The sequence below is a fragment of the Pseudomonas sp. 86_A genome (assembly GCF_017491705.1).
In the GTDB taxonomy this organism is placed as follows: domain Bacteria; phylum Pseudomonadota; class Gammaproteobacteria; order Pseudomonadales; family Pseudomonadaceae; genus Aquipseudomonas; species Aquipseudomonas koreensis.
The window spans coordinates 168,694-223,848 of sequence record NZ_JAFGYS010000011.1 but is presented as its reverse complement, the minus strand read 5'-3'; the positions used below and the strand labels follow the sequence as shown (position 1 = coordinate 223,848).

Annotated in this window: 59 protein-coding genes (2 of these 59 cut by a window edge); 30 read left to right on the top strand and 29 right to left on the bottom strand. The window is 62.2% G+C overall.

Annotated features, from left to right (window positions below; translation table 11 throughout):
• The 14 genes from mdcH to pilG form a co-directional block, all read right to left on the bottom strand.
• A protein-coding gene (gene mdcH / locus J5M57_RS18560) for a malonate decarboxylase subunit epsilon (RefSeq protein ID WP_207848394.1) crosses the window boundary here: on the bottom strand, positions 1–127 show its beginning. Its footprint begins 794 nt before the window's first position; 127 of the gene's 921 nt are visible here — the first part of the coding sequence; it begins with the start codon at positions 125–127; its stop codon lies off the left edge, out of view.
• A complete protein-coding gene (locus tag J5M57_RS18555) occupies positions 124–744 on the bottom strand; it encodes a malonate decarboxylase holo-ACP synthase (protein ID WP_207848393.1) in 621 nt (206 codons plus the stop codon). The genes mdcH and J5M57_RS18555 overlap by 4 nt, the downstream gene beginning before the upstream one ends.
• A complete protein-coding gene (gene mdcE, locus J5M57_RS18550) occupies positions 738–1,523 on the bottom strand; it encodes a biotin-independent malonate decarboxylase subunit gamma (RefSeq protein WP_207848392.1) in 786 nt (261 codons plus the stop codon). Before mdcE ends, J5M57_RS18555 begins: the two co-directional genes overlap by 7 nt.
• A complete protein-coding gene (locus J5M57_RS18545) occupies positions 1,520–2,371 on the bottom strand; it encodes a biotin-independent malonate decarboxylase subunit beta (RefSeq protein ID WP_169843417.1) in 852 nt (283 codons plus the stop codon). Before J5M57_RS18545 ends, mdcE begins: the two co-directional genes overlap by 4 nt.
• On the bottom strand, positions 2,364–2,663 hold the full coding sequence (locus J5M57_RS18540) for a malonate decarboxylase subunit delta (RefSeq protein WP_007913697.1): 300 nt from the start codon (positions 2,661–2,663) through the stop codon (positions 2,364–2,366). The genes J5M57_RS18545 and J5M57_RS18540 overlap by 8 nt, the downstream gene beginning before the upstream one ends.
• Positions 2,663–3,535 carry a triphosphoribosyl-dephospho-CoA synthase gene (locus J5M57_RS18535; protein WP_169843416.1) on the bottom strand — a complete coding sequence of 291 codons (873 nt, stop codon included), beginning with the start codon at positions 3,533–3,535 and terminating at the stop codon, positions 2,663–2,665. The genes J5M57_RS18540 and J5M57_RS18535 overlap by 1 nt, the downstream gene beginning before the upstream one ends.
• Positions 3,535–5,205, bottom strand: coding sequence for a malonate decarboxylase subunit alpha (mdcA, locus tag J5M57_RS18530; RefSeq protein WP_169843415.1), 1,671 nt, complete (start codon positions 5,203–5,205; stop codon positions 3,535–3,537). The genes J5M57_RS18535 and mdcA overlap by 1 nt, the downstream gene beginning before the upstream one ends.
• A 297-nt stretch (positions 5,206–5,502) precedes the next feature.
• Positions 5,503–5,868 carry a hypothetical protein gene (locus J5M57_RS18525; RefSeq protein ID WP_207848391.1) on the bottom strand — a complete coding sequence of 122 codons (366 nt, stop codon included), beginning with the start codon at positions 5,866–5,868 and terminating at the stop codon, positions 5,503–5,505.
• A 505-nt stretch (positions 5,869–6,373) separates the two neighbouring features.
• Positions 6,374–6,844, bottom strand: coding sequence for a chemotaxis protein CheW (locus tag J5M57_RS18520; RefSeq protein WP_207848390.1), 471 nt, complete (start codon positions 6,842–6,844; stop codon positions 6,374–6,376).
• Positions 6,837–12,749, bottom strand: coding sequence for an Hpt domain-containing protein (locus J5M57_RS18515; RefSeq protein WP_207848389.1), 5,913 nt, complete (start codon positions 12,747–12,749; stop codon positions 6,837–6,839). The genes J5M57_RS18520 and J5M57_RS18515 overlap by 8 nt, the downstream gene beginning before the upstream one ends.
• An 11-nt stretch (positions 12,750–12,760) precedes the next feature.
• The gene (locus J5M57_RS18510) at positions 12,761–14,815 is read right to left on the bottom strand and encodes a methyl-accepting chemotaxis protein (RefSeq protein WP_064589629.1); all 2,055 of its coding nucleotides are present in this window, start codon (positions 14,813–14,815) and stop codon (positions 12,761–12,763) included.
• A gap of 144 nt (positions 14,816–14,959) precedes the next feature.
• On the bottom strand, positions 14,960–15,499 hold the full coding sequence (locus J5M57_RS18505) for a chemotaxis protein CheW (RefSeq protein ID WP_064589630.1): 540 nt from the start codon (positions 15,497–15,499) through the stop codon (positions 14,960–14,962).
• Between the two features lie 10 nt (positions 15,500–15,509).
• Complete coding sequence (pilH, locus tag J5M57_RS18500; RefSeq protein WP_064590123.1) at positions 15,510–15,875, bottom strand: twitching motility response regulator PilH; 366 nt, start codon at positions 15,873–15,875, stop codon at positions 15,510–15,512.
• Between the two features lie 60 nt (positions 15,876–15,935).
• Positions 15,936–16,340 carry a twitching motility response regulator PilG gene (pilG, locus tag J5M57_RS18495; RefSeq protein WP_007913673.1) on the bottom strand — a complete coding sequence of 135 codons (405 nt, stop codon included), beginning with the start codon at positions 16,338–16,340 and terminating at the stop codon, positions 15,936–15,938.
• Between the two features lie 225 nt (positions 16,341–16,565).
• Between pilG and gshB the strand changes: the two genes are divergently transcribed.
• From gshB to J5M57_RS18460, 7 genes are all read left to right on the top strand, one after another.
• Positions 16,566–17,537: a glutathione synthase gene (gene gshB, locus J5M57_RS18490; protein WP_064589631.1), complete on the top strand. Its 972-nt coding sequence runs from the start codon at positions 16,566–16,568 to the stop codon at positions 17,535–17,537.
• Between the two features lie 107 nt (positions 17,538–17,644).
• On the top strand, positions 17,645–18,544 hold the full coding sequence (locus J5M57_RS18485) for an energy transducer TonB (RefSeq protein ID WP_064589632.1): 900 nt from the start codon (positions 17,645–17,647) through the stop codon (positions 18,542–18,544).
• A 212-nt stretch (positions 18,545–18,756) separates the two neighbouring features.
• Positions 18,757–19,329 carry a YqgE/AlgH family protein gene (locus tag J5M57_RS18480; RefSeq protein WP_064589633.1) on the top strand — a complete coding sequence of 191 codons (573 nt, stop codon included), beginning with the start codon at positions 18,757–18,759 and terminating at the stop codon, positions 19,327–19,329.
• Positions 19,329–19,766, top strand: coding sequence for a Holliday junction resolvase RuvX (gene ruvX / locus J5M57_RS18475; RefSeq protein ID WP_064589634.1), 438 nt, complete (start codon positions 19,329–19,331; stop codon positions 19,764–19,766). The genes J5M57_RS18480 and ruvX overlap by 1 nt, the downstream gene beginning before the upstream one ends.
• A gap of 80 nt (positions 19,767–19,846) precedes the next feature.
• The gene (gene pyrR, locus J5M57_RS18470) at positions 19,847–20,353 is read left to right on the top strand and encodes a bifunctional pyr operon transcriptional regulator/uracil phosphoribosyltransferase PyrR (RefSeq protein ID WP_064589635.1); all 507 of its coding nucleotides are present in this window, start codon (positions 19,847–19,849) and stop codon (positions 20,351–20,353) included.
• A 27-nt stretch (positions 20,354–20,380) separates the two neighbouring features.
• Positions 20,381–21,385 (top strand): aspartate carbamoyltransferase catalytic subunit, encoded by a 1,005-nt coding sequence (locus J5M57_RS18465; protein ID WP_207848388.1) that lies wholly within the window; start codon positions 20,381–20,383, stop codon positions 21,383–21,385.
• The gene (locus tag J5M57_RS18460; RefSeq protein ID WP_207848387.1) at positions 21,382–22,653 is read left to right on the top strand and encodes a dihydroorotase; all 1,272 of its coding nucleotides are present in this window, start codon (positions 21,382–21,384) and stop codon (positions 22,651–22,653) included. The genes J5M57_RS18465 and J5M57_RS18460 overlap by 4 nt, the downstream gene beginning before the upstream one ends.
• A 50-nt stretch (positions 22,654–22,703) precedes the next feature.
• On the opposite strand, the gene J5M57_RS18455 is transcribed toward J5M57_RS18460, so the two are convergent.
• A complete protein-coding gene (locus J5M57_RS18455) occupies positions 22,704–23,138 on the bottom strand; it encodes a TM2 domain-containing protein (RefSeq protein ID WP_064589640.1) in 435 nt (144 codons plus the stop codon).
• A gap of 248 nt (positions 23,139–23,386) precedes the next feature.
• Between J5M57_RS18455 and J5M57_RS18450 the strand changes: the two genes are divergently transcribed.
• Complete coding sequence (locus tag J5M57_RS18450) at positions 23,387–24,013, top strand: C40 family peptidase (protein WP_064589641.1); 627 nt, start codon at positions 23,387–23,389, stop codon at positions 24,011–24,013.
• 123 nt (positions 24,014–24,136) lie between these two features.
• On the opposite strand, the gene J5M57_RS18445 is transcribed toward J5M57_RS18450, so the two are convergent.
• Positions 24,137–25,171 carry a PilT/PilU family type 4a pilus ATPase gene (locus J5M57_RS18445; RefSeq protein ID WP_003229114.1) on the bottom strand — a complete coding sequence of 345 codons (1,035 nt, stop codon included), beginning with the start codon at positions 25,169–25,171 and terminating at the stop codon, positions 24,137–24,139.
• 56 nt (positions 25,172–25,227) lie between these two features.
• Between J5M57_RS18445 and J5M57_RS18440 the strand changes: the two genes are divergently transcribed.
• From J5M57_RS18440 to J5M57_RS18395, 10 genes are all read left to right on the top strand, one after another.
• Positions 25,228–25,914, top strand: coding sequence for a YggS family pyridoxal phosphate-dependent enzyme (locus J5M57_RS18440; RefSeq protein ID WP_207848386.1), 687 nt, complete (start codon positions 25,228–25,230; stop codon positions 25,912–25,914).
• A gap of 33 nt (positions 25,915–25,947) precedes the next feature.
• Positions 25,948–26,766, top strand: a complete 819-nt coding sequence (gene proC, locus J5M57_RS18435; protein ID WP_207848385.1) for a pyrroline-5-carboxylate reductase — start codon at positions 25,948–25,950, stop codon at positions 26,764–26,766.
• 10 nt (positions 26,767–26,776) lie between these two features.
• The gene (locus tag J5M57_RS18430) at positions 26,777–27,367 is read left to right on the top strand and encodes a YggT family protein (protein ID WP_064589644.1); all 591 of its coding nucleotides are present in this window, start codon (positions 26,777–26,779) and stop codon (positions 27,365–27,367) included.
• Positions 27,364–27,660, top strand: coding sequence for a DUF167 domain-containing protein (locus J5M57_RS18425; protein WP_007913642.1), 297 nt, complete (start codon positions 27,364–27,366; stop codon positions 27,658–27,660). Before J5M57_RS18430 ends, J5M57_RS18425 begins: the two co-directional genes overlap by 4 nt.
• A gap of 331 nt (positions 27,661–27,991) precedes the next feature.
• A complete protein-coding gene (locus J5M57_RS18420) occupies positions 27,992–29,131 on the top strand; it encodes a homoserine O-acetyltransferase (protein ID WP_169843408.1) in 1,140 nt (379 codons plus the stop codon).
• A gap of 7 nt (positions 29,132–29,138) precedes the next feature.
• Entirely contained in the window at positions 29,139–29,759 is a 621-nt protein-coding gene (metW, locus tag J5M57_RS18415) for a methionine biosynthesis protein MetW (protein WP_064589647.1), read from the top strand.
• Between the two features lie 26 nt (positions 29,760–29,785).
• Positions 29,786–30,220 (top strand): DUF4426 domain-containing protein, encoded by a 435-nt coding sequence (locus tag J5M57_RS18410; protein ID WP_169843407.1) that lies wholly within the window; start codon positions 29,786–29,788, stop codon positions 30,218–30,220.
• On the top strand, positions 30,217–30,813 hold the full coding sequence (gene rdgB / locus J5M57_RS18405) for an RdgB/HAM1 family non-canonical purine NTP pyrophosphatase (protein WP_169843406.1): 597 nt from the start codon (positions 30,217–30,219) through the stop codon (positions 30,811–30,813). The genes J5M57_RS18410 and rdgB overlap by 4 nt, the downstream gene beginning before the upstream one ends.
• Entirely contained in the window at positions 30,810–32,015 is a 1,206-nt protein-coding gene (hemW, locus tag J5M57_RS18400; RefSeq protein ID WP_243435143.1) for a radical SAM family heme chaperone HemW, read from the top strand. Before rdgB ends, hemW begins: the two co-directional genes overlap by 4 nt.
• Positions 32,016–32,049: 34 nt before the next feature.
• On the top strand, positions 32,050–32,373 hold the full coding sequence (locus J5M57_RS18395) for a DUF3392 domain-containing protein (protein WP_003229134.1): 324 nt from the start codon (positions 32,050–32,052) through the stop codon (positions 32,371–32,373).
• Between the two features lie 120 nt (positions 32,374–32,493).
• Here J5M57_RS18395 and trmB read toward each other — a convergent pair whose 3' ends face one another.
• The 4 genes from trmB to J5M57_RS18375 all read right to left on the bottom strand — a co-directional run bounded on the left by trmB (position 32,494) and on the right by J5M57_RS18375 (position 34,835).
• Complete coding sequence (trmB, locus tag J5M57_RS18390) at positions 32,494–33,219, bottom strand: tRNA (guanosine(46)-N7)-methyltransferase TrmB (protein WP_016983240.1); 726 nt, start codon at positions 33,217–33,219, stop codon at positions 32,494–32,496.
• 9 nt (positions 33,220–33,228) lie between these two features.
• Entirely contained in the window at positions 33,229–34,023 is a 795-nt protein-coding gene (locus J5M57_RS18385) for a thiazole synthase (protein ID WP_207848384.1), read from the bottom strand.
• A 60-nt stretch (positions 34,024–34,083) separates the two neighbouring features.
• Complete coding sequence (gene thiS, locus J5M57_RS18380; RefSeq protein WP_169843405.1) at positions 34,084–34,284, bottom strand: sulfur carrier protein ThiS; 201 nt, start codon at positions 34,282–34,284, stop codon at positions 34,084–34,086.
• A gap of 179 nt (positions 34,285–34,463) precedes the next feature.
• Positions 34,464–34,835: a DUF423 domain-containing protein gene (locus J5M57_RS18375; RefSeq protein WP_169843404.1), complete on the bottom strand. Its 372-nt coding sequence runs from the start codon at positions 34,833–34,835 to the stop codon at positions 34,464–34,466.
• A 74-nt stretch (positions 34,836–34,909) separates the two neighbouring features.
• Here J5M57_RS18375 and mtgA point away from each other — a divergent pair, with 74 nt between their 5' ends.
• The gene (mtgA, locus tag J5M57_RS18370) at positions 34,910–35,632 is read left to right on the top strand and encodes a monofunctional biosynthetic peptidoglycan transglycosylase (protein WP_064589659.1); all 723 of its coding nucleotides are present in this window, start codon (positions 34,910–34,912) and stop codon (positions 35,630–35,632) included.
• Positions 35,633–35,785: 153 nt separating this feature from the next.
• On the opposite strand, the gene rpoH is transcribed toward mtgA, so the two are convergent.
• The 4 genes from rpoH to ftsY all read right to left on the bottom strand — a co-directional run bounded on the left by rpoH (position 35,786) and on the right by ftsY (position 40,001).
• Positions 35,786–36,640 carry an RNA polymerase sigma factor RpoH gene (rpoH, locus tag J5M57_RS18365; protein ID WP_003229146.1) on the bottom strand — a complete coding sequence of 285 codons (855 nt, stop codon included), beginning with the start codon at positions 36,638–36,640 and terminating at the stop codon, positions 35,786–35,788.
• A 114-nt stretch (positions 36,641–36,754) separates the two neighbouring features.
• Complete coding sequence (ftsX, locus tag J5M57_RS18360; protein ID WP_207848383.1) at positions 36,755–37,780, bottom strand: permease-like cell division protein FtsX; 1,026 nt, start codon at positions 37,778–37,780, stop codon at positions 36,755–36,757.
• Complete coding sequence (ftsE, locus tag J5M57_RS18355; RefSeq protein WP_003229148.1) at positions 37,777–38,448, bottom strand: cell division ATP-binding protein FtsE; 672 nt, start codon at positions 38,446–38,448, stop codon at positions 37,777–37,779. The genes ftsX and ftsE overlap by 4 nt, the downstream gene beginning before the upstream one ends.
• Positions 38,445–40,001: a signal recognition particle-docking protein FtsY gene (gene ftsY / locus J5M57_RS18350; protein WP_207848382.1), complete on the bottom strand. Its 1,557-nt coding sequence runs from the start codon at positions 39,999–40,001 to the stop codon at positions 38,445–38,447. Before ftsY ends, ftsE begins: the two co-directional genes overlap by 4 nt.
• Positions 40,002–40,345: 344 nt before the next feature.
• On the opposite strand from ftsY, the gene J5M57_RS18345 reads away from it, so the two are divergent.
• The 4 genes from J5M57_RS18345 to J5M57_RS18330 all read left to right on the top strand — a co-directional run bounded on the left by J5M57_RS18345 (position 40,346) and on the right by J5M57_RS18330 (position 44,898).
• The gene (locus J5M57_RS18345) at positions 40,346–41,701 is read left to right on the top strand and encodes a pitrilysin family protein (RefSeq protein ID WP_207848381.1); all 1,356 of its coding nucleotides are present in this window, start codon (positions 40,346–40,348) and stop codon (positions 41,699–41,701) included.
• Entirely contained in the window at positions 41,694–43,181 is a 1,488-nt protein-coding gene (locus J5M57_RS18340; RefSeq protein ID WP_207848380.1) for a pitrilysin family protein, read from the top strand. Before J5M57_RS18345 ends, J5M57_RS18340 begins: the two co-directional genes overlap by 8 nt.
• Entirely contained in the window at positions 43,181–43,786 is a 606-nt protein-coding gene (gene rsmD / locus J5M57_RS18335; protein WP_083367657.1) for a 16S rRNA (guanine(966)-N(2))-methyltransferase RsmD, read from the top strand. The genes J5M57_RS18340 and rsmD overlap by 1 nt, the downstream gene beginning before the upstream one ends.
• A 113-nt stretch (positions 43,787–43,899) precedes the next feature.
• Complete coding sequence (locus tag J5M57_RS18330; RefSeq protein ID WP_207848379.1) at positions 43,900–44,898, top strand: hydrolase; 999 nt, start codon at positions 43,900–43,902, stop codon at positions 44,896–44,898.
• A 46-nt stretch (positions 44,899–44,944) separates the two neighbouring features.
• On the opposite strand, the gene J5M57_RS18325 is transcribed toward J5M57_RS18330, so the two are convergent.
• Complete coding sequence (locus tag J5M57_RS18325; RefSeq protein ID WP_169843400.1) at positions 44,945–45,799, bottom strand: sulfurtransferase; 855 nt, start codon at positions 45,797–45,799, stop codon at positions 44,945–44,947.
• A 31-nt stretch (positions 45,800–45,830) separates the two neighbouring features.
• A complete protein-coding gene (locus tag J5M57_RS18320; RefSeq protein WP_007964152.1) occupies positions 45,831–46,502 on the bottom strand; it encodes a TetR/AcrR family transcriptional regulator in 672 nt (223 codons plus the stop codon).
• Positions 46,503–46,647: 145 nt separating this feature from the next.
• On the opposite strand from J5M57_RS18320, the gene J5M57_RS18315 reads away from it, so the two are divergent.
• The 5 genes from J5M57_RS18315 (at position 46,648) to J5M57_RS18295 (ending at position 51,321) form a co-directional block, all read left to right on the top strand.
• On the top strand, positions 46,648–48,078 hold the full coding sequence (locus J5M57_RS18315) for a coniferyl aldehyde dehydrogenase (RefSeq protein ID WP_207848378.1): 1,431 nt from the start codon (positions 46,648–46,650) through the stop codon (positions 48,076–48,078).
• A 28-nt stretch (positions 48,079–48,106) separates the two neighbouring features.
• The gene (locus J5M57_RS18310) at positions 48,107–48,652 is read left to right on the top strand and encodes a twin-arginine translocation pathway signal protein (RefSeq protein WP_207848377.1); all 546 of its coding nucleotides are present in this window, start codon (positions 48,107–48,109) and stop codon (positions 48,650–48,652) included.
• Positions 48,653–48,743: 91 nt separating this feature from the next.
• Entirely contained in the window at positions 48,744–50,339 is a 1,596-nt protein-coding gene (locus J5M57_RS18305) for a GMC family oxidoreductase (RefSeq protein WP_207848376.1), read from the top strand.
• Positions 50,340–50,454: 115 nt separating this feature from the next.
• Positions 50,455–50,934 (top strand): pantetheine-phosphate adenylyltransferase, encoded by a 480-nt coding sequence (gene coaD / locus J5M57_RS18300; RefSeq protein ID WP_003229157.1) that lies wholly within the window; start codon positions 50,455–50,457, stop codon positions 50,932–50,934.
• A gap of 135 nt (positions 50,935–51,069) precedes the next feature.
• Positions 51,070–51,321: a YfhL family 4Fe-4S dicluster ferredoxin gene (locus J5M57_RS18295; protein ID WP_003195146.1), complete on the top strand. Its 252-nt coding sequence runs from the start codon at positions 51,070–51,072 to the stop codon at positions 51,319–51,321.
• 121 nt (positions 51,322–51,442) lie between these two features.
• On the opposite strand, the gene J5M57_RS18290 is transcribed toward J5M57_RS18295, so the two are convergent.
• The 3 genes from J5M57_RS18290 to J5M57_RS18280 form a co-directional block, all read right to left on the bottom strand.
• Positions 51,443–51,766, bottom strand: a complete 324-nt coding sequence (locus tag J5M57_RS18290) for a hypothetical protein (RefSeq protein ID WP_025112081.1) — start codon at positions 51,764–51,766, stop codon at positions 51,443–51,445.
• 69 nt (positions 51,767–51,835) lie between these two features.
• A complete protein-coding gene (gene mutM, locus J5M57_RS18285) occupies positions 51,836–52,648 on the bottom strand; it encodes a bifunctional DNA-formamidopyrimidine glycosylase/DNA-(apurinic or apyrimidinic site) lyase (RefSeq protein ID WP_207848375.1) in 813 nt (270 codons plus the stop codon).
• Positions 52,649–52,660: 12 nt separating this feature from the next.
• The gene (locus tag J5M57_RS18280) at positions 52,661–53,473 is read right to left on the bottom strand and encodes an HDOD domain-containing protein (protein ID WP_162276306.1); all 813 of its coding nucleotides are present in this window, start codon (positions 53,471–53,473) and stop codon (positions 52,661–52,663) included.
• Between the two features lie 228 nt (positions 53,474–53,701).
• On the opposite strand from J5M57_RS18280, the gene J5M57_RS18275 reads away from it, so the two are divergent.
• Complete coding sequence (locus tag J5M57_RS18275; RefSeq protein WP_169843396.1) at positions 53,702–54,241, top strand: type 1 glutamine amidotransferase domain-containing protein; 540 nt, start codon at positions 53,702–53,704, stop codon at positions 54,239–54,241.
• A gap of 250 nt (positions 54,242–54,491) precedes the next feature.
• Positions 54,492–55,155, top strand: partial view of a class I SAM-dependent rRNA methyltransferase gene (locus J5M57_RS18270; RefSeq protein ID WP_064589673.1) — the 5' portion only. 533 nt of this gene lie beyond the right edge of the window; only the first 664 of its 1,197 coding nucleotides appear in the window; its start codon is at positions 54,492–54,494; its stop codon lies off the right edge, out of view.

The following is a 55,155-nucleotide window of genomic DNA, read 5'->3' as shown; positions in this document are numbered from 1 at the left end:
GCGAATCGAGCAGCGAGACATCTTCACCGAGTACGTCGCTGGCCTCGACCACGGTTTCCCGAGGCAAACGCTGGAGCATGCCAGGCTGCTGCGCACCCTGGCCGGGAAACACCAACAGGCTGCTCACGCTGCCTGCTCCTGCGGGTTCCACGGATCAGCCACCAGACACGCCTGATGCTGGTTTTTCAGCAGCACGCGTGCAGACCCGCTGGCCCATTCGCGCAACGCGACCGCACCGAACGGCGTCTGTAATTGCATGTCGACCCGGCACACGGCTTGATCAAAAACCGCGACCAGTTTGCGTGCCTGATTACGCGTGATCAGTTGCGGTGTACGCAGAATCAGATCGAGGTCACTGGCCGCGTGCATCGCGGTAAAACCACTGGCCAACTCAAACCCGACACTGCCGCTGACACCCCAGACCCAACCGCAGTCATCGAGCATTGGCCGCAGTTGCTTGAGCGCGTGAACCACTGGCAACTCACGCGCGCTGTCGACCTGACACAGCGCCTCGGGACTGACCCGACGCGCAATCGCATCAAAGTCCATGAACGCGGCCAGGCGCTGCTCGCGCGACACTCCGCGCACGCCCACCGCGACCAGACCTTCAGCGCTCACCGCCCGCCGCACCACCACCGGTTGCCCTGCGGTCAGCGACTCGATTGCCCACGGCGGCGCACCCGCCGGCAGCTGCGCAGGGGTCATGCCCCACAGCAGGTCGTGGGCCAGCGGCATGTTCACCACTGCGCCCTCAACAGTTCACGCACGCGGCTGGATGCCGCACGATTTTTCGCGCCGAGACGATTGCTGAGATCAGTGCTGGAGATATCGCTGATGGCCTGTTTGAGGCATTCGTTAACCCGCGATAGATCCTCCACCGTCGGTTGTTCAATCTGCTGCACCGAAAGTGTTTCCCAAAGCAATCCGAGGCTCGCGTAACTGTCGATGTCATAGGCCATCGGCGGCACGCTGGCGGCCAGCGCTTCCAGTTCCTCGACACTGCGCAAGGTCACCCGCGCCGCCGACGCCTTGCCCATCGCATGCACCATCACCCCCGGATCGCGCAGCGCGATCAGGCGGTTGGCCTGATAACCATGAGCCAGAAACGCCCCGGACATCGCCTTGCCCACCAGCAGCGCAATCACCGGATGCCCGGCCAGACGCGCGCGGGCATAGCTGTCCGCCGCACCGGCCAGGGCCTGATGAATGCCGAGGGCTTCTTCGCGGCGACCGTAAGCCTGGCTCGGCACGTCGACGATGGCGATGATCGGGCGCTTCTGCGTTTTATCGCAATCAGCCGTGATCACGTCATCCACAGCCTTGGCCAAGCCCCAGCCTTCGAGCAACCCGACTTCGCCATTGCGGGCACGTGGGAAACGGTTGTCCGGGTCAGCGACCACGGCGATAAACCGCCCGAGTTCGCCATCGGCCACTTGCAACGACGGCGGCAAACCTTCCACGGCTTGCGCACCAGCGCTCAGGGCGTTGAACCAGTTCAAACCGCGCACGGAATAACCACTCATGAGCGCTCTCCTTGATACAGATCGCGAACCACCGATGGCTCGATTTGCGGGTCGGTGTTCAGGCTCGTCAGACGTTGCAGGAACCATTCGGCACGCTGACTGCGCGGTTGGCTTGGCAAGCCTTGTTGCAACAGTTCACCGACCTGCTGGCGGATCTGCGCCACGTCATCGGCGACATAACGATCCACCAAGCCGCTAGCGAAACGCTGCTCGCCACCGGTCAGGCTCCAGATGAAGGGTCGGTCGCGGGAGTCGTATTCTTCGAGCCCGGCTTCCTGCTCGATCACTTGCGGGCCGTTGAGGCCAAGGCGTGCTTCCTGGGTCACCAGCAAATAGCTGCACAGCGCGGCGGCAATCGACATGCCGCCAAAGCAACCGACGCTGCCCGCCACCACACCCACCACCGGTTGGTATTGCTGCAAATCGACAATCGCCGCATGAATATCGGCAATCGCCGCCAGCCCGAGGTTGGCTTCCTGCAAGCGCACACCACCGGTTTCCAGCAGCAACACGGCGCGGGTCGGGATGCCTTTGCGGTTGTCTTCGGCGGCCAGTTCCAGCGCGCCGGCAATCTTCGCCCCGCCGACTTCGCCGAGGCTGCCGCCCTGGAACGCGCCTTCAATCGCCGCGATCACCACCGGCAAACCATCGAGGCTGCCCTTGGCGATCACCACGCCGTCATCGGCTTGCGGCACCACGCCCTGGCGTTCGAGCCACGGCGACATGACCCGTTGAAACGGGTCGAGCAATTCGCGGAAGGTCCCGGCATCGAGCAAGGCTTTCGCCCGTTGCCGCGCACCGAGTTCGACGAAGCTGTGTTTGTGCAAAAGCGCTGCGCTGTCAGTCATGGCCGATCTCCTCGAAACCTTGTTCCAGACGCAAACGCACCACACCCGGCGTGGCGCCGAAATCGTGAATATCGATGGCCATCGCCGGTGGCGTGGTGCCGTCGAACATCCGCGCAAACAAATGCTGCCAGCGCAGTTGCGCGCCGTTGACCGAGGTCTGCACATTGATCGTCAGCTTGCCGGCCAGACCCGGTTCGATCAGCACTTCCAGATCGCCCGAGCCGACACACCCGACCAGCGCGCGCCCGCGTGGCGGCTGCCCGGCGGGGAATTCAAAGGATAAGGTTTCCATCAAAACGCTCCCTGAAGGATGCCGTCGCGCTCGATTCGGTCGAGCAGCAGCGTGGCGGCGAGCAAGTCGGCGGCGCCACCGGGCGAGGCATTCAATGCGATGAGTTGTTGATCCAGTTCGTGCAGGCGCCGACGCCCGCTGAGGCTGGCGCTGCCGCCGGCGTCGAGCACCGCTTGCGCGCCGTTTTGCATGGCGTGCAGGCCTTGTTCACCAGCGCGGTAGAGCACGCAGGTGTCGGCCAGATCGGTCATGATCGCCAGCAGCGCATCGAGCCGGGCGTTCTGTTCGCCGTGACCGTTGGCGCGGCTGCGTTTGAGTTGTGGCAGGCCGCGTTGCAGCACGGACGGGAAGCCGAGTTGCGCTTCTTCACGGGCGCCTCGTGCGCCGTAACGCAGGGCGACTTGGGCGCCGTGGCTCAAGGGTTTTGGTGCGTAGCGGTCATCCAGCAAGGCCAGACGTGCGGCGCGCAGGGTTACGGCATTGGCGCTGGAGGATTGCGGTTCCAGTGCAGCGGCGGTCACCAATAATCCTAAGGCCCAAATTGCACCGCGATGAGTGTTCACACCGTTGGTGGTCGCGAGCATCGCTTGCTCGCCTTCACGACCGATGCGGCCAATCGCTTCGCGCAATGTTGAATCGACTTCGCCGACCTCAACCGCCGCTTCGGCCATTTCCTTGAACGCCGGCCACAACGACAGTGCCGAGGCGTGCATCAGGCCCAAGTGCAAATCGGTGTGCGCGCCATTGCCACGCCGGTCGACCAGCGCCGGTTTCGGCGAGAGGTCGGCTTCGTCGATCAGCGCGTCCACCGCCAGATCGGCCAGGCGTTCGCTCAGGCTGAGGGGTTTCGCTTGCAGGTTGAGTGCGTGCATTACCAGCTCCTGAACTTGGCGGGCGGGTTGTACAAGCCGCCGGACCACTCGACCAGATCAGCCACGCTTTTCGCCGCCAGCAGTTCGCGGGTGGCGTCGGTGCGGCGGATGCCGAGGTCTTCGGGCAAGGCGATCAGGCCTTCGCGGCGCATGCGTTCGGTGTCTTTCGGGTTGTGGCGCAGGCCGATGGCGGTGACACCCGCAACCGCTGCGATCATCGCCTGGCGTTCTTCCAGCGAACGGGCCTTGTACAGGTAGGCGATGCCCTCTTCGGTGAGCAGGTGGGTGACGTCGTCGCCGTAGATCATGATCGGCGCCAGCGGCATGCCGCTTTTCTTCGCCACTTCCACCGCGTCTAGGGTTTCGACGAAAGTCGGTTTGCCGCCCTCCTGGAAGGTCTCGACCATTTGCACCACGAGTTTCTTGCCGCGTTCGAGCATCGGTTGCTGCGAGTCGTCGTGACGCATGTCGAGCCATGCCGGGGTGCCGTGACGGCGACCACGCGGGTCGTGGCCCATGTTCGGCGCACCACCGAAACCGGCGAGACGACCACGGGTGACGGTCGACGAATGGCCATCGCCATCGACCTGCAACGTCGCGCCAATAAACAGATCCACCGCGTACTGCCCGGCCAGTTGGCAGAACATCCGGTTGGAACGCAGCGAGCCGTCGCGGCCGGTGAAGAACACGTCGGGGCGTGCGGCGATGTAGTTTTCCATGCCCAGTTCGGTGCCGAAGCAATGCACGCTTTCGACCCAGCCGCTTTCGATCGCCGGGATCAGCGTCGGGTGCGGGTTGAGCGTCCAGTTGCGGCAGATCTTGCCCTTGAGACCGAGGGATTCGCCGTAGGTCGGCAGGATCAGTTCGATGGCGGCAGTGTTGAAACCGATGCCGTGGTTGAGCGACTGCACGTTGTGTTTTTCGTAGATCCCGCGAATCGCCATCATCGCCATCAACACGTGCACCGGTTTGATGTGCCGTGGGTCGCGGGTAAACAGCGGTTCGATGTAGAACGGCTTGTCGGCCACCACCACGAAATCCACCCACGAGGCCGGGATGTCCACGCGCGGCAGTTCGCTGACGTCGTCGACCAACTGGTTGACCTGAACGATTACGATGCCGTCGCTGAAGGCGGCCGGTTCGATCAGTGCCGGGGTGTCTTCGGTGCTGGGGCCGGTGTAGATGTTGCCGGCGCGGTCGGCCATGAATCCGGCCGAGAGCACGACGTTGGGGATCAGATCCACCACCAGCCGGGCGTAGAGTTCGATGTAGGTGTGAATCGCACCGATTTCCAGCAGGCCGTCTTCGAGCAACTGGCTGATGCGCAGGCTCTGGGTGCCGGCGAAGGAGAAATCGAGCTTGCGGGCGATGCCGCGTTCGAACAGGTCCAGGTGCTCGGAGCGCCCGACACTGGGCATGATCATGTGCAGGTCGTGGAGCTTTTGCGGATCGGCCTTGGCCAGCGAGCGGGAAAGGAAATCCGCCTGTTTCTGGTTGTTGCCCTCCAGCACCACACGGTCGCCGGGATGGATCAGCGCTTCGAGCGCGGCGACGATCTTGTCGGTGGGCAACACCACACCGTCGGCCAGCCCGCGCACCTTGTCGAGACGCCGCTGCTTCTCGTCACGCCGCCGCGTCCAGCGCGAGTCGGGGGAAATTGTTGTTGTCATGCTCACTCCACGGGGTTCGCTGTCGTGGAGCTAAGGTAGGCGTGTGGGGTGGGGGCATCAATCAAGCGCGGTGGTGAATCATTACGCTCAGGGTAATGATCAAGAGTGCCCTCACCCTAGCCCTCTCCCGGAGGGAGAGGGGACTGATTGGGGGATGCTTGTGATGTACATCGACCTGATCTTGCCGCGCTGAATCCATAATCGACTCGGTTTTTCAGGTCGATGTATAGCGTAAGACACCTCGGTCGGCCCCCTCTCCCTCCGGGAGAGGGCTGGGGTGAGGGTCGGGCTTTTTCGCTATTCCGTCGGCACCAACTTATCCAACACACGATTCACAGCCATCTCCGCCACCATCACCACCTGGGCAATGCCCTGCAACGTCTTGCGGTGCGTGCCTTGCACCAGCGCCGCATGGTTATTGAGCATGACGGTGGCCGAGCCGAGCGATTCACTGGCGTCGGCCAGCAAGGATTCGCTGTCGGCTTCAGGGTTGACCATGTAGAGCGTGTTGGGGGTATAAGGCGCGGCCATGAGGTCGGGTGACGGCGGGCCGAGGTAGTGGTCGAGGGCGCGTTCGGCGGCTTCGTGGAATTTCTTCGAGTCGGGGGCTTCGTAGGGGGATGCCGCATCTGTTGGCGGCGGGCTTGGTGTAGGTTTAATCATTTTCAGGTTCCGAAATAAAGCTGGAACCGCTTCTCTGCTAAAAGAAGGGGTGGCAGCTGAACGCAGGTTAGCAGACCGGGGAACCTAAGGAAGCCGGCGCGCCGAAGCGCCCTGCGCACAGCCGCCATCGAATGCAGGCACTGAGCCTGACGATGATGTATGTGCACCCTTAGATTAACCACGGGCTGCTAAACCCGATCACTGGGAATCAGTGACGGGATCAAGTTACGCAGCCTGCCGAGGGCGCACAAGCCGGCGGATTCTGGTGCATGCGTAGGCAGCGGCGCAAGGATTTGTAGGCTGGTGAGCCGTAACACTGAGTGTATTTAAACTGGTGACTGGAAGGTGTTTATTTCGCTACGGGAATTGAGGATTTATCTGTCGGATTCTAGGTGATGCATAGGACGCTATCGCGAGCAGGCTCACTCCTACAGGGGGAACGCATTCCAATTGTAGGAGTGAGCCTGCTCGCGAAGTGGCCAGTCAGAGCACCACAAAGGCTGGATCAGTGGATGAGGCCAGCCTCCACCAACAACTTCTCCAGCGCTAACAAATCCGGCACCTTCGCCACCTGCTCCCCGACCTGCACCGCCGCCTGCTCCAGCGCACACAACGGCACATCGACATAACTCAACTGGCTGTCGAGCTTGTACGAACGCGGTATCCCCTGCACCAGCAAGGCTATGAATTTCAGCTCCGGCAACCCACCGAGGGCATTGAGAATCACGATCCGCGCCCGCTCGCCAATGACGATTTTCTGCCCGCAGGCCGACTCGAAACTCAGCAGCGGAATCTGCCGTTCACGCCAGCTCACCCGCCCCAGATACCACGGCGGTGTGTCCAGATCGAAGGCGCTGGCCTGGTAGTCGATCAGCTCGGCCACGGCGATATTGGGCAGGATCAGGTTGCGGTCGGCCAGCGGCAGCAGCAGGCCGGTGAGCTGGCTGGTGCGCGCGTTGTGGCGGCGCTCATGCATGTTTCTTGCTCCAGTGGGCAATGCTTTCGAGCAGCACCGATTCCTGATACGGCTTGCCGAGGTAGTCGTTGACGCCGATGGCCATCGCGCGGTCGCGGTGTTTCTGCCCGGTGCGCGAGGTGATCATGATGATCGGCAGGTGTTGCAGGCGTTCGTCGTGGCGCACCTGAGTGGCGACTTCGAAGCCGTCCATGCGCGGCATTTCGATGTCGAGCAGCATCACATCGGGCATGTGTTCTTCGAGCAGCAACATGGCATCGACCCCGTCCTTGGCAGTCAGCACGTTCATGCCGTGGCGTTCGAGCAAACGGCTGGTGACCTTGCGCACGGTCACCGAGTCATCGACCACCAGCACCAGCAGCGGTTTCTGCGGTTCGCTGTCGATCTCCGCAGGGGCCGGACGCTGCGCAACCCGTGCCTGCATCGCGCGGATCGGCGCCAGCAGATCCAGAATCAGCACCACCCGGCCATCGCCGAGAATCGTTGCCCCGGACACCCCCTGCACCGCCGCGAACTGCGGGCCGAGGCTCTTGACCACGATTTCGCGGGTGCCGGCCATCGCGTCGACCTGCACCGCGACGTGCCGGTCGTTGCACTGCACCAGCAGCACCGGCAACGGCAGGCTCTGACCGAGCAATTTCGGGCGTGGCGCGGTTTTCAGCAGCTCGCCCAGGTAGCACAACTCATAGCGCTGGCCAGCGTAGTGGTAGCTTGGAGGATCGTTGCGAAAGTGCCCTTCCAGATCGTTCGGCAAGACGCGGACGATGCCTTCGATGGTGTTCAGCGGAATCGCGTATTGATCCTCGCCGCACTGCACCATCAACGCACGGTTGACCGACACGGTGAACGGCAGACGAATGCGGAAATGCACGCCCTGCCCCGGCACCGAGTCGATGCTCATGGTGCCGCCGAGCTGACGGACTTCTTCGTGAACCACGTCCATGCCGACGCCGCGTCCGGAAATCTGGGTGATCTTTTCCGCCGTGGAGAACCCCGGCTGCAGGATGAATTGCAGCACATCGCGATCGCTGATCTCCGCGTCCGGCGCGAGCAAACCACGTTTGATCGCCTTGCGCCGCACCGCGTCCAGCGGCACGCCGGCGCCGTCGTCGCGGATATCGAAAACGATGTCGCCGCCCTCGCGGGACAGGTCGAGGGTGATCGTGCCCTGCGCCGGTTTGCCCGCCGCCAGCCGCACCTCGGCAGACTCCAAGCCATGGTCGACGGCGTTGCGCAGCATGTGTTCCAGCGGCGCGGCCATGCGCTCCAGCACGTTGCGATCCATCTCGCCTTCGGCATTGTCGATGATGAACGCGACGTCCTTGTTCAGCTCTTCGGCGACCTGCCGCACGATGCGTTTGAGCCGCGGCAGCATGCGTTCGAACGGCACCATGCGCGTGCGCATCAGGCCTTCCTGCAATTCGGTGTTGATCCGCCCCTGCTGCTGCAACAGGTTCTCGGCGTCGTGGTTGCGACGGTCGAGGGTTTCCTTGAGGTCGAGCAGGTCGGAGGCCGATTCGAACAGCGCCCGCGACAGTTGCTGCAACTGTGAATGACGGTCCATTTCCAGCGGATCGAATTCTTCATAACCGAGGCGTTCGGCATCGACCTGCTGGCGGCTGAGAATCCGCCCCTGGGTTTCGGTATCGAGCCGGCGCAACTGATCGCGCATGCGTTCGATGGTGGTTTCCATCTCGTTCAGCGCGGTTTGTGCATCGCTGACCTGTTGTTCGATACGCCCCCGGAAGATCGAGGTTTCGCCGGCCAGATTGACCAGTTCATCGAGCAGTTCAGCGGAGACCTTGACCATGTCCGCGCCAGCGTCGGCAGCCGGTGGCGCCGCGTCAGTCTTGACCGGAACAGCTAGCACTGGCGGCGTTTCTACCGTCGCCGGATGACTGAAATTCTGGATCGCATTGATCAGCCGATCCGCCGGCGGGCAAGGTTGCCCGGCGCGCACGCCATCAAGCATTTGCGCCAGCCGATCATGCCCGCGCTGCACCAGCGCAAACAGTTCCGCCGATGGCTGCAACGCTCCGGTGGAGAGACTTTCGTACAGGTATTCCAGCTCATGGGCGAGGTCGCCGATCGGCCCGATCTCGACCATCCGCGCGCCGCCCTTGAGGGTGTGCAGATCGCGCAGCAGGGTTTCGACTTCCTGGCGATTGCCCGGCTCGGCCTGCCAGCGCAACAACGCCGCGCCAGAGTTTTCGATGATGTCAAAACCTTCTTCGAGGAAGATTTCCAGCAGCTCCGGGTCATGCGCGGCGCTGTCGTGATCGGCGGCCGGTTGCGCCGTTTCGGCAGTGGCGGATGCGCCCTGACGGAACTGGCGGATCGCTTCGATTAGCTCCAGCGCCGGGGTCAGCGGTTGATGCGCCTGCAACTGCTCCAGCAACACCGCCAAGCGGTCATGGCTCTTGCGCAGCAAACGGCCCAAGGTCTCGCTGTGACTGTAGCGACGATCCACCAGCCCTGCGTAAAGACCTTCCAGTTCGTGGGCCAGATCGCCAATGGCATCGACCTCGGCCATCCGCGCGCCGCCCTTGAGCGTGTGCAAATCGCGCTGCAACGACGACAGCGGCGCACTGTTGTCCGGGTCGTTCAACCAGCGCTGCAAGGCCTGGCCGGCACTATCGAGAATGTCCACCGCCTCTTCGAGAAAGATCTCGACAATCTCGTCATCCGGCGCGGTCTCGGTATTGGCTTGGGCGAGTTCGGCGGTTGCGGCGCCCAGTTCATGGATGCTCAAGGTGCGGCTGCCGTCGCTGCGGATCAGCCCCATGGCCGTCGGGTCGAGGCTTTCGTCGAGCAGTTCGTGCAAGGCGCGGATGCGCTGCGGCTGCGGCGTGACTTCCTGGCCGGCGGCCAGTTCGTCGAGCATGTTGATCAGCGCTTCGTGGGCCTTCTGCGCCTCTTGGAAAAACCGTTCGCTGACCGCCAGGCTGCTTTCTTCCACCGCGCCATAGAGGTCGAGCAAGGCCTCGCACAACACGTCCACCGGCAACAGATCGGCCATGTGCGCGCCTTCGCCGAGGGTGGTCAGTTCATCCAGCAGCGCGCTGAGTTCCTGGCGCTCGCCGGGGTGCTGCTGCCAACGCTGCAACAGGCTTTCGGCGTCGAGCAGGATGTCCATGCCCTGAGCGAGGAAGTTGTTGATCAGTTGCGGGTCGCGCTTGATCCGCAGGCCGGTGTTCGGCGCATTGAGAATGGCTTCCAGGCGTTCGGCGAGCAATGCGCCCGTGCGTTTGATCAGCGACTGTGCACCGACAATCGGCGCCAGCGGATCGTGCTTGAGCTGACGCAGGCCCACCCGGAACAGGCCTTCGGCTTCAAGCAGCAATTCCACTTCGTCGAGGTCGAGCGGCAACTGATGCGCTTTGAACTCGCGGGCCAGTTGATCGAGCGGCGCCGCCAGTTCGGCAATCGGCAGCACACCGGCCATCGACGCACTGCCCTTGAGGGTATGCAAGGCGCGCTGCAACTCATCGCTGGCCTGCAGCGGTACATGCTCGGCGGCCTGATCGAGGAAGCGGTTGAGGCTGGCGAGGTGGGTTTCGGCCTCGTTGCGGAAGATCTCCAGCAACAGCGGATCGAGTGCGGCGACGTCGGCGACGTCTTCCTCGGCCAAGGCCGCGTCACCTTTGGCCAGGACGTGAGCGCGGGCCGCGAGTTGATCGACATCGCTGCGCTGACGCTGGCGCTGATTGGCGAATTCGTTGATCAGCTCCGGGAGCAACAGCACGGTGTCGGTGAGCAGTTGCGGCACCGCCGAACCCGGTTCAATGCTTTGCTCCAACACCCGGTTCAGCAGGTTCTCCACCGCCCAGGCCAGCTCGCCGAGGATCAACGCGCGAACCATACGCCCGCTGCCTTTCAGGGTGTGAAAGGCGCGACGCAGTTCGGTCAGGGCTGCACGGTCCTGCGGGTTGGCCGTCCAGCGCGGCAGGAATTCGTGGAGGACTTCGAGGACCTCGTCGGTCTCTTCGAGGAACACTTCGCGCAGTTCATCGTCCACCGGTTCTTCATCGGCGGGCGGCGGCATCAGGCTGCCGGGGGTGATCAAGGCCGGCGGGTTGACCGCCGACACCGGGCTGGCCAGCACATCGGCCAGCGACTGCACGGTCTCGGGGTCGTCCAGCGCTTGCAGGTCCTGCATCACCAGCGCTTCGTTGGGGCTGAGGACGTCATCGAGCAGCGGCACGTGCGGCTCGTCGGGCTGCTCGTCGGGAAAGAAACCGAGGCTGGCGAGGCTCTTCTGCGCGACATCCAGCAGTTGCTCGTTCGGCGCTTGCGGATCGTCGCTCAGGCGCTCGAGGTAATACTCGAGGCTGGTGATGACGTCGGCCAGGTGATCCAGTTGCTGCCAGCCCGGCTCGTGCGGATCCAGCAGCAGGTGTTCGCGAATAAAGCTGTTGCAGGCCTCGACCAGACTCGCCGCCCGGCTCAGCGGAATCATCGCCAGCGCGCCGCGCACCTGGGTCAGCAGTTCCGGCAACGGTTGCAGTTGCTGGCGATCCCAGTCGGCGTCGATGTAGTCGACGATCATGTCCTTGGCCTGTTGCAGGCAGATGCGCGCTTCCTTGATCACGATCTGATGGATCTGCGTCAGGTCGGTGGTCGGCAGGCGCGTGTCTTCGGGGCTTTCCGGCTCGACCGTGCCGACCATCCCGGCGAGGTTGGCTTCGACGTAGAGCAAGGCGCCGGCGACGTCCATCAGCGTGGCGTCACTCGGTTCGCGCTGGCCCTGGGCGAGGCTGAGGACCACCGCCAGTTGATCGATGATGACCTTGCGCGGCTGGCCGAAACCCAGCACCGCGAGGGTGTCGGCGATCTGCCGCAGTGGCGCCAGCAGGCTTTCCAGATCGGAGGTGTGCTGACGGTCGCTGCGCACGAACAGGTCGAGGCGCTCCTTGACCCGCACCAGCTCTTCGCACAGCGCCGCCAGCACCGAGCGCATCGCATCGCGGTCGGGGCCGGCCAGGCGCGCGCGTTCTTCGTCGACCATCGCGCTGTCGGGCAACGCGTCGTCCAGGGAGTAGCGATCTTTCATGGTCAGCATCTGCCCGGTGGGGTGTTCGGCTTTGGCAATATAGAACAGCAGGCTTTTGAGCAGCTCCGCAGGGGGCGGCTGGTTGAGACCGCGCATGCCCTGCTCGAGCAGGCGCTTGAGTTCCTTGTCGGCGTCCTTGAACAGGCTGCGCAGCGCCGGGCTATGGGCGATGGCGCCTTCGCGCATGCCTTCGACCAGCGCCGATGCCACTTGCCACAACGGGCTCAGCGGCGCATCACCGCTCAGGGCTTCGAGACGGCTGAAGACCTTCGTCAGGTAGTCCAGATGCGTCTGGTCATCCTGCTCACGCAACAAGCCGACCAGGGCCATTTGCAGCATCTGGCGCAACTTGCGCAGCACGTTCGGCAGTTCCGCCGGCTCCAGCTGCGCCAGCGCTTGCTCGCTGAGCGGCGGCAGCTCGGGCAGTTGCGGGCTGAACAGGCTGGTTTCCGAGAGCAGGCTTTCGCCGCGCGCGCTGCGCAGGTCGTTGATCAGCGGCAGCACCACCAGCGGCAGGTCGCGGCGGGCGCTCTGCACGCGGTCGAGGTAGATCGGCAATTGTCCGAGGGCTTGCAGCAGCAAGTGCAGGGCTTCGTCGCGGTGGCTGACGCGTTGGTGTTGCAGGGCTTCGACCAGATGTTCCATTTCTTCGGCGAGCAACGCGGCGCCGTAGAACTCGACCATCTGCAGACTGCCGTGGACCTGATGGATGTAATCCAGGCACTCGTCCAGCCCGGGAAAGGCCTGCGGATCATCGAGCACGGCTTCAATCGCCTGATGCGCCTGCCTCAGCGTTTCGGCAATTTCACCTTTGACCCATTCGAGGGCCACGTAGTCGTGCCGGTCACCCATAACCACTCCACTCACGCCTTGTCCGTCGCAGACGCCGACGGCAAGGTGAAACCGGATACCGAACGGCGCAGCTGACTGGCCATCTTCGCCAGATTGCCGATGCTCTCGGCGGTGGCGGTGGAACCGGACGAGGTCTGCGAGGTGATCTGCTGGATCACGTTCATCGTCAGGGAAATCTGCCCGGCCGACGAGGTCTGCTGCTGCGCCGCGTTGGAAATGCTCTGGATCAGCGCGGCGAGGGTCTTCGACACGCCTTCGATTTCTTCCAGGGCGACACCGGCATCCTGCGCCAGTCGCGCGCCGCGCACCACTTCGGTGGTGGTCTGCTCCATGGAAATCACGGCTTCGTTGGTGTCGGTCTGAATCGCCCGCACCAGGGTTTCGATCTGCCGGGTGGCCGCGGACGAGCGCTCGGCCAGCCGCTGCACTTCGTCGGCAACCACCGCAAAACCACGCCCGGCATCCCCGGCCATCGACGCCTGAATCGCCGCGTTGAGGGCGAGAATGTTGGTCTGGTCGGCAATGTCGTCGATCAGGCTGACGATGTCGCCAATCTCCTGCGAGGATTCGCCCAGGCGCTTGATGCGTTTGGCGGTGTCCTGAATCTGTTCGCGGATGTTGTCCATGCCGTGGATGGTGTTGTGCACCACCTCGTTGCCCTTGTTGGCGATTTCCACCGAACGCTCGGCCACCGCCGAGGATTCGGCAGCGTTGGCCGAGACCTGATCAATGGACTGGGCCATGTCGCTGATCGCGGTCGAGGCTTCGGAAATCTGCTGCGCCTGATGCTCCGAGGCCTGGGCCAGGTGCATGGCGGTGGCCTGGGTTTCCTGCACCGCTGCGGCGACCTGGCCGGCCGTGAGGTTGATGGTGGCGACCAGATCGCGCAGTTGGTCGACCGAGTAGTTGATCGAGTCGGCGATGGTCCCGGTGAAGTCTTCGGTCACCGAGGCGGTCACGGTCAGGTCGCCGTCGGCCAGATCCTCGATTTCGTCGAGCAGGCGCATGATCGCGTTCTGGTTGCGCTCGTTCTTCTCGGCGGTCTCGCGCAACTGGCGGTTGGTTTCGCGGACCATGACCATGCCGATCAGGATGATCGAGGCCAGCGCCAGCAACCCCAGCACATAGCCGCCGATGGTGTCGGTGTTGCGCCCGCCGGCGAGGTTTTCGAAACCGGTGGCGAGGTGCGAGGCTTCGTCGAGCAGGGTCTGCGACAGACTGAAGATGTTGCTCGCCGACTCGCGGACCTTGAACAGCTCCGGCGAGGTCTCGAGGATTTCGTCCACCGAGCCGGAAACGAACTGGAACAGCTCGGAGATTTCACTCAGGCGCGCACGGGCGTCGCGGTCTTCGACCTGGCTGATTTTCAGGGTCGGGTTGCCCTGCAGCATGCCGTTGAGCACCTGGCCGAAACGGGTGGCGTCGCGGCCGAAGGCATCGGCGGCCTGCTGCGAGTTCTCGTCGCCGGCGAGAACGGTGTTGACCGCGCCGAGGATGCGTTCGGCCAGCAGCGATTGGCGCTGGGCCATCGCCACCTGCGCTGCCGGGGCGCCGCGTTGCAGGAGGATTTCAACGACTTTTTCGTATTCGATCTGCAGCTGCGGCACGGTTTCGGCCAGCGTCGCCGCAACCTGATGCAGCGACAGCACGGTCTGTTCGCTGGAGAGAATCGCATCGGTGTTTTTCAGCAGGCGCTCCCAGTCCAGCTGCACGGCGCGCATTTCCGGGCGCACGGTGGCTGGCGCGGGTGGCAGGCCGGTAGCGGGGTCGCCCTTCTTCAGGTAACCCCAGCGCTGGGCAAAATCGTTGCGCGCATCACTCAGCAACTTGAACGCGGCGGCCTTGCCGGCGGCGGCTTCGGTGGCGTTCTTGGCGATGCGTTGCGATAGCACGCGCAGCTCACCGGCATGACCGATGTACTGCTTGTCGTAGTTGGCCTGGGTGTTGAGGTAGGCGAAGTTGGCGAACAGCAGCATGATGAACACGATCAGTGCGATGAACAGCACGATGATCTGCGAGCGACTGCGCGACCCTTCTGCCGACTTGCCTGTTTTTGCTTTTGTCATCGGTCCTCGCCTGTTTGAAGCTCACCCGTAAAACCTGTAGGAGTGAGCCTGCTCGCGATTGAACGATAACGCGGTGTATTTGATACACCACGGTGCCTGAATCGCGAGCAGGCTCACTCCTACAAGGGATCTTTGTTGTTACGGCTATATCGCGACGCCCATGAACACCGGCGATTTCGCCAGCGCGAACAAACTGAACACCCGCCAGTTCTGCTCGCGCCGGAAATAGCCTTTGACGAACTCCGCCTTGGAGCCCTGACGCTTGCTGATCGAGATCGGTTCGAAGCTGTCCTGCTCAAAATGCTGCAAGCCAATGACCTCATCGACCATCAACCCGGCAAACACATCGCCATGCTCCACCACCAGCACCCGACGCTGTTTGCGCAACGGCGACAGCTCATGTCCGAAGAATCCGCACAGGTCCATGATCGGCAGCAGGCGCCCCCGCAGGTTAGCCACCCCTTTGACCCATGGCTTGACCCCGGGCAACTGAGTGAAGCGCGGCTCGTGCAGCACTTCGCTGACTTCGCCCATCGGCGCCACGTACCAGTGCTCGCCGAGGCGAAAACCGATGCCGCTCCAGCGGTCCTGACGCCCGGGCTGCGACGGCAGATCCGCCGCCAGCAGGCGACAGCGCTGGTCAATCTGCCACAGCAGTTCGAAGGCGGTCAGCGATTCGCTCATGGCTGCGCAATCAGCCTTCGAGTACTTTGTTCAGAGTCTTTATCAGCATGTCTTCTTCGACCGGTTTGGTCAGGTAATCCTTCGCGCCCTGACGGGTGCCCCAGACCTTGTCGGTTTCCTGATCCTTGGTGGTGATGATGATCACCGGGATATGGCTGGTCTCGGCATCCTTGGTCAGTTGCCGAGTCGCCTGAAAACCGTTGAGGCCGGGCATGACGATGTCCATCAGCACGGCATCGGGTTTTTCCTGACGGGCCAGGGCCACGCCGTCGGCGCCATTTTCGGCCTTGAGCACTTCATGGCCGTGCTTTTCCAGCATGCCGGTGAGTTTGTACATTTCAGTCGGCGAATCATCGACGATCAGGATACGTGCCATGGTCTTCCCCATTTTTCTTGTCGACATCCGGCCCGCTGGCCGAGCGTCACTGTACGTGTCTTACTGCGGCAAAACGGCGGCGAAGCCCGGAACGTGGGCCTGAATCGCGTTGAGCAGTTCTTCCTTGCTGAAAGGCTTGGTCAAAAATTGATCAGAACCGACAATCCGCCCCTTGGCCTTGTCGAACAGCCCGTCCCTGGACGACAGCATGATCACCGGCGTGGCCTTGAAGGCACTGTTGTTCTTGATTAAAGCGCAGGTCTGATAACCATCCAGACGCGGCATCATGATGTCGACAAAAATGATTCCGGGGTGGTTGTCGGCGATCTTGGCCAAGGCGTCGAAACCATCGATGGCCGTGATGACTTCGCAGCCCACATTCTTCAACAGTGTTTCGGCGGTGCGACGAATCGTTTTCGAGTCATCGATCACCATGACCTTCAAGGCGCTGGACTGCTGTTCCATAAGAGGGCTCTACCGTCGCCTTTGCGAATCAAATTGTCCGTTTTGCGATGAGTAATGGCTGGAAACCCTTGATGTTCAAGGGCCAGCACTGCATGCCAGCCTTTTTAGCACAGTCTCCAGATGCAATCTATCGACGGGTTTTTCCTTGACCGAAAACCCTGCCAGCGCCACTCTGGCGGCACTTTTTCAATACCGATCCGGTAGCCAATTTTCGAGGAAAACCCAATGAGCGTTCGCGTCGGGATTGTCATGGACCCTATCGCCAGCATTTCCTATAAAAAGGATAGCTCGCTGGCCATGTTGCTGGCCGCGCAGAAACGCGGCTGGGAGCTGTTCTACATGGAACAGCGTGACCTGTATCAGGCCGAAGGTCAGGCCCGGGCGCGCATGAAGCCGCTGAAGGTCTTCGCCAACCCGGAAAAATGGTTCGAACTGGATGCCGAGCAGGACAACCTGCTGAGCGATCTGGACGTGATCCTGATGCGCAAGGATCCGCCGTTCGACATGGAGTTCGTCTACTCCACCTACCTGCTGGAACAGGCCGAAACCGCCGGCGTGCTGGTGGTCAACAAGCCGCAGAGCCTGCGTGACTGCAACGAAAAACTGTTCGCCACGCTGTTCCCGCAGTGCACCCCGCCAACCATCGTCAGCCGTCGCGCCGACGTGCTGCGCGAATTCGCCGCCAAGCATGGCGACGTGATCCTCAAGCCGCTGGACGGCATGGGTGGCACGTCGATTTTCCGTCACCGCGCCGGCGACCCGAACCTGTCGGTGATCCTCGAAACCCTGACCGCCCTTGGCGGCCAGCAGATCATGGGTCAGGCCTATCTGCCGGCGATCAAGGACGGCGACAAGCGCATCCTGATGATCGACGGCGAGCCGGTGGATTACTGCCTGGCACGGATTCCGGCCCAGGGCGAAACTCGGGGCAACCTCGCCGCCGGTGGTCGTGGCGAAGCACGGCCGCTGACCGACAAGGATCGCTGGATCGCCGCGCAAGTCGGCCCGACCCTGCGCGAGAAAGGCCTGCTGTTCGTCGGCCTGGACGTGATTGGCGAAAACCTCACCGAAATCAACGTCACCAGCCCGACCTGCATCCGCGAAATCGACAACGCGTTCGGCACTGATATCGGCGGCATGCTGATGGACGCGATCGACAAGAAGCTGCAAGCCGCCGGCAAAAAGCCGCAAGCTTGACGTGTGTCACATGCAGCTTGTCGCTTGAAGCGTGAAGCCCAAGGCGCGAAACCAACATTGCGTTATCATGCGCAGCCTCTGAAAAGCGCGATGTTGGTTTTCTTGTCATGACCCTCCCGTCCGATCTGCCCGCAGAACTCGCCCATCGTGGCGTGCGCCCGGCCGATCGCCTCGGATTTACCCTGTTTCTCGCGGCGCTGATCCATTTGGCGCTGCTGCTGGGCGTCGGCTTCACCATGGTCGAGCCCAAGCAGATCAGCAAAACCCTGGAAATCACCCTTGCCACCTTCAAGAGCGAAACCAAGCCGAAAAAGGCTGATTTCCTCGCTCAGGAAAACCAGGAGGGCAGCGGCACCCTCGACAAGAAGGCGATCCCCAAGACCACCGAGGTCGCGCCGTTCCAGGACAATCAGGTCAAAAAGGTCACCCCGCCACCGGCCGCCAAACCGGAGGTTCGCGAAGCGGCGCCCAAGGCTGCGGTGACCACGGTGGCGCCGAAACAGCAGAAGGCGCCGACCAAGAAAGAAGAAACCAAGACCGAGACCAAACCTGCGGTCGATGCGCCGACGTTCGACAGCTCGCAGCTGTCCAGCGACATCGCCAGCCTCGAAGCCGAACTGGCCAACGAACAACAGCTGTACGCCAAGCGCCCGCGTATCCACCGTTTGAGCGCCGCCTCGACCATGCGCGACAAGGGCGCCTGGTACAAGGACGACTGGCGCAAGAAGGTCGAGCGCATCGGCAACCTCAATTACCCGGAAGAAGCCCGACGCAAGCAGATCTACGGCAACCTGCGCCTGATGGTCTCGATCAACCGCGACGGCTCGCTGTATGAAGTGCTGGTGCTCGAATCCTCCGGCCAGCCGCTGCTGGATCAGGCCGCGCAGCGCATCGTCCGACTGGCGGCACCGTTTGCCCCGTTTACCGGCGATCTGTCGGATATCGACCGACTGGAAATCATCCGCACCTGGAAATTCGCCCGGGGCGATAAGCTCTCCAGCAACTGAACAGCGCCAAGCGAGCTTTTGTGGCGAGGGAGCTTGCTCCCGCTGGGCTGCGAAGCGGCCCCCTGCATTTATTCAGACACACCCGGATATCAGATTTTACGACTGCTGCGCAGCCGAGCGGGAGCAAGCTCCCTCGCCACAGGGGGCGGGAAGACCATTCGCAACGCATCTCCAGCTTGTCAGTTCGCCCCCCGAACGCCACACTATCGCTCATGAAAAACGTCAGCCCCAGCTACCTCAAGCATCATTTCCTGATCGCCATGCCACACATGGCCGACCCGAACTTTGCCCACACCTTGACCTACATCGTCGAGCACACGGCCAATGGCGCCATGGGGCTGGTGGTCAATCGACCGCAAGAGCTGAATCTGGCTGACATTCTCGAGCAATTGCGCCCGGACATCGATCCGCCAGCGCTGTGCCAGCATGTGCCGATCTTCATCGGCGGCCCGGTGCAGACCGATCGCGGTTTTGTCCTGCACCCGGCGGGCAAGACCTTTCAGGCCACCGTTGAGCTCGAAGGTGATCTGGCGCTGTCCACCTCGCAGGACGTGCTGTTCGCCATCGCCGACGGCGTGGGCCCGGCAAAAAGCGTGATCGCCCTCGGCTATGCCGGCTGGGAAGCCGGGCAACTGGAGGCCGAACTGGCCGACAACGCCTGGCTGACCTGCCCGTACGACGCCGACATCCTGTTCAACACCAGCAGCGAGCTGCGCCTGGAAGCGGCGGCCCGGCATCTGGGGATCAACCTCAGCCTGCTGACCAGCCAGGCGGGGCACGCCTGATGGCCCTGCGCCTGATTCTCGGCTTCGACTACGGCACCAAACAGATCGGCGTCGCGGTCGGCCAGGTGATTACCGGCCAGGCCCGCGAGCTGTGCACCTTGAAGGCGCAGAACGGCGTTCCCGACTGGAACCAGGTCGAAGCCCTTATCAAGGAATGGAAACCCGACGCCGTCGTCGTCGGCCTGCCGTTGAACATGGACGGCACACCGAGCGACATGTGCGTACGCGCGGAGAAATTCGCCCGGCGCCTCAACGGCCGCTTCAATCTGCCCTTCTATACCCACGACGAACGCCTGACCACGTTCGAAGCCAAGGGCGAGCGACTGGCCCGTGGCGGGCAGAAAGGCAGTTACCGCGACAACCCGGTGGACGCCATCGCCGCCGCCCTGCTGCTGCAGGGCTGGCTCGATGAAAACACTGCATTGTTTGAATCCTGACAAGCGCTTCGGCGCTTTTCTTTTGAGCTACGATCCGAGCCGCGTCCAAGGACCCGGCTCGACCCCAAGAAGGAGCAACCATGAGCCTGCCAAATCCCGCCGATCTGATCAGCCAGATGGCGACACGCCTCAAGGCGCACCTGGCCCAGCGTGGCATCAGTGAACCGCGCTACATCGGCATCCGCACCGGTGGCATTTGGGTTGCGCAGGCCCTGCTCAAGGAGCTGGGCAGCGATGCACCACTGGGCACGCTGGATGTTTCCTTCTACCGCGACGACTTCAGCCAGAACGGCCTGCACCCACAAGTGCGCCCGTCGGCCCTGCCCTTCGAGATCGAAGGCCAGCATCTGGTGCTGATCGACGACGTGCTGATGAGCGGCCGCACCATCCGCGCCGCCATGAACGAACTGTTCGACTACGGTCGTCCGGCCAGCGTGACCCTGGTCTGCCTGCTGGACCTGGACGCCGGCGAGCTGCCGATCCGCCCGAACGTGGTCGGCGCGACCCTGTCGCTGGCCGCTCACCAACGGGTCAAGTTGTCCGGCCCGGAGCCGCTGACCCTCGAACTGCAAGACCTGAATCCTTAATCCGCCCTATTGAGAGTCCCCCTCGCGATGACGCCTCTAGATACCAAGCGCCCGCTGCAGCTCAATGATCAGGGCCAGCTGCGCCACTTCCTCTCGCTCGACGGCCTGCGCCGCGAGTTGCTGACGGAAATCCTCGACACTGCCGACTCGTTCCTCGAAGTCGGAGCCCGGGCGGTGAAGAAGGTCCCGTTGCTGCGCGGCAAGACCGTGTGCAATGTGTTCTTCGAAAACTCCACGCGCACCCGCACCACCTTCGAACTGGCGGCCCAGCGGCTGTCGGCGGACGTGATCACCCTGAACGTGTCGACCTCGTCGGCCAGCAAAGGTGAAACCCTGCTCGACACCCTGCGCAACCTCGAAGCCATGGCCGCCGACATGTTCGTCGTGCGCCACGGCGATTCCGGGGCCGCACACTTCATCGCCGAGCATGTCTGCCCACAAGTGGCGATCATCAACGGCGGCGACGGTCGTCACGCGCACCCGACCCAGGGCATGCTCGACATGCTCACCATCCGTCGGCACAAGGGCGGTTTCGAAAACCTCTCGGTGGCGATCGTCGGCGACATCCTGCATTCGCGAGTGGCGCGTTCGAACATGCTCGCCCTGAAGACCCTCGGCTGCCCGGACATCCGCGTGATCGCGCCGAAGACCCTGCTGCCGATCGGCATCGAGCAGTACGGCGTCAAGGTCTACACCGACATGAACGAAGGCCTGAAGGACGTCGACGTGGTGATCATGCTGCGCCTGCAGCGTGAACGCATGACCGGCGGCCTGCTGCCGAGCGAAGGCGAGTTCTATCGCCTGTTCGGCCTGACCACCGCGCGTCTGGCCGGGGCCAAACCCAATTGCATCGTCATGCACCCGGGGCCGATCAACCGTGGCGTGGAAATCGAATCGGCAGTGGCCGACGGCCCGCATTCGGTGATCCTCAATCAGGTCACCTACGGCATCGCGATCCGCATGGCCGTGCTGTCGATGGCCATGAGCGGGCAAACAGCGCAACGTCAATTCGAGCAGGAGAACGCCCAGTGAAGCTCAGCATTCTCGGCGCCCGCGTCATCGATCCAAGCAGCGGCCTGGATCAAATCACCGACATCCACGTTGAAGCCTGCAAAATCGTCGCCCTCGGCGCCGCACCGGCCGGTTTCACTGCCGTTGAAACCATCGACGCCCAAGGCCTTGTCGCCGCGCCCGGGCTGGTCGATCTGAACGTCGCCCTGCGCGAGCCGGGCTACAGCCGCAAAGGCAGCATCGCCAGCGAAACCCGCGCGGCAGCAGCCGGTGGCGTGACCAGCCTGTGCTGCCCGCCGAAGACCAAACCGGTGCTCGACACCTCGGCGGTGGCCGAACTGATCCTCGACCGCGCCCGTGAAGCCGGCAACACCAAGGTGTTTCCGATTGGCGCGCTGAGTAAAGGTCTGGATGGCGAACAGCTTGCAGAGCTGGTGGCGCTGCGTGACGCCGGGTGCGTGGCGTTCGGCAATGGCCTGGAGAGTTTCCGCAACACCCGCACCCTGTGCCGGGCGCTGGAGTACGCGGCCACCTTCGACCTGACGGTGATCTTCAATTCGCAGGATCACGACCTGGCGGATGGCGGCCTGGCTCACGAAGGCGCGGTCGCCAGCTTCCTCGGTCTGCCGGGCATTCCGGAAACGGCGGAAACCGTGGCCCTGGCCCGCGATCTGTTGCTGGTCGAGCAGACCGGCGTGCGCGCGCACTTCAGCCAACTGACCAGCGCTCGCGGCGTCGCCCTGATCGCCCAGGCCCAGGCCCGTGGCTTGAAGGTGACGGCGGATGTCGCGCTGTATCAACTGATCCTCACCGATGAAGCGCTGATCGACTTCAGCAGCCTGTATCACGTGCAACCGCCGCTGCGCACCCGCGCGGACCGCGACGGCCTGCGTGAGGCAGTGAAGTCGGGTGTGGTGTCGGCAATCTCCAGCCATCACCAGCCGCATGAACGCGACGCCAAACTGGCACCGTTCGGCGCAACCGAACCGGGCATCAGCAGCGTCGAGTTGTTGCTGCCGCTGGCGATGACCCTGGTCGAGGACGGTCTACTCGATCTGCCGACCCTGCTTGCGCGCCTGAGCGCGGGCCCTGCGGACGCGCTGCGGCTGCCGGCGGGCAAACTGGTGGTGGGCGGTGCGGCGGATATCGTGCTCTTCGATCCGAAGGCTTCGACCGTCGCGGGCGAAACCTGGCTGTCGAAAGGCGAAAACTGCCCGTTCCTCGGTCACACCCTGCCGGGCGTGGTGCGTTATACGCTGGTGGATGGGCGGATCAGCCACCAGGCGTAAGCGGCTGCTGCGGGACATTGTGGTAAGGGGATTTATCCCCTCACCACAGGTTACTGGAAGGTGCCGCGGTTCTGCGCATTACGCACCGAGACCTGATCATTCAGTGTCCAGAAGTCATACAGCACCCCGACAAAGAACAACCCGCCGGTCAGCAGATACAGCAACCCGCTGATCCACTTGCCCTGGTACATCCGGTGCACGCCGAACACGCCCAGGAACGTCAGCAGAATCCACGCCACGTTGTATTCGATCGGCCCTGCGGCAAAACGCAGATCCGCCTCGCGGTCCATCGCCGGGATCAGGAACACGTCGATCAGCCAGCCAATACCCAACAAGCCGAAGGTGAAAAACCAGATCGTCCCGGTGACCGGTTTGCCGTAATAGAAGCGGTGAGCGCCGGTGAATCCAAAGATCCACAGCAGGTAACCGATGATTTTGCTGTGGGTGTCTTGTTCCTTCACGCGGGGTAGCTGATAGCGGTTCATGAAGACCTCGTTGCACACGATAGATAAATATTCTTTAAATCTTTGTGACTTTTTTACAGGTAGCCGACGTATGGCAAATGTTACCGTGTCTGCCGTCAAAGCCTTATAACACCTGACTTCTGTCGGACAATCGCGTCCATTTGCCGCTTGTTTGGTTCCGTTGCCTCCCGATTGAATCGACCAACGGCCTCGGAAGGGACAAAAAAGCTGTTATAAAGTTGCGCGCTACCACATAAGAGCCACGCCTAATGCGACCATTTTTCAAGACATGGCTAACTATTTGCCTATTAATGCCACTGGCCGCCCACGCCACCAATCGTGAGCAACGTCTTCCCAACGTTAACGGTTTCACCCCTAAATCCCATGCTTCGGCTCCTGCGAGCAAGAGCAGCAAACAAACGAAACACACCACGCTCGCCAGCAAGAATCACGGCAAGCTGGTGCCACCGATGGCCAACAAGGAAAGCAGCAACGTCCTGAGCCGTGCGGTGAACGTCCTCGGTACTCCTTATCGTTGGGGCGGCAGCAGCCCAAGTAAAGGTTTCGACTGTAGCGGTCTGGTGAAATATGCGTTCAACGACGCCACGTTCGACCTGCCACGCACCTCCAACGCCATGGCCAGCGGTCACGGCGAGAAAGTCGAGCGCAAGGATCTGAAACCGGGCGACCTGATTTTCTTCAACATCAAGAGTCGTCGGGTCAACCACGTTGCCATCTACCTGGGCAACGACCGCTTCATCCACGCACCGCGTCGTGGCAAAGCGGTGAGCATCGACACGCTGAACAAGCCGTATTGGGAAAAGCATTACGTGGTTGCCAAGCGCGTATTGCCGAAAGAACCTGGCGGCAAGCAGATGCGCGTCGTTCAGCGTTAAAACACGATCAACTGTGGCGAGGGAGCTTGCTCCCGCTTGAGTGCGCAGCGCTCACAAGCTTTTGGGGCGGCTGCGCCGCCCAGCGGGAGCAAGCTCCCTCGCCACAAATTTGCATTCCAACCCTCAGAAATTATCCGGCGTACGCGCCTTCTCCCGCGCATGCTCGCGACTGATCAAACCCTTGGTCACCAGCTCCTTCAGGCACATGTCGAGTGTCTGCATCCCCAACGACCCACCGGTCTGAATCGCCGAATACATTTGCGCCACCTTGTCCTCGCGGATCAGGTTACGGATCGCCGACGTTCCCAGCATGATCTCGTGCGCCGCCACCCGCCCGCCGCCGATCTTCTTGATCAGGGTCTGCGAGACCACGGCCAGCAGCGACTCGGACAACATCGAACGCACCATGGATTTCTCATCCCCCGGAAACACATCCACCACCCGGTCGATGGTTTTCGCCGCTGACGTGGTGTGCAGGGTGCCGAACACCAAATGCCCGGTTTCGGCAGCGGTCAGCGCCAGGCGAATGGTTTCCAGGTCGCGCATCTCGCCCACCAGAATCACGTCCGGGTCTTCGCGCAGTGCCGAACGCAGGGCGGTGGCGAAGCTGCGGGTGTCGCGGTGCACTTCGCGCTGGTTGATCAGGCATTTGCGCGATTCGTGAACGAACTCGATCGGGTCTTCGATGGTGAGGATGTGGTGATGGCGATGGGTGTTGAGGTAATCGATCATCGCCGCCAGCGTGGTCGACTTGCCGGAGCCGGTCGGCCCGGTCACCAGCACCAGCCCGCGCGGCGCATCGGTGATCTTGCGAAAGACATCGCCCATGCCGAGGTCTTCCATGCTCAGTACTTTCGAGGGAATGGTGCGGAACACCGCGCCGGCGCCACGGTTCTGGTTGAACGCATTGACCCGAAAGCGCGCCACCCCGGGGACTTCGAACGAGAAATCCGTTTCCAGGTGTTTCTCGAAGTCGACCCGCTGGGTGTCGTTCATGATGTCGTAGATCAATTCGTGCACTTGCTTGTGATCCAGCGCCGGCAGATTGATTCGCCGCACATCGCCATCGACGCGGATCATCGGCGGCAGACCGGCCGACAGGTGCAGGTCGGAAGCGCCCTGTTTGGCGCTGAACGCCAGCAGTTCAGTGATATCCATAGCGTCCCTCAATTCCAGTAGAATGCCGCGAACCTTCAGACCGCCGGCGCCTCTTGATGTCCACGATAGCAGACAACATCCTTCAGGTTAGTTCGCGCATCCAGGCTGCCACCGCCGCTGCCGGGCGCGCCGAACACAGCGTTCAATTACTTGCGGTGAGCAAGACCAAACCGGCGCAAGACCTGCGTGAAGCCTACGCCGCCGGCCTGCGTGACTTCGGCGAGAACTATCTGCAGGAAGCCCTGGGCAAACAGCTCGAACTGGCCGACCTGCCCTTGATCTGGCACTTCATCGGCCCCATTCAATCGAACAAGACTCGCGCCATCGCCGAGCATTTCGACTGGGTGCACTCCGTGGATCGCCTGAAAATTGCCCAACGCCTGTCCGAACAGCGCCCGGCCGAGCTGCCGCCGCTGAACATCTGCATTCAGGTCAACGTCAGCGGTGAAGCCAGCAAGTCCGGCTGCACCCCGGCCGACCTGCCAGCGCTGGCCGAAGCCATCAGCGCCCTGCCCCGGCTGAAGCTGCGCGGGCTGATGGCGATTCCCGAGCCGACCGAAGATCGCCCCGAACAAGACGCCGCTTTTGCTGCCGTGCAACGTTTGCAGGCCAGCCTGAATCTGCCGCTCGACACACTTTCCATGGGCATGAGCCACGACCTCGAGTCGGCCATCGCCCAAGGCGCCACCTGGGTGCGGATCGGTACCGCCCTGTTTGGCGCTCGCGACTACGGCCAGCCATGACATGGCTGACAAACTTCTGAATAAGGACCTGACATGAGCAACACACGTATTGCCTTTATCGGTGCCGGCAACATGGCCGCCAGTCTGATTGGCGGCCTGCGCGCCAAGGGTCTGCAAGCCAGCCACATTCGCGCCAGCGATCCGGGCGAAGAGACGCGCAAACGCGTCAGCGCCGAACACGGCATCGAAACCTTCGCCGACAACGCTCAGGCCATTGATGGCGTCGACGTGATCGTGCTGGCGGTCAAGCCACAGGCGATGAAAGCCGTGTGTGAAGCCATCCGCCCGAGCCTGAAACCGCATCAACTGGTGGTGTCGATCGCCGCCGGCATCACCTGCGCGAGCATGACCGCGTGGCTCGGCGAGCAGCCGATCGTGCGCTGCATGCCCAACACCCCGGCGCTGCTGCGTCAGGGCGTGAGTGGCCTGTACGCCACCCATGAAGTGACTGCCGAGCAGCGCCAGCAGGCCGAAGCGCTGCTGTCCGCCGTCGGCATCGCGCTGTGGCTGAACGAAGAACAGCAACTCGATGCGGTGACCGCCGTCTCCGGCTCCGGCCCGGCGTACTTCTTCCTGCTGATCGAAGCGATGACCGCCGCCGGCGTCAAACTCGGTCTGCCAAAGGAAATCGCCGAGCAACTGACCCAGCAAACGGCTCTGGGCGCCGCGCACATGGCGGTATCCAGCGATGTCGACGCTGCCGAACTGCGCCGCCGCGTGACGTCGCCAAACGGCACCACAGAAGCCGCGATCAAATCATTCCAGGCTAATGGCTTCGAAGCCCTGGTGGAAAAAGCACTCGGCGCCGCCGCGCACCGCTCGGCCGAAATGGCCGAACAACTGGGCAAATAAGGAGCCTTACATGATTGGATTGAACACCGCAGCGGTTTACGTGCTGCAAACCCTCGGCAGCCTGTACTTGCTGATCGTGCTGCTGCGCTTCGTCCTGCAACTGGTGCGGGCGAACTTCTACAACCCGCTGTGCCAGTTCGTGGTCAAAGCCACCCAGCCGCTGCTCAAGCCACTGCGCCGGATCATCCCGAGCCTGTTCGGCCTGGACATGTCGTCGCTGGTCCTGGCGATTCTGGTGCAACTGGCGCTGATGGCGCTGACCCTGCTGCTGACTTACGGCACCACCGGCAACCCGCTGCAGCTGTTTATCTGGGCGATCATTGGCGTCACCGCGCTGTTCCTGAAGATTTTCTTCTTCGCCCTGATCATCAGCGTGATCCTGTCGTGGGTCGCTCCGGGCAGCCATAATCCAGGCGCTGAACTGGTGAACCAGATCTGCGAGCCGGCCCTGGCGCCGTTCCGCAAGATTCTGCCAAACCTCGGCGGGCTGGACCTGTCGCCGATCTTCGCCTTCCTCGCGCTGAAGCTGATCGACATGCTGGTGATCAACAATCTGGCGGCGATGACGATGATGCCGGAAATCCTGCGCTTGCTGATGTGAGCTGGTTCCGCTGGGACGGGGACGACCTGATCCTCGAATGTCACCTGCAACCGGCAGCCCGCAGCGATGATTTCGCCGGGCTGCACGGTGACCGCTTGAAGATCCGCCTCACCGCCCCGCCGGTCGAGGGCAAGGCCAATGCGTATCTGATGGGTTTTCTGGCCAAGGCGTTTGGCGTGTCCAAGAGCCAGGTCAGTTTGCTCAGCGGCGAGTTGAACCGGCAGAAGCGAGTGAAGATTTGTTCGCCGAAGAAGTTGCCGGACTTGCCTGGGTTGGTTGGGCGCTTGTCTTGAGTTTGGCGGCGTCTGTGCCCCTCACCCCAGCCCTCTCCCCCTGGAGAGGGAGCCGATCTATGGTGTTTTCAAAACTAGAGTTCGACTCGATAGCTCAGGTCGGTGTATCTCGAACATCCTCCCCAATCAGCCCCCCTCTACCTCCGGGAGAGGAACCTGATTTGGCTGGTTTTCAAAACCTGAGTTCAACTCGATAGATCAGGTCGGCGTAGCTCAAAAGAACACCTCGGTCGGTCCCCTCTACCTCTGGGAGAGGGCTAGGGTGAGGGCCGCTTGCCGCTAACCCCCCCGGTCTTTAGACTTACGCCTCATTTCAACGAGAGCAGGGTCGATGCCAGCTGCCTTTCCCCCCGATTCTGTTGGTCTGGTGACGCCGCAAACGGCGCACTTCAGTGAACCCCTGGCCCTGGCCTGCGGCCGTTCGCTGCCCGCCTACGATCTAATCTACGAAACCTACGGCACGTTGAACGCACAGGCGAGCAACGCCGTGCTGATCTGCCACGCCTTATCCGGGCATCACCATGCCGCCGGCTATCACAGCCCCGACGACCGCAAGCCCGGTTGGTGGGACAGCTGCATCGGCCCCGGCAAGCCAATCGACACCCACAAATTCTTCGTGGTCAGCCTGAACAATCTGGGCGGCTGCAACGGCTCCACCGGTCCGAGCAGCCTCAACCCGGAAACCGGCAAGCCGTTCGGCGCCGACTTCCCGGTGCTCACCGTGGAAGACTGGGTGCACAGCCAGGCGCGCCTGGCTGACCTGCTCGGCATCCGCCAGTTCGCCGCAGTGATCGGCGGCAGCCTCGGCGGCATGCAGGCCTTGCAGTGGACCATCACCTACCCGGATCGTGTGCGGCACTGCCTGGCCATCGCCTCGGCGCCAAAACTCTCGGCGCAGAACATCGCCTTCAACGAAGTGGCGCGCCAGGCAATCCTCACTGATCCGGAATTCCACGGCGGTTCGTTCCAGGAAGCCGGCGTAATCCCCAAGCGCGGCCTGATGTTGGCGCGGATGGTCGGGCACATCACCTACCTGTCCGACGACTCCATGGGCGAGAAATTCGGCCGTGGCCTGAAGAGCGAAAAGCTCAACTACGACTTCCACAGCGTCGAGTTCCAGGTCGAAAGCTACCTGCGTTATCAGGGCGAAGAGTTCTCCGGGCGTTTCGATGCCAACACCTATCTGTTGATGACCAAGGCGCTGGACTACTTCGATCCGGCGGCGAACTTCGACGATAACCTGGCGAAAACCTTCGAGAACGCCACCGCCAAGTTCTGCGTGATGTCGTTCACCACCGACTGGCGCTTCTCCCCGGCCCGCTCGCGGGAGCTGGTAGACGCGCTGATGGCCGCACGCAAAGACGTCAGCTATCTGGAAATCGACGCCCCACAGGGCCACGACGCCTTTTTGATTCCGATCCCGCGCTATTTGCAGGCGTTCGGCAATTACATGAACCGAATTACGGTGTGAACAAGCCATGAGAGCTGATCTGGAAATCATCCAGGAATGGATCCCCGCCGGCAGCCGCGTGCTCGACCTCGGTTGCGGCGACGGCGAACTGCTGACCTGGCTGCGCGACCACAAACAGGTCACCGGCTATGGCCTGGAAAACGACCCGGATAACATTGCCGAGTGCGTGGCCAAGGGCATCAATGTTATCGAGCAGGACCTGGACAAGGGCCTGGGCAACTTTGCCAGCAACAGCTTCGACATCGTGGTGATGACCCAGGCGCTGCAGGCCGTGCATTATCCGGACAAGATCCTCGACGAAATGCTGCGGGTCGGTCGTCAGTGCATCATCACCTTCCCCAACTTCGGTCACTGGCGCTGCCGCTGGTACCTGGCGAGCAAGGGCCGGATGCCGGTGTCGGAGTTTCTGCCGTACACCTGGTACAACACGCCGAACATCCACTTCTGCACCTTCGAAGACTTTGAAGAACTTTGTCGCGAACGTGACGCGAAGGTCATTGATCGGCTTGCCGTGGATCAACAGCACCGTCACGGGTGGGCCAGTAAGCTATGGCCTAATCTGTTAGGTGAGATCGGTATCTACCGCGTCAGCAGCCCGGTGCTTGCAGATCATCGGGTCGCGGTCTGAACCACGACATTTCGAGGAGAACGATCATGGGTCGCTTGATTACTGTGCTATTGGCCGCCTGCCTGAGTCTGTCGGCGGTGGCCGCAGATACCATCAAGGGCGAGCGCAAGGAAGTGTTTGGTGACGTTACTGTGCACTACAACACCTTCAACTCAACCTTCCTGACGCCCGACATCGCCAAGGCCGCCGAGCTGATCCGCAGCAAGAATCAAGGCGTGATCAACGTCTCGGTGGTCAAGGACGGCAAACCATTGATCGCCAACGTGACCGGCACGGTCAAAGACCTGACCAGCCAAAGCGTGCCGCTGAACTTCCGCCAGATCACCGAACAGGGCGCGATCTATTACATCGCCCAGTATCCGGTGGAGCAGCAGGAAACCCGCACCTTTGAAATCAAGGTGCAGAACGGCGACAAGATCAACACCATCAATTTCAACCAAGAGCTTTTCCCCGGCGAATGATGAACCTCACGCAACTCGTACTGGCCAGCCATAACGCCGGCAAACTCAAGGAACTCCAGGCCATGCTCGGCGACGCGGTGCAACTGCGCTCGATCGGCGAATGGAGCAAGGTCGAGCCGGAAGAAACCGGCCTGTCGTTCGTCGAGAACGCGATCCTCAAGGCGCGCAATGCCGCGCGCATTTCCGGCTTGCCGGCGCTGGCCGACGACTCCGGTCTGGCGGTGGACTTCCTCGGCGGTGCACCGGGCATCTACTCGGCGCGTTATGCCGACGGCAAAGGCGATGCGGCGAACAACGCCAAGCTGCTCGATGCGCTGCAGGATGTGCCGGAAGCCGAGCGCAGCGCGCAGTTCGTCTGTGTGCTGGCACTGGTGCGTCACGCTGATGATCCGCTGCCGATCCTGTGCGAAGGCCTGTGGCACGGGCGCATCCTGACCGCCGCCAGCGGCGAACACGGTTTCGGCTACGACCCGCTGTTCTGGGTGCCGGAACGTAACGTGTCCAGCGCCGAACTGAGCCCGGCCGACAAAAACCAGATCAGCCACCGCGCCCGTGCAATGGATCTGCTGCGCCAGCGTCTGGGCCTGAAATGACCGCCAGCCCCTCTGCGTCGTCGCTGATCATCGGCGGCGCCGCCTCTTCGCCTCGGGCGCCGCTGCCAACGCTGCCGCCCCTGGCGCTGTACATCCACATCCCGTGGTGTGTGCGCAAATGCCCGTATTGCGATTTCAACTCGCACACCGCCAGCCCGGTGCTGCCGGAACAGGAATACGTCGACGCGTTGCTGGCCGATCTCGATCAGGACCTGCACGCGGTTTACGGCCGTGAAATCAGCTCGATCTTCTTTGGCGGCGGCACGCCGAGCCTGTTCAGCGCTGACGCCCTTGGGCGTTTGCTGAAAGGCGTCGAACAGCGCATTCCGTTCGCCCACGACATCGAAATCACCCTGGAAGCCAACCCCGGCACCTTCGAACAAGAAAAGTTCGTCGCGTACCGCAAGCTGGGGATCAATCGCCTGTCGATCGGCATCCAGAGCTTCCAGCAGCAGAAGCTGGAAGCGCTCGGACGCATCCACAACGGCGACGAAGCGGTGCGCGCGGCCGGCATGGCGCGCCAGGCCGGGTTCGATAACTTCAACCTCGACTTGATGCATGGCTTGCCCGATCAGTCGCTGGACGATGCCTTGAGCGACCTGCGCCAGGCCATCGAACTGCAACCGACGCACATCTCCTGGTATCAACTGACACTGGAGCCGAACACGGTGTTCTGGAACCAGCCGCCGGTGCTGCCGGAAGACGATACGCTGTGGGACATTCAAGAGGCCGGGCAAGCGCTGCTGGCCGAGCACGGTTACGCGCAATACGAAGTCTCGGCCTATGCCCAGCCCGGACGTCCGGCGCGGCATAACCTCAATTACTGGAGTTTCGGCGACTTCATCGGCATCGGCGCCGGCGCCCACGGCAAGCTCAGCCATCCGGACGGGCGCATCGTGCGCACCTGGAAGACGCGTCTGCCAAAGGACTATCTCAATCCGGCCAAAAGCTTCCAGGCTGGCGAGAAAGCCCTGAGCAACGACGAGATGCCGTTCGAGTTCCTGATGAACGCGCTGCGCCTGACCGCCGGGGTGGAATCGCGCCTGTATCCGGAGCGCACTGGCCTGCCACTGGAAAGTCTCGCCGAACACCGCCGCGAGGCCGAACAAAGCGGCCTGATGCAGGTCGAACCGTCACGTCTGGCGGCCACCGAGCGCGGACAATTGTTCCTCAACGACTTGCTGCAGAAATTTCTGAGCTGAGCCCACCTCAAACGGCTGCCCTAAGGAAAACCGCATGGATTTGATACTCGATCTGCTCGCCACCGTGTCCCGCTGGAGCCGCAGCAACCTTTCGGAAATCGCCCTGGCCCTGGTGGGCTGCCTGCTGGTGCTGTTCGGCGCCGACTTCAAGGGCTGGGTCGAGCAACGCCTGGGCAGCATCGCCGGCGCCCTGCGCGTACCGCTGATGGCCCTGCTGTGCGTCATCGGCAGCGGCGCCGCGCTGATCTACGCCACGCCATGGGTGGTCAAGGGGTTGAGCCAGTTCAACAACTACAGCCTGGCGCCGGTGCTGTTGGTGGTCCTCGTCCTCATCGGCGTAGTTGCCGACCGCCGCTGATCTTTCAGCACACCCAAAACAACTGTAGGAGCTGCGGCACGCTGCGATCTTTTGATCTTAACAATCAAGATCAAAAGATCGCAGCGTGCCGCAGCTCCTACATTGGATCGTCCGCGGGACTCAGGACTGTTTTTCGAACTTCAGATCCCATACGCCATGCCCAAGACGTTCGCCGCGGCGTTCGAACTTGGTGATCGGGCGTTCGGCCGGGCGCGGTACGCACTTGCCGTCTTCGGCGAGGTTGCGGTAGCCCGGGGCGACGTTCATCACCTCCAGCATGTACTCGGCGTACGGTTCCCAGTCGGTGGCCATGTGCAGGATGCCGCCAACCTTCAGCTTGCTGCGCACCAGTTCGGCGAAAGACGCCTGAACGATACGACGCTTGTGGTGACGGCTCTTGTGCCATGGGTCCGGGAAGAACAGCATCAGGCGATCGAGGCTGTTGTCGGCGATGCAGCGGTTGAGCACTTCGATCGCGTCGCAATCGTACACACGCAGGTTGGTCAGGCCCTGGGTCAGCACGCCATTGAGCAGCGCGCCAACACCCGGACGGTGCACTTCGACACCGATGAAGTCCTGATCCGGCGCAGCGGCGGCCATTTCCAGCAGCGAGTGGCCCATGCCGAAACCGATCTCCAGCGAGCGCGGCGCCGAACGGCCGAACACTTGATCGTAATCCACCGGCGCGTCGGCCAGCGGCAGCACGTACAGCGGCGCGCCCTGATCCAGACCGCGTTGCTGGCCTTCGGTCATGCGCCCGGCGCGCATCACGAAACTCTTGATGCGGCGGTGTTGGCGCTCGTCGCCCTCTTCCGTCTGGATAGGCGTGTCGTTCGATTCAGTCATCAATGGCTCTTACTTGATCAGACCATCCAGCGGCGAAGAGGCGCTGGCATAGAGTTTTTTCGGCATGCGGCCGGCGAGATAGGCCAGACGGCCTGCGACGATCGCGTGTTGCATGGCTTTGGCCATCATCACCGGTTGCTGGGCATGAGCGATGGCCGAGTTCATCAGCACCGCGTCACAGCCCAGTTCCATGGCGATGGTGGCGTCGGAAGCGGTCCCGACACCGGCATCGACCAGCACCGGGATTTTCGCTTCTTCGAGGATGATCTGCAGGTTGTACGGGTTGCAGATCCCCAGGCCCGAACCGATCAGACCGGCCAGCGGCATCACCGCGATACAACCGATTTCCGCCAGTTGGCGAGCGATGATCGGGTCATCACTGGTGTAAACCATCACGTCGAAGCCTTCCTTGACCAGCGTTTCCGCGGCCTTGAGGGTTTCGATCACGTTAGGGAACAGGGTTTTCTGGTCGGCCAGCACTTCCAGCTTCACCAGGTTGTGACCGTCGAGCAGCTCACGGGCCAGGCGGCAGGTGCGCACGGCTTCGATGGCGTCATAGCAACCGGCGGTGTTCGGCAAGAAGGTGTAGCGATCCGGCGACAGCACGTCGAGCAGGTTCGGCTCGCCTTCGATCTGGCCCAGGTTGGTGCGGCGCACGGCGAAGGTGACGATCTCGGCACCCGAGGCTTCGATGGCCTGGCGGGTTTCATCCATGTCACGGTACTTGCCGGTACCAACCAGCAAACGCGACTGGTAAGTACGACCGGCCAGGACGAAAGGCTTGTCGCTACGAACGATGCTCATGGGGAATCCTCTTGAAAGGTGAGGGTCTTGCAGAATTCTGTGCCCTTGCGGGTCGGGCGACTAGCCGCCGCCGATGGCGTGCACCACTTCAACGCTGTCGCCGTCGTTGAGAACGGTGTCGGCGTGCTGGCTGCGCGGGACGATATCCAGATTGAGTTCGACTGCTACCCGGCGACCGGTCAAGTCCAAGCGGGTAATCAGGGCCGCAACGGTCTCGCCGTCGGGCAGTTCAAAGGATTCGCCATTCAACTGAATGCGCATGCGCCAGGCCGCCATCATTTTTAGGGGCTGGCATTCTAGCCCGATCAGTCAGGCTGACCCAAGCCATTCGTCTTGAAACCGGTCCCTGTAGGAGCTGCCGAAGGCTGCGATCTTTTGATCTTGAAAGACAACGGCAAAAGATCGCAGCCTGCGGCAGCTCCTACAAGTTGGCGCCAGGCTCAGGTCAGGCGCCAGGCGGCGAGGCCCAGACACAGCCAGCCCACCAGAAACGCCAGGCCACCGAACGGGGTGATGATGCCGAGCTTGCTGATGCCGGTGGTGCTCAGCAGGTACAGGCTGCCGGAGAACAACAGGATGCCGACGGCGAACGAGGCTCCGGCCCATGTCACCAGCCGCCCCTGAATCTGCGTCGCCAGCAGCGCCACACCGAACAGCGCCAGGGTGTGCACCAGTTGATAGGTCACGCCAGTTTGGAAGATCGCCAGGTACTCGGGGGTCAGGCGACTTTTCAAGGCATGGGCGGCAAATGCGCCAAGGGCGACACCGGTAAAACCAAAGAAAGCGGCCAGCATCAGAAAGCCACGCAGCATGTGGAACTCCAGTCAGACTCGTTCGGCAGGGTCTGTATAATGGCCCGCTCTATCGGTTCGGCCAAGCCATCTCTATGCTGCGTACTTTTTTGCGTCGTCTCACGAAGGCCCTGCTCTGGTTCGCGGGCGGCAGCGTATTGCTGGTCCTGCTGTTTCGCTTCGTACCGCCGCCGGGGACGGCGCTGATGGTCGAGCGCAAGGTCGAATCCTGGGTCGACGGCGAGCCGATTGACCTGCAGCGCACCTGGAAACCGTGGGACGAGATTTCCGACGACCTCAAAGTCGCGGTCATGGCCGGCGAAGACCAGAAGTTTCCCGAACACTGGGGCTTTGACTTCGGCGCGATCCAGGCCGCGCTGGCCCACAACGAACTCGGCGGCTCGATTCGCGGCGCCAGTACGTTGAGCCAACAAGTGTCGAAGAACCTGTTCCTGTGGTCGGGGCGCAGCTATCTGCGCAAAGGCCTGGAAGCCTGGTTTACCGCTCTGATCGAAGTGCTCTGGCCCAAGCAGCGAATTCTTGAGGTGTATCTGAACAGCGTCGAGTGGGATGACGGGGTGTTTGGTGCAGAAGCGGCGGCCCGCCATCACTTTGGTGTGAGCGCGAAGTCACTGTCACGGCAGCAGGCGAGTTATCTGGCGGCAGTATTGCCAAATCCGCGAGTGTGGAGCGCCAGCCATCCAACGGCGTATGTGTCGCGCCGGGCCGGCTGGATCCGGCAGCAGATGAGCCAGTTGGGCGGAACCAGTTATTTGCTGGGGCTCAATGATTCGCGCCGGGCACCTTGGGCGCAGTGATGCCATAAAGCAAAAGATCGCAGCCTTCGGCAGCTCCTACAGGGGATTGCATTTCACCTGCAGGAGCTGCCGAAGGCTGCGATCTTTTGATCTTCTAAAAGAAAACGCCCCGATCATCGCTGATCGGGGCGTTTTTTATTGCCTGAGCGCCGGTTATGCGGCGATCGACAACTTGAGCTTGTTCATCGCGCTCTTCTCGAGCTGACGGATCCGCTCGGCCGACACGTTGTACTTCTGTGCCAGGTCGTGCAGCGTAGCTTTCTCTTCTGCCAGCCAGCGCTGGTAGAGGATGTCACGGCTACGTTCGTCCAGCACTTCCAGCGCTTCGTGCAGGTTGTGATTGGAGTTGTCGCTCCAGTCGGCATCTTCCAGCTGACGCGCCGGGTCGTACCGGTGGTCTTCCAGATAGTTGGCCGGCGACTGGAAAGCACTGTCGTCGTCCGCTTCCGCGGCCGGGTCGAAGGCCATGTCATGGCCGGTCAGACGGCTTTCCATCTCGCGCACTTCCCGCGGCTCGACGCCGAGGCTTTCCGCCACACGGTGGACTTCCTCGTTGTTCAGCCACGCCAGACGTTTCTTCTGGCTGCGCAGGTTGAAGAACAGCTTGCGCTGGGCCTTGGTGGTCGCGACTTTCACAATGCGCCAGTTGCGCAGGATGAACTCGTGAATTTCCGCCTTGATCCAGTGCACGGCGAACGACACCAGACGCACACCCATTTCCGGGTTGAAGCGCTTCACGGCCTTCATCAGGCCGACGTTGCCTTCCTGGATCAGGTCAGCCTGAGCCAGACCGTAGCCGGAATAGCTACGGGCGATGTGAACAACAAATCGCAGGTGGGCGAGCACCATCTGCCGAGCCGCCCCCAAATCCTGCTCATAGTAGAGACTCTCGGCCAGTTCACGCTCCTGCTCCGGCGTCAGCAATGGAATGCTGTTGACGGTGTGCACATAGGCTTCCAGGTTCGCACCCGGAACCAACGCGTACGCAGGTTGCAAAGAATTGGTCATGCGAAAAAACCTCCGACTTACATACTCGTGCCTTTCAGCACTGCGAAAAATTGACCGGGAACTCAGGTACAAGTTCCCAAAAAACCACAAGGCCAATCACGCGCAAAAAAGATTCTACTTCGGCGCCAGCTCCCTGAGATGACGCGCGACTGCAATCCATGCACCGATATAACCCAACAGCACCGCGCCAAGCAAGAGCGACAGACCGTCGGCAGCTGGCACTCCGGCCAGCGCGAAATCACTGCCGTACAAGCCGGCCAATCCTACCACCGCGTCGTTCAGCCAGTTAAGGCCAAACGCCAGCACTCCCCAGGAAAGGACACCCGCACCGAAGCCATACAACGCGCCCATATAAAGGAAAGGGCGACGCACATAGCTGTCAGTGCCGCCGACGAGTTTAATCACTTCTATCTCGGTGCGGCGGTTTTCAATATGAAGACGAATGGTATTGCCTATCACCAAAAGTAATGCAGAAACCAAAAGCACCGTCAGACCGAAGACAAACCGGTCACCGAGCTTGAGGATGGCGGCCAGACGCTCGACCCAGACTAGATCAAGTTGCGCCTGTTGTACCTTGGGCAGCTCGGAAAGTTTTTGTCTTAATGCTTCCAGGGTCGGCTTGTCGACCTCGTTCGGGGTCACCAGCACCACACCCGGCAGCGGGTTCTCCGGCAGCTCGCGCAGGGCTTCGCCCAGACCGGACTGCTGCTGGAACTCTTCCAGCGCCTGATCGCGACCGACATATTCAGCATCAGCCACGCCGGGCATGCCTTTGATCTGCTCGCGCAACGACTCGCCCTGCGCCGGCGTGGCATCGAGTTGCAGGTACAGCGAAATCTGCGCCGCACGCTGCCACGAACCACCGAGACGCTCGACGTTGTTGATCAGCAGCGACAGGCCCATCGGCAGACTCAGCGCCACGGCCATCACCATGCAGGTGAAGAAGCTGCCGATCGGCTGCTTGCCGAGCCGACGCAGGCTGTCGAGCAGGCTGGCGCGGTGACTTTCGATCCACGAACGCAACAGCGTGGAGAAATCCGGGCCGTCGTCTTCGTCGTGCTTTTTCTTCTTCGGCGGTTGCGGATCGGCGGCCTTCGGAGCCACGCGCTCGGAAACCTTTGGACTGCGTGTCGCATTCATACGCCGGCCTCCCCGTCGCCGATCAATCGGCCGCGTTGCAGGGTCAGCATGCGGTGGCGCATTCGCGCAATCAGCGCCAGGTCGTGACTGGCGATCAGCACGCTGGTGCCCAGCCGGTTGATGTCTTCGAACACACCCATGATCTCGGCCGCCAGACGCGGGTCGAGGTTACCGGTCGGTTCGTCCGCCAGCAGCAGGGCCGGACGGTGAACGATGGCGCGGGCGATGCCGACGCGCTGTTGCTGACCGGTGGACAGGTCGCCCGGGTACAGATCGGTTTTATCCGACAGCGCCACACGCTCCAGCGCCGAGTCGACGCGCTTGGCGATCTCGGCCTTGGACAGCCCGAGGATCTGCAGCGGCAAGGCGACGTTGTTGAACACCGTGCGATCGAACAGCAACTGGTGGTTCTGGAACACCACGCCGATCTGCCGGCGCAGGAACGGGATCTGCGCGTTACTGATGGTGCTCAGGTCTTGCCCGGCCAGCAGCAGTTTGCCGCTGGTCGGCCGTTCCATCGCCAGCAACAGACGCAACAGGGTGGATTTACCGGCACCGGAGTGACCGGTGACAAACAGAAACTCGCCACGACGGACTCGAAAGCTCAGCTCATGCAAGCCGACGTGACCGTTCGGGTAGCGTTTACCGACCTGTTCGAAACGAATCATGAACGCTCCCGCTCGGCAAACAATGCCTGGACAAAGGGTTCGGCTTCAAAGGTACGCAGATCGTCGATGCCTTCACCGACGCCGATGTAGCGGATCGGCAGACCAAACTGCTTGGCCAGAGCGAAAATCACCCCGCCCTTGGCGGTGCCGTCGAGCTTGGTCAGCGCCAGGCCGGTCAGTTCGACGGTCTGGTTGAATTGCTTGGCCTGGTTGATGGCGTTCTGACCGGTACCGGCATCGAGCACCAGCAGCACTTCGTGCGGCGCGTCGGCGTCGAGCTTGCCGATCACCCGGCGAACTTTCTTCAGTTCTTCCATCAGGTTGTCTTTGGTGTGCAGACGACCGGCGGTGTCGGCGATCAGCACGTCGATGCCACGGGCCTTGGCGGCCTGCACGGCGTCGAAGATCACCGAAGCGGAGTCGGCGCCAGTGTGCTGGGCGATCACCGGAATCTTGTTGCGCTCACCCCACACCTGCAGTTGCTCAACGGCAGCGGCGCGGAAGGTGTCACCGGCAGCCAGCATGACTTTCTTGCCTTCGAGTTGCAGCTTCTTCGCCAGTTTGCCGATGGTGGTGGTCTTGCCGGCGCCGTTGACGCCAACCACCAGAATCACGAACGGCTTGGTCTGCGAGGCGATTTTCAGCGGCTGTTCGACCGGTTTGAGCATCGCCGCCAGCTCGGCCTGCAGCGATTTGTACAACGCATCGGCGTCGGCCAGTTCCTTGCGAGCGACTTTCTGGGTCAGGCGCTGGATGATCTGCGTGGTGGCTTCGACGCCAACGTCAGCGGTCAGCAGACGGGTTTCGAGCTCATCGAGCAAATCGTCATCGATGGTTTTGCGGCCGAGAAACAGGCTGGCCATGCCCTCGCCGATGCTGGCGCTGGTTTTCGACAGGCCTTGCTTGAGACGGGCGAAGAAGCCGACTTTGCTTTCTTCGCTGCGCGGCGCTTCGACGGGGGCCTCAGCCAGCACTTCGACGGGCACGGCGGGAGCGACGGCAACCGGTGCAGGTGCAGGTGCAGGTGCAGGTGCAGGTGCAGGTGCAGGTGCAGGTGCAGGTGCAGGCTCGGGCGGCTGAACGACCGGCGCAACCGGGGCAACGAACACCGGGGCCGCGGGTTCAGGAGCAACCGGCGCCGACTCGACAACGGGTTCAACCACAGGCGCCGGCGCGACGTCAGGGACGAACGCGACAGCTGCAGGAATCGGCGGCGTCACATGCGGCGCGGCCTCTTCGACCAGTGCCACCGGCTCTTCCGCCACTGGCAAGGTCAGCCACGGCTCGGCAGCCGGGGTCAGTGGCAGCTCGGCCGCCACCGGGGTTTCAGGCTCGGGCTCAGGCTCAACCGGTTGCAGCACCGGCTCGGCAATCGGCAGAACGACCGGCGCTGGCTCTTCTTCTATAGCCGGCGCTGGCGTCGGCGCCGGCTCAGGCATCGCGGGCGGCTGTTCGACGACGGGTTCCTGCGGTTTCTTACGCAGCCATCCGAACAGGCTTTTCTTCTCGCCAGCCGCAGCTGGGGTCTTCTTGTCGTCGTTGGAACCAAACATGGAGGACGGCTATCTCACGGTAGCGACGCGCCATAAGGGCGCCCCGGCAAATAAATATTCGATGCAGAACAGACTGTGTTTCATCCAGCTTGTTCACGCGCAACATTTTGTCGAGGCGCCAGCGGCACCTCAAAGATTCGTATTAACGAAGGACTAAACCGGAAAAATCGGCGAAAAAGCGAAGTCTAGTCGATAAACCGCAGCTTTCTGCCGCCAACCTATACAGCCGCATCAGGCCTGAAATCCTGATAGACGTGGTCGCCGGTAAAACGGATCAGTATCCTAGCACCTCCTCGCCCGCCTAGGCTAAGACCAAGCGGGCAGCCCAACAGGTTAAAAAACGAATGAATGCTCTAGCCCGCCGCGCTGCAGGCCTGCTGCTCAGCACAGTCTGCCTGCCCCTTTCGGCCCTGGCGGCCGACCCGCAACCGACCCACGAATTCACCCTCGACAACGGCCTCAAGGTCGTCGTGCGCGAAGACCATCGCGCCCCGGTGGTGGTGTCGCAAGTCTGGTACAAGGTCGGTTCCAGCTACGAAACCCCGGGCCAGACCGGTCTGTCCCACGCGCTTGAGCACATGATGTTCAAGGGCAGCGAGAAAGTCGGTCCCGGCGAAGCCTCGCTGATCCTGCGCGACCTGGGTGCCGAAGAGAACGCGTTCACCAGCGACGACTTCACCGCTTATTACCAGGTGCTGGCCCGCGACCGCCTGGGCGTAGCGTTTGAACTGGAAGCCGACCGCATGGCCAATCTGCGCCTGCCGGCTGACGAGTTCGCCAAGGAAATCGAAGTCATCAAGGAAGAGCGCCGCCTGCGCACCGACGACAAGCCGATGTCCAAGGCCTACGAACGCTTCAGGGCGATGGCTTACCCGGCCAGCGGCTACCACACACCGACCATCGGCTGGATGGCCGACCTCGACCGCATGAAGGTCGAAGAGCTGCGCCACTGGTATCAGTCCTGGTATCTGCCGAACAATGCCACGCTGGTGGTGGTTGGCGACGTCACCCCGGATGAGGTGAAAACCCTCGCCCAGCGCTACTTCGGGCCGATCGCCAAGCGCGACGTGCCACCGGCGAAAAAACCGCTGGAACTGGCCGAACCCGGCGAACGCCAGATCACTCTGCATGTACAGACTCAACTGCCTAGCTTGATGCTCGGTTTCAACGTGCCAAGCATTGCCACCGCTGAAGACAAGCGCTCGGTCAACGCCCTGCGCCTGATCTCGGCGCTGCTCGACGGCGGCTACAGCGGGCGCATCCCGACGCAACTGGAGCGTGGCGAAGAGCTGGTGTCCGGCGGTTCGTCGAGCTACGACGCCTACACCCGTGGCGACAGCCTGTTCACCCTCTCGGCGACGCCGAACACTCAGAAGAAAAAGACCATGGCGCAGGCTGAAGCCGGTCTGTGGAAGCTGCTGGAACAGCTGAAAACCAGCGCACCGTCCGCCGAAGAACTGGAGCGCGTGCGTGCGCAAGTGATTGCCGGCCTGGTATTCGAGCGTGATTCGATCACCAGCCAGGCCACCGCCATCGGTCAGCTGGAGACCGTCGGTCTTTCATGGAAGCTGATGGACACCGAACTGGCCGACCTGGAAAGCGTGACCCCGCAAGACATCCAGAACGCCGCCAAGCTGTATTTCACCCGCGAACGTCTCAGCGTCGCCCACGTCCTGCCACTGGAGACGACTCATGAGTGAGCGCAAATCCCCACGCCTGCTGCTCGGCCTGATCGCCGTGGCGGTAATCGGCTCCACCGCGTTTTATCTGATGCCCGGCGTCAAAACCGACGCCAGCGAAGCCCTCGACAACGCCAAGACCAGCCAGAAGCTGCAATCGCTGGCCGAACTCGACGGCAAGGCCCCGGCCAGCCGCAAGCTCGACGTACAGACCTGGAACACCGCCGAAGGCGCCAAGGTGCTGTTCGTCGAAGCCCATGAGCTGCCGATGTTCGACATGCGCCTGATCTTCGCCGCCGGCAGCAGCCAGGACGGCGATGCACCGGGCCTGGCAGTCCTGACCAATGCCATGCTCAACGAAGGCGTGGCCGGCAAGGACGTCGGCGCCATCGCCCAGGGCTTCGAAGGCCTCGGTGCGGATTTCGGCAACGGTGCCTACAAGGACATGGCGCTGGCTTCGCTGCGCAGCCTGAGTGATGCCGACAAGCGCGAGCCGGCACTCAAGCTGTTCTCCGAAGTGGTGGGCAAACCGACATTCCCGGCCGATTCTTTCGCCCGCATCAAGAACCAGATGCTCGCCGGTTTCGAATACCAGAAACAGAACCCCGGCAAACTCGCCAGTCTCGAACTGATGAAGCGCCTGTACGGCGACCACCCGTACGCGCACTCCAGCGACGGCAATGCGCAGAGCGTGCCGCAGATCACCCTGGCGCAACTGCGTGAGTTCCACGCCAAGGCCTATGCCGCCGGCAACGTGGTCATCGCTCTGGTCGGCGACCTGTCTCGCGCCGAAGCCGAGGCCATTGCCAATCAGGTCTCCGGCGCCCTGCCAAAAGGCCCGGCGCTGGCGAAGATCGCCCAGCCGCAGGAGCCCAAGGCGAGCATCGGCCACATCGAATTCCCGTCCAAGCAGACCAACCTGCTGATCGCGCAACTGGGTATAGACCGTGACGACCCGGATTACGCAGCACTGTCGATGGGCAACCAGATCCTCGGTGGTGGCGGCTTCGGTACCCGTCTGATGAGCGAAGTGCGCGAGAAGCGCGGCCTGGCCTACGGCGTGTATTCCGGCTTCAGCCCGATGCAGGCCCGTGGCCCGTTCATGATCAACCTGCAGACCCGCGCGGAAATGAGCGAAGGCACCCTGAAACTGGTGCAGGACGTACTCGCCGACTACCTGAAGACGGGGCCGACCCAGAAAGAACTCGACGACGCCAAACGCGAACTGGCCGGCAGCTTCCCGCTGTCCACCGCGAGCAACGCCGATATCGTCGGCCAACTGGGCGCCATGGGCTTCTATAATCTGCCGCTGAGCTATCTGGATGACTTCATGCGTCAGTCCCAGAGCCTGACCGTCGAACAGGTCAAAGACGCGATGAACAAACACCTGAGCACGGACAAACTGGTCATCGTCAGCGCTGGCCCGACCGTGCCGCAAAAGCCGTTACCGGCCCCTTCTGATAAACCTGCCGAGCAACCGCTCGGGGTTCCGGAGCATTAATGGCTACTCGTCCTAAAAAACCTGCGCAGAACGTCCATAACGGTGTGAACCAGCTGCGCATCATCGGCGGCGAATGGCGCAGCCGCAAACTGAGCTTCCCCGATGCGCCGGGCCTGCGCCCGACGCCGGACCGCGTGCGTGAAACCCTGTTCAACTGGCTGGCGCCGTATGTGGCCGGGGCCAAGGTGCTGGATCCGTTCGCCGGCAGCGGCGCGCTGTTTCTTGAAGCACTGTCCCGTGGCGCGGCCATGGGGCAGGCACTGGACGCCAGCAACGTTGCCGTGTCGAGCTTGAAGGAACACCTCGGCACCCTGCGCTGCACCAACGGCCAGGTCCAGACTGCCGACGCCCTGCGCTACCTGGAAACCCAGGTCGCTACGCCGTTCGATCTGGTGTTTCTCGATCCGCCGTTCAACCAGAACCTGCTGCCCGCGGTCTGCACCCTGCTGGAAGAGCGCCAATGGCTGGCGCCCGACTCGTGGATCTACACTGAAAGCGAAACCGCGCCTTCGACGCTGGGCCTGCCGGGCAACTGGCGCCTGCACCGCGAGCAAAAATCCGGACGGGTGTACTACGCGTTGTGGCAGCGTATGGCAGTCAACTGAATGTATTGAACAACCCTGTGGCGAGGGAGCTTGCTCCCGCAGGACTGCGCAGCAGTCCCAAAAAAGGGCCGCTTCGCGCCCCAGCGGGAGCAAGCTCCCTCGCCACAAAAGGTGTGTGCCCTCTGGAAACTGAACGCTTCACCCCCGCCTTCGGCCTCGGCAATCCGCACCTGCAAACCTTGTGGGGGCCGCTGTGGCGCAAAACCGTGCACCTTGATCGCCAGCGCGAACGCCTGTGGCTGGACGACGGTGATTTCCTCGATCTCGACTGGTACGGCCCGCACAGCGCCGAGGCACCTTTGGTTTTGGTGCTGCACGGGCTGACCGGCTCCTCCAATTCGCCTTACGTCGCCGGGATCCAGGCCGCGCTCGCCGCGCAGGGCTGGGCCAGTGTCGCGCTGAACTGGCGCGGTTGCTCCGGCGAACCCAACCTGCTGCCGCGCAGTTACCACTCCGGTGCCAGCGAAGACCTCGCCGAAGCCATCCAACACCTGCGCGCCAAGCGGCCATTGGCGCCGCTGTATGCGGTCGGCTATTCCCTCGGCGGCAATGTGTTGCTCAAGCACCTGGGCGAGACCGGCAGCGACAGCGGCCTGCTCGGTGCGGTGGCGGTGTCGGTGCCGTTTCGCCTCGATCAATGCGCAGACCGCATTGGCAAAGGTTTTTCCAAGGTCTATCAGGCGCACTTCATGCGCGAGATGGTCGCCTACATCAAGAACAAGCAACGCCAGTTCCAGCATGACGGGCGCGAGGATGGCCTGGCAGCCCTGGCGGCACTCGGTTCGCTGGAGAACATGCGCACCTTTTGGGACTTCGATGGCCGGGTCACCGCGCCGCTGCACGGTTTTACCGATGCCGAGGATTATTATCGGCGGGCATCGAGTCGCTATTTTCTTGGTGAGATCCGCACCCCGACCCTGATCATTCAGGCGGCCGACGATCCGTTCGTGTTCCCCCACAGCCTGCCGACGGCCGAGGAACTGTCCGCCACCACCCAGTTCGAGTTGCAGGCCAAGGGTGGGCATGTCGGCTTTGTCGATGGCACGTTCCGCCAGCCCGGTTACTACCTGGAACGGCGCATCCCGCAATGGCTGGCCAGCGTGACGCAATGAAAGATGCGGGCCCCGCACGCCCACGACGGCTATGCGGTAGGTCGGTTCACTCGCCCGTGGCAATCCCGCGAGCAGGCTCATTGATCCACTCACTCCACGACCCGGCATACAGCGAACCCAGTGGATACCCCGCCAGACACAACGCAAACAGGTTGTGACAGGCCGTCACCCCGGAGCCGCAATAGGCGACCAGGTCGGCCGGCGAGCGATCAGCGAGTTTCGCGGCAAAGCGCTGCTTGAGCTCGTCCGCCGGCAGGAAGCGCCCATCGCTGCCGAGGTTCTCGGTAAAGGCTGCGCATTGCGCGCCGGGAATGTGCCCGGCAATCGGGTCGATCGGCTCGACCTCACCCTTGAAGCGCGGCAAGGCCCGGGCGTCGAGCAACGTCAGCGATGGCTGATCGAGGCGTTGCTGCAATTGTTCGGCGCTCAGCAACAGGTTCATGTCCGGTTTGCCGCTGAAGTGGCCCCGGCTGACCGACGGCGCATCCAGACTCAGCGGAAGACCGGCCGCGTGCCAGGCCTTGAGCCCGCCGTCGAGAATGAACACACGGTCACGCTTGCCCAGCCACGCCAACAGCCACCAGGCGCGGGCCGCGTAGGCGCCGGGGCCGTCGTCGTAGAGAACCACATCGCTGTCGGCATTGATGCCCCACGCTTGCAGACGCTCGATCAACTCCGCCGGCTCGGGCAGCGGATGGCGCCCGGTCACGCCCTTGATCACCTTGCCGCTGAGATCACGCTCAAGATCGGCGAAACGGGCGCCGGCAATGTGCCCGTCGGCGTAACTGCGCTGCCCGTAGTCCGGGTCTTCGAGGGCAAAACGACAATCGAGAATCACCAGCCCCGGTTGCTCCTTGCGGGCATCCAGTGCGTTCGGGCTGATCAGTTGCGCAATCGGCATAACGGACTCCTGTGAGCGACTTCGAAAATGGTTACCGCCCTTCCTCGAGGGCCTGGGCCAGCGGCACGTAGAACTCGTCGAACAAGGCATTCACCTCTTCGCGGGCCTGATCGGTGACGAAACCGGCTTCCAGCACCAGCACCTGATACACGCCACGCTTGATGGCCTGCTCGCTGAGGTGGTTGGAGTTTTCCCGGGTGGTGCACAGAAAGCGCACCCAGGACGTGAGGATGATCCAGGCGTTGATCGTCAGGGATTCGATTTGCACCCGATCCATCTTGAGAATGCCGGCGGCGACGAAACCTTCGTAGATCGCCATCCCCTGGATCACGCAGCGCTGGGAGAAGCGTCGGTAGCGCGCGGCGAGGTCCGGGTCGCTGTCGAGCAGGTGTTCCAGATCGCGATGCAGAAAACGGTAGCCCCACATCGCCGACAGCAGTTCCTTGAGGTAATAGCGCTTGTCTTCGACCGTGGCGGCTCGCCCCTGCGGCGGGCGCAGAAAGCTGTCCACAAGGCTCTCGTACTCACTGAACAGCACGGCGATGATCGCCTGCTTGTTGGGGAAGTGGTAGTACAGGTTGCCCGGAGAAATCTCCATGTGCGCGGCGATGTGGTTGGTGCTGATGCTGCGCTCGCCCTGCTGGTTGAACAGTTCGAGGCTGTTCTGCACGATGCGCTCGCTGGTTTTTATTCGTGGGGCCATGGCTTGAGCTTTAATTCAGAGTGCGGTGAGGAGCATCTTACGACCTAACCGGAAATGGATAAAACAAAGCTGTGTCGGGAAGTCATTTGACTTTCTAGAGCATAGACTCTAGAAAGTCATCACTACAATAAATCCGGAGCCGACGATGACTGCCGACATTGCTTACCTGCAAACGCTGCAACAGCCACTGGAAGAGCTTGATCGGTTGTTCGCGGCACAGCGCGCCGCCTATGCCGCCAACCCGATGCCACCGGCGGCCCAGCGTCAGCAATGGCTCAAGGCATTGCGCGACTTGCTCAGCAATGAGCGCCAGGCCCTGGTCGACGCCATCAGCACCGATTTCAGCCATCGCAGCGCCGATGAAACCCTGCTCGCCGAGCTGATGCCCAGCCTGCACGGCATTCATTACGCCAGTCGGCACCTCAAGGGCTGGATGAAGTCCTCGCGGCGCAAAGTCGGCATGGCCTTTCAACCGGCGTCGGCAAAAGTGGTGTATCAACCGCTCGGCGTGGTCGGCATCATCGTCCCTTGGAACTACCCGTTGTATCTGGCCATCGGCCCGCTGGTCGGCGCACTGGCGGCGGGCAACCGGGTGATGCTCAAGCTCAGCGAATCGACGCCGGCCACCGGGCTGCTGCTCAAGGCCTTGCTGGCGCGAATTTTCCCCGAAGATCTCGTGTGTGTGGTGCTCGGCGAGTCGGACGTCGGCGTGGCGTTTTCCCGTCTGCGCTTCGATCACCTGCTGTTCACCGGCGCCACCAGCATCGGCAAACACGTAATGCGCGCCGCAGCGGAAAACCTGACCCCGGTGACCCTCGAACTGGGCGGCAAATCCCCGGCCATCGTCTCGCGCGACGTGCCGCTCAAGGACGCCGCCGAACGCATCGCCTTCGGTAAAACCCTGAATGCCGGACAAACCTGCGTTGCCCCCGACTACGTGCTGGTGCCGCAAGACCGCGTCGGCGCGTTCGTCGAAGCCTATCGTCAGGTGGTCAACCGTTTCTATCCGACCCTCGCCGACAACCCGGACTACACCGCAATCATCAACGAGCGCCAACTGGCGCGGCTCAACAGTTATGTCAGCGACGCCACCAGCAAGGGCGCGCTGCTGATCCCGCTGTTCGAACAGGGCCAGGGCCGGCGCATGCCGCACAGCCTGCTGCTGAACGTCACTGACGAGATGACCGTGATGCAGGACGAAATCTTCGGCCCGCTGCTGCCGATCGTGCCGTATCAGGACCTCGATCAGGCGTTTGCCTACATCAATCAGCGCCCTCGTCCTCTGGCCCTTTACTACTTCGGCTACGACAAGCGCGAACAGAACCGCGTGCTGCACGAGACCCACTCCGGCGGCGTGTGCCTGAACGACACCCTGCTGCATGTGGCGCAGGACGACATGCCGTTCGGCGGCATCGGCCCGTCGGGCATGGGCCACTATCACGGCCACGAAGGCTTCCTGACCTTCAGCAAGGCCAAGGGCGTATTGATCAAACAGCGTTTCAACGCGGCGAAGCTGATCTACCCGCCGTACGGCAAATCGATTCAGAAACTGATCCAGAAGCTGTTCATCCGCTAATCGTCGTCACCGCCGGGTAATAACAACAATGCACCCAAGCCTGACCGAAACACCTGCCCTGTCGCGCCGTGGCCTGCTGAAATTCAGCCTCGGCGCCACCGCGTTCCTCGCCACCGCCGGCCTTGGCGCGAGCCTCAGTGGCTGTTCATCGAGCGTCGCGGCGAACGGCTTCGCCACTTTGCGCGACGGCGACCTGTTATTCCTGCGCGCCTTGATTCCGGTGATGCTCGACGGCGCCGTGGCGAGCGAAAAAATGCCCGGCGCCGTCGATGGCACCCTCAAGTCACTCGACTACAGCCTCGATCACCTGTCGCCGGAGATGCTCAAACTCACCCGGCAACTGTTCGACGTGCTGGGCATGACCGTCACGCGCGGGCCGCTCACCGGCATCTGGGGCAGTTGGGAAAACGCCAGTCCGGAGGCCATGCGCCACTTCCTCGACCGCTGGCAGAACAGCTTGTTAAGCCTGCTGCGCATGGGTCACAGTTCCCTGCAGCAAATGGTGATGATGGCCTGGTATAACCGCGCCGAGTCCTGGGGCCATTGCGGCTACCCCGGCCCGCCAGTCGTCTAGACATCAACCGAACCCTGTAGGAGCGGGCTTGCCCGCGATGGCGCCAGTTGCCCCACCACTGCATCCAGAATAATAAAAGAGAACCTGATCGATGCCCGTACCCGACCCGTTCCGCGAAGGCCTTGCCCGTGGCTGGAAAACCTACAACGGCGCACAACTGACCGATGATCTGACGCTGCAAACTGACGTGGCGATCATCGGCAGCGGCGCCGGTGGTGGCACCACGGCGGAAATCCTCAGCGCCGCCGGCTATAAGGTGCTGCTGATCGAAGAAGGCCCGCTCAAGACCAGTTCCGACTTCAAGATGCTCGAAGATAAGGCCTACAGCAGCCTCTATCAGGAAGGCATCGGCCGCATGAGCAAGGACGGCGCAATCACCATCCTCCAGGGCCGTGCAGTGGGCGGCACCACCCTGATCAACTGGACCTCGAGCTTCCGTACCCCGGAGCCTACCCTCGAACACTGGGCCAAGGAACACAATGTCAAAGGCCACAGCCCGGCCGAGATGGCGCCGTGGTTCGAGAAAATGGAACAACGCCTGGGCGTCGCACCGTGGAGGGTGCCGCCCAACGCCAATAACGACGTGATCCGCAAAGGCTGCGAGCAACTCGGCTACAGCTGGCACGTGATCCCGCGCAACGTGCGCGGCTGTTGGAACCTCGGCTACTGCGGCATGGGCTGCCCGACCAACGCCAAGCAATCGATGATGGTCACCACCATTCCGGCGACGCTGGAAAAGGGCGGCGAATTGCTCTATCTGGCCCGTGCGGAAAAACTGTTGATCAACGGCGACACCATCACCGGCCTGCAATGCGTGGCGATGGACGAACGTTGCGTCGCGCCCACCGGACGCAAAATCACGGTCAAGGCGCGGCATTACGTGCTGGCCGGCGGCGGCATCAACAGCCCGGCCTTGCTGCTGCGCTCGGATGCACCAGACCCGCATCAGCGCCTCGGCAAACGCACCTTCCTGCATCTGGTGAACATGTCCGCCGGACGGTTCGACGAGGTGATCAACCCGTTCTACGGCGCGCCGCAATCAATCTACTCGGACCATTTCCAGTGGAAGGACGGCACCAGCGGGCCGATGGGCTACAAACTCGAAGTGCCGCCGCTGCAGCCGGCGCTCGCGGCGACGTTGCTCGGCGGCTTCGGCACCCAGAACGCCGAACACATGGCGGACCTACCGCACACCCATGCGATGTTGGCGCTGCTGCGCGACGGTTTCCACCCGGACAGCCCCGGCGGCAGTGTCGAACTGCGCGGTGATGGCTCGCCGGTGCTCGACTATCAGGTCTCGCCTTACGCCTGGGAAGGCTTGCGCCGCGCCTTTCACAGCATGGCCGAGATCCAGTTTGCCGGCGGCGCCAAAGCCGTGATGCCGATGCACGCCGATGCGCGTTACGTGAAAACCCTGGCCGAAGTGCGCACGCTGATCGACGGTTTGAGCCTTGAGCTGTACCGCACGCGCCTGGGCAGTGCCCACGTGATGGGCGGTTGTGCGATGGGCGAAGAGCCGAAAAACGCCGTCACCGACAGCCTCGGCCGGCATCACCAACTGAGTAATCTGTCGATCCACGACGGCTCGCTGTTCCCCACCAGCATTGGCGCCAACCCGCAATTGTCGGTGTATGGCCTGACCGCACAGTTGGCGACGGCTCTCGCCGATCGGTTGAGAAATCCGTGAAAAAACCGCTTTATCGCGTCGTCTATAGTGCTTTCTTACCCAACAGGCGACTTGGCCGACCGGGACGGCTGCGATACCATCCGACTCCCCAACGGACTCCCGCCAGGACGACGCGATGAACCGAGTGTTGTACCCAGGTACCTTCGACCCTATTACCAAGGGCCATGGCGATCTGGTCGAACGCGCCTCGCGCCTGTTCGATCACGTGATCATTGCGGTCGCCGCCAGCCCCAAGAAAAACCCGCTGTTCCCGCTGGAACAACGGGTCGAACTGGCTCGCGAGGTCACCAAGCACCTGCCGAACGTGGAAGTGGTCGGCTTCTCGACGCTGCTGGCGCATTTCGCCAAGGAGCAGAACGCCAATGTGTTCCTGCGTGGTTTGCGTGCGGTGTCGGACTTCGAATACGAATTCCAGCTGGCCAACATGAACCGTCAACTGGCCCCGGACGTAGAGAGCCTGTTTCTCACCCCGTCCGAGCGTTATTCGTTCATCTCCTCGACCCTGGTGCGGGAAATCGCGGCGCTGGGCGGCGATATCAGCAAGTTCGTGCACCCGGCCGTGGCCGATGCCCTGACCCTGCGTTTTAAAAAGTAGGAGCTGCCGCAGGCTGCGATCTTGGCTTTTGATTTCAGCCCTTGATCGCAGCCGCGTGCACTGCGCTCGCCAATGCGGCACAATTGCGCGCATTGATTTATAGCGCCCGGGCCTGCCGCCCCGGCTGGAGTTAGCATGTCCCTGATCATCACCGACGATTGCATCAACTGCGACGTCTGCGAACCCGAGTGCCCGAACGCCGCCATTTCCCAGGGCGAAGAGATTTATGTGATTGACCCGAACCTGTGCACCCAGTGCGTCGGCCACTACGACGAGCCACAGTGCCAGCAGGTCTGCCCGGTGGATTGCATTCCGCTGGACGAAGCGCATCCGGAGACTGAAGAACAGTTGATGGAGAAGTACCGCAAGATTACCGGCAAGGCCTGAGTCCTGCAGCGCCTCTTAGGCCCTCTTCGCGAGCAGGCTCGCTCCCACATTGGAATGCATTCCAAACTGTGGGAGCGAGCCTGCTCGCGAAAGGGCCATCAGCCTCACAACAAATCCTGATTCACTCGCGCTGCTCAAACCCCTCCCCCGTACACCCCAGGCAGCGCACGAACGCCGCCTTCGCCGGGTCGACCACCAACGCCTGCCCCGCATCGCCCACTCCGCCACCCAGCGCGGTAAACGGCAAAGACACCACAAACACTCCGGCACCCAGCACCGTCGCCACCACCAGCAACGGGCGGGCGATCAGCAAGTCGCCAATCATGGCGTAGGCCGGAGGGTTCTGAATCGCATAGCGGGGGTCACCGCTGCCGCCTTCCGTCGCCCGGGTCGGCAGACTGGAACACAACAGCAGCGCAATGAGCAGGACTTGCAGGGGCTTCATGGCACGATCCTTCGGGCTGAACAGTGAGACAACTCACTATAGACCGTAGGACTTTTTCAGCCTTTTGCCTCAGGTCTGGCAGCGCGGGCAGAACACACTGGCGCGCTGACCGAGCTTCACTTCGCGCAGGCCGGTGCCGCAGACCTTGCAGTGTTCACCACCACGGCCATAGACAAACAGTTCCTGCTGGAAATACCCCGGCTGCCCGTCACCGCCGATAAAGTCGCGCAACGTGGTGCCGCCACGCTCGATGGCCGCGGCGAGGATGCGTTTGATCTCGATCGCCAGCTTCAGATAACGCGCCCGGGAGATGCTCTTGGCCTCACGGCGCGGGTCGATGCCGGCGGCGAACAGCGCTTCGGTCGCATAAATGTTACCGACGCCGACCACCACCGCGTTGTCCATGATGAACGGTTTGACCGCCATCGAACGCCCGCGCGAAAGCTGGAACAGACGTTCGCCGTCGAACAGATCGGTCAGCGGCTCCGGCCCGAGGCGAATCAGCAGTTCGTGATTGAGCGGATCGGTGCTCCAGAGCATCGCGCCGAAGCGTCGCGGATCGGTGTAGCGCAGGGCCAGCCCGGATTCCAGCTCGATATCGACGTGCTCATGCTTCAACGCCGGCAGCCCGACTTCCACCAGACGCAGGTTGCCCGACATCCCGAGGTGACTGATCAAGGTGCCGACTTCGGCGTTGATCAACAGGTACTTGGCCCGCCGTTCGACCACCACGATGCGCTGCCCGGACAGGCGCACATCGAGGTCTTCGGGGATAGGCCAGCGCAGCCGGCGATCACGCACGATCACCCGGCTGACGCGCTGGCCTTCCAGGTGCGGGGCAATGCCACGGCGGGTGGTTTCGACTTCCGGCAGTTCAGGCATGGCGTCCTCGAATCAATGCGCGCCGAGGTCGCGGATCGTTTGTTTGAGCGTTTCAAAGTCGTAATCCGACAACCCGACATAATCGAGGATCAGCGCACCGATGCTGTTCCACTCGTGGTCTTCGGTCTGGTTGCCCAGCACCCGATACGACGCACAGATGTGCTCGGACATCTTGAGGATCGCCAGCAGATTCTTCATCTGGCTGTTGCGCGACGACTCATCGCTGAAAATCGCCAGCGCATTGTGGTGATTGGCGATGGCCGCGCTGACGTGTTCCGGCAAACGCCACGACTTGGCGGTGTAATAACCGACCACCGAATGGTTGGTGTTGAACTCGGCGTTTTCGGTGTCCACCACGCGGAACTCGGCGCTGGCATTGGCGTAGGCCTTTTCCAGCACCGACATGTAGTTGGGGAATCGTTGCAGCATCAACGGCACGCCACAATCGTGGAACAGGCCCAAGGCATAAGCCTCGTCACCCGCCTGGGTGCCGATGCGCTTGGCCAGGGTCAGGCAGGTCATCGCCACGTCCTGGGCGGTGTCCCAGAAACGGTTGAGGGTGACGATGGTGTCGTCGTTCATCTCGCCCTTGATCGACTGCGCGTTGATCAGGTTGATGATCGAACGACTGCCCAGCAGGTTTACGGCGCGCTGGATCGAAGTGATCTTGTTGCTCAGGCCGTAATAAGGCGAATTGACGATTTTCAGCAGAGAACCGGACAGACCGGGATCCTGGGCGATCAGCTTGGCGATCACCTCCAGGTCCGGATCGGGCATGTACTGCTCCATTTGCAGATCCACCATGATCTGCGGCTGCGCGGGCACGCTGATGCCCTGCAGGGATTGTTGAATCTGTTCGGTGGTCAGCTCTTGGGACATAAGTACACACTCTGGGACAGGCGGCGATTCTAACCTCTAAAAACCGAACGACGACACACCAGTGGGCAATTGTCAGGAACTTTCATTCACGCTCTGGCTTCGGAATCTGTAATGCCCACGGGATCGCTCAGATCCCGTGCGGCGGCAAACGCCCACAGACTCAGGAGCTTATCGATGGCCACTTCTCTCAACGGCAAACGCGTCGCCATTTTGGTAACAGACGGTTTCGAACAGGTCGAATTGACCGGTCCCAAGCAGGCATTGGAGCAGGCTGGCGCCCAGGTCGACATCCTTTCCGCCGAGGCCGGCAAGGTTAAAGGCTGGAACCACGACAAACCGGCGGATGACTTCAAGGTCGACCAGACCTTTCAAGGCGCTAGCAGCGAGCAGTACGACGCGATCGTCCTGCCGGGCGGCGTGCAGAACTCCGACACCATCCGCATCGACCAGGACGCCCAGCACCTGGTCAAGACCGGCGCCTCGGCCGGCAAGCCGATTGCGGTGATCTGCCATGGCGGCTGGCTGCTGATTTCCGCCGGGCTGGTCAACGGCAAGACCATGACCAGCTACAAGACACTCAAGGACGACCTGGTGAATGCCGGGGCCAACTGGGTCGATAAAGAAGTGGTCAAGGACGGTCACCTGATCAGCAGCCGTCAGCCAGATGATATTCCGGCGTTCAGCCGTGAGTTGATCGACGCGCTCTCTGCCTGATCTGTGGGCTTGTGAGTGTATGTGGTGAGGGGATTTATCCCCGATGGACAGCGCAGCTGTCCCAAATCGACTCACGCGGTCAGTCAGAAAACTGCGTTAGGGGTTTGCGCCTGCTACGCAGCCGATCGGGGATGAATCCCCTCGCTACAAGTGACTTTCTGCAAGAGCAAGGGCTCACCGCATATCCACTCACCAGCCAATCAGGCCGAGCAACACGGTATACTCCCGCTCTTTTTTCCGGAGCGACGTCATGTCCCTGCCTAGCCTGCGCCTCAAAGCCAACGCCGACCGTCGCCTGCGCAACGGCCACTTGTGGGTCTACAGCAACGAAATCGATGTGGCCGCCACGCCACTGCACGGCTTCAAGGCCGGCGATCAGGCGATCCTCGAAGCGGCCGGCGGCAAGTCGCTGGGCATCGTCGCCATGAGCCCGAACAACCTGATCTGCGCTCGTCTGCTGTCGCGCGACATCAAACTGCCGCTGGACAAATCACTGCTGGTACATCGCCTGAACGTGGCCCTGTCGCTGCGCGAGCGCCTGTTCGACAAGCCGTTCTACCGCCTGGTCTACGGCGACTCCGATCTGCTGCCGGGTCTGGTGGTCGACCGTTTCGGCGACATCCTCGTGGTACAGATCGCCTCGGCGACCATGGAAGCGCATAAAGATGACGTGATCGCCGCACTGACCCAAGTGCTCAAGCCAAGCGGCATTCTGTTCAAGAACGATTCCGCCGCCCGTGATGCCGAAGGCCTCAACCGTTACGTCGAAACCGTGTTCGGCCTGGTGCCGGAGTGGGTCGCCCTGGAAGAGAACGGCGTGAAGTTCGAAGCGCCGGTCATTGGCGGCCAGAAAACCGGCTGGTTCTACGACCACCGCATGAACCGCGCCCGCCTGGCCCCGTACGCCAAGGGCA

Excerpts from the sequence above, each read along its gene's own strand:
- trmB (WP_016983240.1), bottom strand. The coding sequence starts at position 33,219 with ATGACTGAATCGAACGACACGCCTATCCAGACGGAAGAGGGCGACGAG.
- J5M57_RS18420 (WP_169843408.1), top strand. The coding sequence starts at position 27,992 with ATGCCAGCTGCCTTTCCCCCCGATTCTGTTGGTCTGGTGACGCCGCAA.
- J5M57_RS18395 (WP_003229134.1), top strand. The coding sequence starts at position 32,050 with ATGGATTTGATACTCGATCTGCTCGCCACCGTGTCCCGCTGGAGCCGC.
- coaD (WP_003229157.1), top strand. The coding sequence starts at position 50,455 with ATGAACCGAGTGTTGTACCCAGGTACCTTCGACCCTATTACCAAGGGC.
- J5M57_RS18525 (WP_207848391.1), bottom strand. The coding sequence starts at position 5,868 with ATGATTAAACCTACACCAAGCCCGCCGCCAACAGATGCGGCATCCCCC.
- J5M57_RS18345 (WP_207848381.1), top strand. The coding sequence starts at position 40,346 with ATGAATGCTCTAGCCCGCCGCGCTGCAGGCCTGCTGCTCAGCACAGTC.
- J5M57_RS18505 (WP_064589630.1), bottom strand. The coding sequence starts at position 15,499 with ATGAGCGAATCGCTGACCGCCTTCGAACTGCTGTGGCAGATTGACCAG.
- J5M57_RS18510 (WP_064589629.1), bottom strand. The coding sequence starts at position 14,815 with ATGACAAAAGCAAAAACAGGCAAGTCGGCAGAAGGGTCGCGCAGTCGC.
- J5M57_RS18485 (WP_064589632.1), top strand. The coding sequence starts at position 17,645 with ATGACCCTCCCGTCCGATCTGCCCGCAGAACTCGCCCATCGTGGCGTG.
- thiS (WP_169843405.1), bottom strand. The coding sequence starts at position 34,284 with ATGCGCATTCAGTTGAATGGCGAATCCTTTGAACTGCCCGACGGCGAG.
- J5M57_RS18535 (WP_169843416.1), bottom strand. The coding sequence starts at position 3,535 with ATGCACGCACTCAACCTGCAAGCGAAACCCCTCAGCCTGAGCGAACGC.
- J5M57_RS18540 (WP_007913697.1), bottom strand. The coding sequence starts at position 2,663 with ATGGAAACCTTATCCTTTGAATTCCCCGCCGGGCAGCCGCCACGCGGG.
- J5M57_RS18520 (WP_207848390.1), bottom strand. The coding sequence starts at position 6,844 with ATGCATGAGCGCCGCCACAACGCGCGCACCAGCCAGCTCACCGGCCTG.
- pilG (WP_007913673.1), bottom strand. The coding sequence starts at position 16,340 with ATGGAACAGCAGTCCAGCGCCTTGAAGGTCATGGTGATCGATGACTCG.
- mdcE (WP_207848392.1), bottom strand. The coding sequence starts at position 1,523 with ATGAGTGGTTATTCCGTGCGCGGTTTGAACTGGTTCAACGCCCTGAGC.
- hemW (WP_243435143.1), top strand. The coding sequence starts at position 30,810 with ATGACCGCCAGCCCCTCTGCGTCGTCGCTGATCATCGGCGGCGCCGCC.
- J5M57_RS18325 (WP_169843400.1), bottom strand. The coding sequence starts at position 45,799 with ATGCCGATTGCGCAACTGATCAGCCCGAACGCACTGGATGCCCGCAAG.
- J5M57_RS18410 (WP_169843407.1), top strand. The coding sequence starts at position 29,786 with ATGGGTCGCTTGATTACTGTGCTATTGGCCGCCTGCCTGAGTCTGTCG.
- J5M57_RS18465 (WP_207848388.1), top strand. The coding sequence starts at position 20,381 with ATGACGCCTCTAGATACCAAGCGCCCGCTGCAGCTCAATGATCAGGGC.
- J5M57_RS18290 (WP_025112081.1), bottom strand. The coding sequence starts at position 51,766 with ATGAAGCCCCTGCAAGTCCTGCTCATTGCGCTGCTGTTGTGTTCCAGT.
- J5M57_RS18440 (WP_207848386.1), top strand. The coding sequence starts at position 25,228 with ATGTCCACGATAGCAGACAACATCCTTCAGGTTAGTTCGCGCATCCAG.
- J5M57_RS18295 (WP_003195146.1), top strand. The coding sequence starts at position 51,070 with ATGTCCCTGATCATCACCGACGATTGCATCAACTGCGACGTCTGCGAA.
- mdcA (WP_169843415.1), bottom strand. The coding sequence starts at position 5,205 with ATGACAACAACAATTTCCCCCGACTCGCGCTGGACGCGGCGGCGTGAC.
- rpoH (WP_003229146.1), bottom strand. The coding sequence starts at position 36,640 with ATGACCAATTCTTTGCAACCTGCGTACGCGTTGGTTCCGGGTGCGAAC.
- J5M57_RS18340 (WP_207848380.1), top strand. The coding sequence starts at position 41,694 with ATGAGTGAGCGCAAATCCCCACGCCTGCTGCTCGGCCTGATCGCCGTG.
- J5M57_RS18455 (WP_064589640.1), bottom strand. The coding sequence starts at position 23,138 with ATGAACCGCTATCAGCTACCCCGCGTGAAGGAACAAGACACCCACAGC.
- J5M57_RS18375 (WP_169843404.1), bottom strand. The coding sequence starts at position 34,835 with ATGCTGCGTGGCTTTCTGATGCTGGCCGCTTTCTTTGGTTTTACCGGT.
- J5M57_RS18315 (WP_207848378.1), top strand. The coding sequence starts at position 46,648 with ATGACTGCCGACATTGCTTACCTGCAAACGCTGCAACAGCCACTGGAA.
- pyrR (WP_064589635.1), top strand. The coding sequence starts at position 19,847 with ATGAGCCTGCCAAATCCCGCCGATCTGATCAGCCAGATGGCGACACGC.
- J5M57_RS18450 (WP_064589641.1), top strand. The coding sequence starts at position 23,387 with ATGCGACCATTTTTCAAGACATGGCTAACTATTTGCCTATTAATGCCA.
- J5M57_RS18515 (WP_207848389.1), bottom strand. The coding sequence starts at position 12,749 with ATGGGTGACCGGCACGACTACGTGGCCCTCGAATGGGTCAAAGGTGAA.
- ftsX (WP_207848383.1), bottom strand. The coding sequence starts at position 37,780 with ATGAATGCGACACGCAGTCCAAAGGTTTCCGAGCGCGTGGCTCCGAAG.
- J5M57_RS18275 (WP_169843396.1), top strand. The coding sequence starts at position 53,702 with ATGGCCACTTCTCTCAACGGCAAACGCGTCGCCATTTTGGTAACAGAC.
- J5M57_RS18545 (WP_169843417.1), bottom strand. The coding sequence starts at position 2,371 with ATGACTGACAGCGCAGCGCTTTTGCACAAACACAGCTTCGTCGAACTC.
- ruvX (WP_064589634.1), top strand. The coding sequence starts at position 19,329 with ATGGCCCTGCGCCTGATTCTCGGCTTCGACTACGGCACCAAACAGATC.
- mutM (WP_207848375.1), bottom strand. The coding sequence starts at position 52,648 with ATGCCTGAACTGCCGGAAGTCGAAACCACCCGCCGTGGCATTGCCCCG.
- rdgB (WP_169843406.1), top strand. The coding sequence starts at position 30,217 with ATGATGAACCTCACGCAACTCGTACTGGCCAGCCATAACGCCGGCAAA.
- J5M57_RS18385 (WP_207848384.1), bottom strand. The coding sequence starts at position 34,023 with ATGAGCATCGTTCGTAGCGACAAGCCTTTCGTCCTGGCCGGTCGTACT.
- J5M57_RS18430 (WP_064589644.1), top strand. The coding sequence starts at position 26,777 with ATGATTGGATTGAACACCGCAGCGGTTTACGTGCTGCAAACCCTCGGC.
- proC (WP_207848385.1), top strand. The coding sequence starts at position 25,948 with ATGAGCAACACACGTATTGCCTTTATCGGTGCCGGCAACATGGCCGCC.
- J5M57_RS18480 (WP_064589633.1), top strand. The coding sequence starts at position 18,757 with ATGAAAAACGTCAGCCCCAGCTACCTCAAGCATCATTTCCTGATCGCC.
- gshB (WP_064589631.1), top strand. The coding sequence starts at position 16,566 with ATGAGCGTTCGCGTCGGGATTGTCATGGACCCTATCGCCAGCATTTCC.
- ftsY (WP_207848382.1), bottom strand. The coding sequence starts at position 40,001 with ATGTTTGGTTCCAACGACGACAAGAAGACCCCAGCTGCGGCTGGCGAG.
- J5M57_RS18305 (WP_207848376.1), top strand. The coding sequence starts at position 48,744 with ATGCCCGTACCCGACCCGTTCCGCGAAGGCCTTGCCCGTGGCTGGAAA.
- J5M57_RS18445 (WP_003229114.1), bottom strand. The coding sequence starts at position 25,171 with ATGGATATCACTGAACTGCTGGCGTTCAGCGCCAAACAGGGCGCTTCC.
- mtgA (WP_064589659.1), top strand. The coding sequence starts at position 34,910 with ATGCTGCGTACTTTTTTGCGTCGTCTCACGAAGGCCCTGCTCTGGTTC.
- ftsE (WP_003229148.1), bottom strand. The coding sequence starts at position 38,448 with ATGATTCGTTTCGAACAGGTCGGTAAACGCTACCCGAACGGTCACGTC.
- rsmD (WP_083367657.1), top strand. The coding sequence starts at position 43,181 with ATGGCTACTCGTCCTAAAAAACCTGCGCAGAACGTCCATAACGGTGTG.
- J5M57_RS18310 (WP_207848377.1), top strand. The coding sequence starts at position 48,107 with ATGCACCCAAGCCTGACCGAAACACCTGCCCTGTCGCGCCGTGGCCTG.
- metW (WP_064589647.1), top strand. The coding sequence starts at position 29,139 with ATGAGAGCTGATCTGGAAATCATCCAGGAATGGATCCCCGCCGGCAGC.
- J5M57_RS18320 (WP_007964152.1), bottom strand. The coding sequence starts at position 46,502 with ATGGCCCCACGAATAAAAACCAGCGAGCGCATCGTGCAGAACAGCCTC.
- pilH (WP_064590123.1), bottom strand. The coding sequence starts at position 15,875 with ATGGCACGTATCCTGATCGTCGATGATTCGCCGACTGAAATGTACAAA.